This window comes from Terrabacter sp. 01T434 (genome assembly GCF_056398545.1).
In genome coordinates, this window is the sequence record NZ_JBFTPP010000006.1 from 171167 (window position 1) to 228615 (window position 57449).

At 69.6% G+C, this 57449-nt stretch carries 49 protein-coding genes, 1 other RNA gene and 3 pseudogenes (2 of these 53 running past the window's edge); 21 read left to right on the forward strand and 32 right to left on the reverse strand.

The window, feature by feature from the left end; genetic code table 11:
* Together AC1DIW_RS14660 and trxA are read left to right on the forward strand one after the other, a co-directional pair.
* On the forward strand, positions 1 to 19 hold the end of the coding sequence (locus AC1DIW_RS14660; protein ID WP_478109046.1) for an SIMPL domain-containing protein. It extends 599 nt beyond the left edge of the window; the window shows 19 of its 618 coding nt (coding positions 600-618); its start codon lies off the left edge, out of view; the stop codon is at positions 17 to 19.
* 39 nt (positions 20 to 58) lie between these two features.
* The gene (gene trxA / locus AC1DIW_RS14665; RefSeq protein WP_442281128.1) at positions 59 to 454 is read left to right on the forward strand and encodes a thioredoxin; all 396 of its coding nucleotides are present in this window, start codon (positions 59 to 61) and stop codon (positions 452 to 454) included.
* Between the two features lie 216 nt (positions 455 to 670).
* Here trxA and ssrA read toward each other — a convergent pair.
* Positions 671 to 1037, reverse strand: a transfer-messenger RNA (tmRNA) gene (gene ssrA, locus AC1DIW_RS14670).
* Positions 1038 to 1255: 218 nt separating this feature from the next.
* On the opposite strand from ssrA, the gene AC1DIW_RS14675 reads away from it, so the two are divergent.
* Positions 1256 to 4630: a pyruvate carboxylase gene (locus tag AC1DIW_RS14675; protein ID WP_478109049.1), complete on the forward strand. Its 3375-nt coding sequence runs from the start codon at positions 1256 to 1258 to the stop codon at positions 4628 to 4630.
* A gap of 58 nt (positions 4631 to 4688) precedes the next feature.
* On the opposite strand, the gene AC1DIW_RS14680 is transcribed toward AC1DIW_RS14675, so the two are convergent.
* Positions 4689 to 5534, reverse strand: a complete 846-nt coding sequence (locus AC1DIW_RS14680; protein ID WP_478109050.1) for a winged helix-turn-helix transcriptional regulator — start codon at positions 5532 to 5534, stop codon at positions 4689 to 4691.
* A 53-nt stretch (positions 5535 to 5587) separates the two neighbouring features.
* On the opposite strand from AC1DIW_RS14680, the gene AC1DIW_RS14685 reads away from it, so the two are divergent.
* Positions 5588 to 6841 (forward strand): MFS transporter, encoded by a 1254-nt coding sequence (locus AC1DIW_RS14685; protein ID WP_478109051.1) that lies wholly within the window; start codon positions 5588 to 5590, stop codon positions 6839 to 6841.
* On the opposite strand, the gene AC1DIW_RS14690 is transcribed toward AC1DIW_RS14685, so the two are convergent.
* From AC1DIW_RS14690 to AC1DIW_RS14760, 15 genes and pseudogenes are all read right to left on the reverse strand, one after another.
* Complete coding sequence (locus tag AC1DIW_RS14690; RefSeq protein ID WP_478109053.1) at positions 6764 to 8755, reverse strand: DUF2207 domain-containing protein; 1992 nt, start codon at positions 8753 to 8755, stop codon at positions 6764 to 6766. The two genes, AC1DIW_RS14685 and AC1DIW_RS14690, sit on opposite strands and share 78 nt — an antisense overlap.
* Positions 8756 to 8864: 109 nt before the next feature.
* Positions 8865 to 9338 carry an SsrA-binding protein SmpB gene (smpB, locus tag AC1DIW_RS14695; RefSeq protein ID WP_442281133.1) on the reverse strand — a complete coding sequence of 158 codons (474 nt, stop codon included), beginning with the start codon at positions 9336 to 9338 and terminating at the stop codon, positions 8865 to 8867.
* Positions 9339 to 9495: 157 nt separating this feature from the next.
* Positions 9496 to 11016 (reverse strand): peptidoglycan DD-metalloendopeptidase family protein, encoded by a 1521-nt coding sequence (locus AC1DIW_RS14700; protein WP_442281134.1) that lies wholly within the window; start codon positions 11014 to 11016, stop codon positions 9496 to 9498.
* A 76-nt stretch (positions 11017 to 11092) separates the two neighbouring features.
* Positions 11093 to 11998, reverse strand: a complete 906-nt coding sequence (gene ftsX / locus AC1DIW_RS14705) for a permease-like cell division protein FtsX (protein ID WP_442281135.1) — start codon at positions 11996 to 11998, stop codon at positions 11093 to 11095.
* A gap of 24 nt (positions 11999 to 12022) precedes the next feature.
* Positions 12023 to 12952 carry a cell division ATP-binding protein FtsE gene (gene ftsE / locus AC1DIW_RS14710; RefSeq protein WP_442281136.1) on the reverse strand — a complete coding sequence of 310 codons (930 nt, stop codon included), beginning with the start codon at positions 12950 to 12952 and terminating at the stop codon, positions 12023 to 12025.
* Positions 12953 to 13129: 177 nt separating this feature from the next.
* Positions 13130 to 14242: a peptide chain release factor 2 gene (gene prfB / locus AC1DIW_RS14715; RefSeq protein WP_442281137.1), complete on the reverse strand. Its 1113-nt coding sequence runs from the start codon at positions 14240 to 14242 to the stop codon at positions 13130 to 13132.
* Between the two features lie 89 nt (positions 14243 to 14331).
* A complete protein-coding gene (locus AC1DIW_RS14720) occupies positions 14332 to 14865 on the reverse strand; it encodes a pilus assembly protein TadG-related protein (RefSeq protein ID WP_478109055.1) in 534 nt (177 codons plus the stop codon).
* Positions 14862 to 15407: a pilus assembly protein gene (locus AC1DIW_RS14725; protein ID WP_478109056.1), complete on the reverse strand. Its 546-nt coding sequence runs from the start codon at positions 15405 to 15407 to the stop codon at positions 14862 to 14864. Before AC1DIW_RS14725 ends, AC1DIW_RS14720 begins: the two co-directional genes overlap by 4 nt.
* Positions 15404 to 15778, reverse strand: coding sequence for a TadE family protein (locus tag AC1DIW_RS14730; RefSeq protein WP_442281140.1), 375 nt, complete (start codon positions 15776 to 15778; stop codon positions 15404 to 15406). The genes AC1DIW_RS14725 and AC1DIW_RS14730 overlap by 4 nt, the downstream gene beginning before the upstream one ends.
* A gap of 155 nt (positions 15779 to 15933) precedes the next feature.
* Positions 15934 to 16149, reverse strand: coding sequence for a hypothetical protein (locus tag AC1DIW_RS14735; protein WP_442281141.1), 216 nt, complete (start codon positions 16147 to 16149; stop codon positions 15934 to 15936).
* Positions 16150 to 16202: 53 nt separating this feature from the next.
* Positions 16203 to 17180: a type II secretion system F family protein gene (locus AC1DIW_RS14740; protein WP_478109058.1), complete on the reverse strand. Its 978-nt coding sequence runs from the start codon at positions 17178 to 17180 to the stop codon at positions 16203 to 16205.
* On the reverse strand, positions 17177 to 18046 hold the full coding sequence (locus AC1DIW_RS14745) for a type II secretion system F family protein (protein ID WP_442281143.1): 870 nt from the start codon (positions 18044 to 18046) through the stop codon (positions 17177 to 17179). The genes AC1DIW_RS14740 and AC1DIW_RS14745 overlap by 4 nt, the downstream gene beginning before the upstream one ends.
* Positions 18043 to 18393, reverse strand: a pseudogene (locus AC1DIW_RS14750) (CpaF family protein); the annotation flags it as partial. The gene AC1DIW_RS14745 and the pseudogene AC1DIW_RS14750, both read right to left, overlap by 4 nt.
* Before the next feature lie 555 nt (positions 18394 to 18948).
* On the reverse strand, positions 18949 to 20019 hold the full coding sequence (locus AC1DIW_RS14755) for an LPO_1073/Vpar_1526 family protein (protein WP_478109059.1): 1071 nt from the start codon (positions 20017 to 20019) through the stop codon (positions 18949 to 18951).
* Between the two features lie 245 nt (positions 20020 to 20264).
* Positions 20265 to 20642, reverse strand: a pseudogene (locus AC1DIW_RS14760) (CpaF family protein); the annotation flags it as partial.
* 30 nt (positions 20643 to 20672) lie between these two features.
* Between AC1DIW_RS14760 and AC1DIW_RS14765 the strand changes: the two are divergent.
* Positions 20673 to 22028: a recombinase family protein gene (locus AC1DIW_RS14765; protein WP_478109060.1), complete on the forward strand. Its 1356-nt coding sequence runs from the start codon at positions 20673 to 20675 to the stop codon at positions 22026 to 22028.
* Positions 22029 to 22038: 10 nt separating this feature from the next.
* Here AC1DIW_RS14765 and AC1DIW_RS14770 read toward each other — a convergent pair whose 3' ends face one another.
* Positions 22039 to 22791, reverse strand: coding sequence for an endonuclease/exonuclease/phosphatase family protein (locus AC1DIW_RS14770; protein WP_478109062.1), 753 nt, complete (start codon positions 22789 to 22791; stop codon positions 22039 to 22041).
* A 235-nt stretch (positions 22792 to 23026) separates the two neighbouring features.
* Between AC1DIW_RS14770 and AC1DIW_RS14775 the strand changes: the two genes are divergently transcribed.
* The gene (locus AC1DIW_RS14775; protein WP_478109063.1) at positions 23027 to 24634 is read left to right on the forward strand and encodes a DEAD/DEAH box helicase family protein; all 1608 of its coding nucleotides are present in this window, start codon (positions 23027 to 23029) and stop codon (positions 24632 to 24634) included.
* Positions 24635 to 24890: 256 nt separating this feature from the next.
* Here AC1DIW_RS14775 and AC1DIW_RS14780 read toward each other — a convergent pair whose 3' ends face one another.
* From AC1DIW_RS14780 to AC1DIW_RS14790, 3 genes are all read right to left on the reverse strand, one after another.
* Positions 24891 to 27713: an AfsR/SARP family transcriptional regulator gene (locus AC1DIW_RS14780; RefSeq protein ID WP_478109064.1), complete on the reverse strand. Its 2823-nt coding sequence runs from the start codon at positions 27711 to 27713 to the stop codon at positions 24891 to 24893.
* A 574-nt stretch (positions 27714 to 28287) separates the two neighbouring features.
* Positions 28288 to 28878, reverse strand: coding sequence for a hypothetical protein (locus AC1DIW_RS14785; protein WP_478109066.1), 591 nt, complete (start codon positions 28876 to 28878; stop codon positions 28288 to 28290).
* A 271-nt stretch (positions 28879 to 29149) separates the two neighbouring features.
* Complete coding sequence (locus tag AC1DIW_RS14790; protein WP_478109068.1) at positions 29150 to 30016, reverse strand: S1C family serine protease; 867 nt, start codon at positions 30014 to 30016, stop codon at positions 29150 to 29152.
* A gap of 364 nt (positions 30017 to 30380) precedes the next feature.
* Here AC1DIW_RS14790 and AC1DIW_RS14795 point away from each other — a divergent pair, with 364 nt between their 5' ends.
* Positions 30381 to 30566, forward strand: coding sequence for a hypothetical protein (locus tag AC1DIW_RS14795; protein ID WP_478109069.1), 186 nt, complete (start codon positions 30381 to 30383; stop codon positions 30564 to 30566).
* 797 nt (positions 30567 to 31363) lie between these two features.
* Complete coding sequence (locus tag AC1DIW_RS14800; protein WP_478109071.1) at positions 31364 to 31633, forward strand: hypothetical protein; 270 nt, start codon at positions 31364 to 31366, stop codon at positions 31631 to 31633.
* A gap of 109 nt (positions 31634 to 31742) precedes the next feature.
* Here the strand turns inward: AC1DIW_RS14800 and AC1DIW_RS14805 are convergent, their stop codons facing one another.
* Together AC1DIW_RS14805 and AC1DIW_RS14810 are read right to left on the reverse strand one after the other, a co-directional pair.
* Positions 31743 to 32552: a hypothetical protein gene (locus AC1DIW_RS14805; RefSeq protein ID WP_478109072.1), complete on the reverse strand. Its 810-nt coding sequence runs from the start codon at positions 32550 to 32552 to the stop codon at positions 31743 to 31745.
* 340 nt (positions 32553 to 32892) lie between these two features.
* Positions 32893 to 33300: a hypothetical protein gene (locus AC1DIW_RS14810; protein ID WP_478109074.1), complete on the reverse strand. Its 408-nt coding sequence runs from the start codon at positions 33298 to 33300 to the stop codon at positions 32893 to 32895.
* A gap of 3 nt (positions 33301 to 33303) precedes the next feature.
* On the opposite strand from AC1DIW_RS14810, the gene AC1DIW_RS14815 reads away from it, so the two are divergent.
* Both AC1DIW_RS14815 and AC1DIW_RS14820 read left to right on the forward strand, forming a co-directional pair.
* Positions 33304 to 34563, forward strand: a complete 1260-nt coding sequence (locus AC1DIW_RS14815) for a hypothetical protein (RefSeq protein ID WP_478109075.1) — start codon at positions 33304 to 33306, stop codon at positions 34561 to 34563.
* Between the two features lie 285 nt (positions 34564 to 34848).
* Complete coding sequence (locus tag AC1DIW_RS14820) at positions 34849 to 35211, forward strand: hypothetical protein (protein ID WP_478109077.1); 363 nt, start codon at positions 34849 to 34851, stop codon at positions 35209 to 35211.
* Between the two features lie 960 nt (positions 35212 to 36171).
* On the opposite strand, the gene AC1DIW_RS14825 is transcribed toward AC1DIW_RS14820, so the two are convergent.
* The 4 genes from AC1DIW_RS14825 to AC1DIW_RS14840 form a co-directional block, all read right to left on the reverse strand.
* On the reverse strand, positions 36172 to 36738 hold the full coding sequence (locus AC1DIW_RS14825; RefSeq protein ID WP_478109079.1) for a hypothetical protein: 567 nt from the start codon (positions 36736 to 36738) through the stop codon (positions 36172 to 36174).
* A gap of 763 nt (positions 36739 to 37501) precedes the next feature.
* The gene (locus AC1DIW_RS14830) at positions 37502 to 38218 is read right to left on the reverse strand and encodes a DUF6994 family protein (protein ID WP_478109081.1); all 717 of its coding nucleotides are present in this window, start codon (positions 38216 to 38218) and stop codon (positions 37502 to 37504) included.
* A 9-nt stretch (positions 38219 to 38227) separates the two neighbouring features.
* Positions 38228 to 38581 carry a hypothetical protein gene (locus tag AC1DIW_RS14835; RefSeq protein WP_478109083.1) on the reverse strand — a complete coding sequence of 118 codons (354 nt, stop codon included), beginning with the start codon at positions 38579 to 38581 and terminating at the stop codon, positions 38228 to 38230.
* Entirely contained in the window at positions 38578 to 39117 is a 540-nt protein-coding gene (locus AC1DIW_RS14840) for an excalibur calcium-binding domain-containing protein (RefSeq protein ID WP_478109085.1), read from the reverse strand. The genes AC1DIW_RS14835 and AC1DIW_RS14840 overlap by 4 nt, the downstream gene beginning before the upstream one ends.
* Before the next feature lie 310 nt (positions 39118 to 39427).
* Between AC1DIW_RS14840 and AC1DIW_RS14845 the strand changes: the two genes are divergently transcribed.
* The gene (locus tag AC1DIW_RS14845) at positions 39428 to 40534 is read left to right on the forward strand and encodes a GmrSD restriction endonuclease domain-containing protein (protein WP_478109087.1); all 1107 of its coding nucleotides are present in this window, start codon (positions 39428 to 39430) and stop codon (positions 40532 to 40534) included.
* 325 nt (positions 40535 to 40859) lie between these two features.
* A complete protein-coding gene (locus AC1DIW_RS14850) occupies positions 40860 to 41129 on the forward strand; it encodes a hypothetical protein (RefSeq protein ID WP_478109088.1) in 270 nt (89 codons plus the stop codon).
* Positions 41130 to 41267: 138 nt separating this feature from the next.
* Here AC1DIW_RS14850 and AC1DIW_RS14855 read toward each other — a convergent pair whose 3' ends face one another.
* Entirely contained in the window at positions 41268 to 41411 is a 144-nt protein-coding gene (locus AC1DIW_RS14855; protein ID WP_478109090.1) for a hypothetical protein, read from the reverse strand.
* A 109-nt stretch (positions 41412 to 41520) separates the two neighbouring features.
* On the opposite strand from AC1DIW_RS14855, the gene AC1DIW_RS14860 reads away from it, so the two are divergent.
* The 3 genes and pseudogenes from AC1DIW_RS14860 to AC1DIW_RS14870 all read left to right on the forward strand — a co-directional run bounded on the left by AC1DIW_RS14860 (position 41521) and on the right by AC1DIW_RS14870 (position 46271).
* Positions 41521 to 42780 (forward strand): hypothetical protein, encoded by a 1260-nt coding sequence (locus AC1DIW_RS14860; RefSeq protein WP_478109091.1) that lies wholly within the window; start codon positions 41521 to 41523, stop codon positions 42778 to 42780.
* Positions 42699 to 45215: an FtsK/SpoIIIE domain-containing protein gene (locus tag AC1DIW_RS14865; RefSeq protein ID WP_478109093.1), complete on the forward strand. Its 2517-nt coding sequence runs from the start codon at positions 42699 to 42701 to the stop codon at positions 45213 to 45215. The genes AC1DIW_RS14860 and AC1DIW_RS14865 overlap by 82 nt, the downstream gene beginning before the upstream one ends.
* Before the next feature lie 107 nt (positions 45216 to 45322).
* Positions 45323 to 46271: pseudogene (locus tag AC1DIW_RS14870) on the forward strand (acyl-CoA thioesterase).
* Between the two features lie 58 nt (positions 46272 to 46329).
* Here the strand turns inward: AC1DIW_RS14870 and AC1DIW_RS14875 are convergent.
* Positions 46330 to 47256: a DNA-3-methyladenine glycosylase family protein gene (locus AC1DIW_RS14875; protein WP_478109095.1), complete on the reverse strand. Its 927-nt coding sequence runs from the start codon at positions 47254 to 47256 to the stop codon at positions 46330 to 46332.
* Between the two features lie 125 nt (positions 47257 to 47381).
* Here AC1DIW_RS14875 and AC1DIW_RS14880 point away from each other — a divergent pair, with 125 nt between their 5' ends.
* Together AC1DIW_RS14880 and AC1DIW_RS14885 are read left to right on the forward strand one after the other, a co-directional pair.
* A complete protein-coding gene (locus tag AC1DIW_RS14880) occupies positions 47382 to 48125 on the forward strand; it encodes a DUF3105 domain-containing protein (protein ID WP_442281148.1) in 744 nt (247 codons plus the stop codon).
* A 61-nt stretch (positions 48126 to 48186) separates the two neighbouring features.
* Entirely contained in the window at positions 48187 to 48621 is a 435-nt protein-coding gene (locus AC1DIW_RS14885) for a nitroreductase family deazaflavin-dependent oxidoreductase (RefSeq protein WP_442281149.1), read from the forward strand.
* A 27-nt stretch (positions 48622 to 48648) separates the two neighbouring features.
* On the opposite strand, the gene AC1DIW_RS14890 is transcribed toward AC1DIW_RS14885, so the two are convergent.
* Both AC1DIW_RS14890 and AC1DIW_RS14895 read right to left on the reverse strand, forming a co-directional pair.
* Positions 48649 to 49617 carry a lysylphosphatidylglycerol synthase domain-containing protein gene (locus AC1DIW_RS14890; protein WP_442281150.1) on the reverse strand — a complete coding sequence of 323 codons (969 nt, stop codon included), beginning with the start codon at positions 49615 to 49617 and terminating at the stop codon, positions 48649 to 48651.
* Between the two features lie 33 nt (positions 49618 to 49650).
* Positions 49651 to 51840, reverse strand: a complete 2190-nt coding sequence (locus AC1DIW_RS14895) for a glycosyltransferase (protein ID WP_478109098.1) — start codon at positions 51838 to 51840, stop codon at positions 49651 to 49653.
* Positions 51841 to 51989: 149 nt separating this feature from the next.
* Here AC1DIW_RS14895 and AC1DIW_RS14900 point away from each other — a divergent pair, with 149 nt between their 5' ends.
* Positions 51990 to 52733: a TIGR03089 family protein gene (locus AC1DIW_RS14900; RefSeq protein ID WP_478109100.1), complete on the forward strand. Its 744-nt coding sequence runs from the start codon at positions 51990 to 51992 to the stop codon at positions 52731 to 52733.
* A 12-nt stretch (positions 52734 to 52745) separates the two neighbouring features.
* Here AC1DIW_RS14900 and AC1DIW_RS14905 read toward each other — a convergent pair whose 3' ends face one another.
* The gene (locus AC1DIW_RS14905) at positions 52746 to 54689 is read right to left on the reverse strand and encodes a peptidoglycan-binding domain-containing protein (RefSeq protein WP_478109102.1); all 1944 of its coding nucleotides are present in this window, start codon (positions 54687 to 54689) and stop codon (positions 52746 to 52748) included.
* 299 nt (positions 54690 to 54988) lie between these two features.
* On the opposite strand from AC1DIW_RS14905, the gene AC1DIW_RS14910 reads away from it, so the two are divergent.
* From AC1DIW_RS14910 to AC1DIW_RS14920, 3 genes are all read left to right on the forward strand, one after another.
* On the forward strand, positions 54989 to 55789 hold the full coding sequence (locus AC1DIW_RS14910) for a CoA transferase subunit A (protein ID WP_478109103.1): 801 nt from the start codon (positions 54989 to 54991) through the stop codon (positions 55787 to 55789).
* A 1-nt stretch (position 55790) separates the two neighbouring features.
* On the forward strand, positions 55791 to 56429 hold the full coding sequence (locus tag AC1DIW_RS14915; protein ID WP_478109105.1) for a CoA transferase subunit B: 639 nt from the start codon (positions 55791 to 55793) through the stop codon (positions 56427 to 56429).
* Positions 56430 to 56589: 160 nt separating this feature from the next.
* On the forward strand, positions 56590 to 57449 hold the 5' end (the start) of the coding sequence (locus AC1DIW_RS14920) for an N-acetylmuramoyl-L-alanine amidase (RefSeq protein WP_478109107.1). The gene runs 1048 nt beyond the window's last position; 860 of the gene's 1908 nt are visible here — the first part of the coding sequence; it begins with the start codon at positions 56590 to 56592; its stop codon lies beyond the right edge, outside the window.

Consider the following 57449-nt stretch of genomic DNA (forward strand, 5'->3'; position numbering starts at 1 on the left):
GACGTGGGAGCTGCGCTGACGTCGGAATACCCGTCCCGCACGATCCGTTGGGAGAGACATGGCTACCACTGACCTGACCGCGCAGTCCTTCGAGAAGACCGTTCTCGACAACGACATCGTCCTGGTCGACTTCTGGGCGTCCTGGTGCGGCCCGTGTCGACAGTTCGCCCCGGTCTACGACGCCGCCTCGCAGAGCGGTGACAACGAGGGCATCGTGTTCGGCAAGGTCGACACCGAGGCCGAGCAGTCCCTCGCGTCGGCGGCGAACATCACCTCCATCCCGACCCTGATGGCCTTCAAGGAGGGCGTGCTCGTCTTCGCCCAGCCCGGCGCGCTGCCGCAGTCCGCGCTGCAGGACGTCATCGAGCAGGTCAAGAACCTCGACATGGCCCCGATCAAGGAGCAGATGGCGGCCGAGGCGTCGGCCGGCTCCGTCGCGACCGAGCAGGCCTGACAGCGCCCGGAGGCACGGCATACGTCCAGTCCCTAGAGGCAACGCGGACGGATCGCTCTCTCGATCACGTGACGAGCCCCTCCTTCCGATCGAAAGAGCGTTCCGTCCGGACGGAACGCTCTTTCGATCGGAAGGAGGGACGCAAGAGGGCGTCCCGCGAGACGGGACGCCCTCCTGCTGCTCTGGAGCGACAGCGTGACGTGGCCACCACGAGAGTGGTGGAGGTGGCGGGAATTGAACCCGCGTCCGATGACGAGAAACCAGGGCTTCTCCGGGTGCAGTGCGCTTTGGCTTTTCTCGGCCCCAGGGCTCGCACGCACACGTCCCCTGACAGGCCCAGTTGAGTAAGAGTCCCGCGCAGCCCCCCAACATGACTGCGCAGCAAGTTTCCTAGCTGATGCCAGGCACTGAGTCGGAAACTAGCTCAGGCTGACAGACTTCGAGGCTCGCTCAGGCGGCGAGGGCGAAGTCGGTGCGCGAAGAATTGGCACCTATTGTTTTGCAAGGAGCGTTTACGAGATAACCCTGCATCCTCGACCCGCTTCCCCTGGTGTGTCGACCACCGTCGAAACCGATCACCCCCATGAGGGGTGTCCACGTCACGCTGTTCACTTGTCAAGCTGCCCTGCGCTCCACCGGAGTGGAGTCCACAGTATGCAGGAGGAACGCTCGGGCGGTCCACGTCATTCCCGGCGCCGCGTCCGGATCGGGACGCGGACTCGCGTGGACCCGACGCGCCACTAGGCTGCCGACGTGGTCGACGCGGACCACCCCCGTCGCCCCCGGCCCCCTGGAGGTCCGATGTTCCGCAAGGTTCTCGTCGCCAACCGAGGCGAGATCGCCGTCCGGGCCTTCCGGGCCGCGACCGAGCTCGGCGCCCGGACCGTCGCCGTCTTCCCCTACGAGGACCGCAAGAGCGAGCACCGGCTCAAGGCCGACGAGGCCTACCAGATCGGCGAGGAGGGCCACCCGGTCCGCGCCTACCTCGACCACGAGGCCATCGTCGCCCAGGCCGTCGAGGCCGGCGCCGACGCGATCTACCCGGGCTATGGGTTCCTCTCCGAGAACCCGCTCCTCGCCGAGGCGTGCGAGACGGCCGGCATCACCTTCATCGGCCCACCGCCGTCGGTGCTGCACCTCACCGGCAACAAGGCCCGCGCCATCGCGGCCGCTCGCGAGGCCGGACTGCCCACGCTCCGTGGAGCCGAGCCCGGCACCGACCTCGATGTCCTGGAGGCGGCGGCCGACGAGATCGGCTTCCCCGTCTTCGTCAAGGCGGTCAGCGGTGGTGGCGGCCGCGGCATGCGCCGGGTCGAGACGCGCGAGGGCCTGCGCGACGCCCTCGAGGCCGCCCAGCGCGAGGCCGAGTCCGCCTTCGGCGACCCGACGCTCTACCTCGAGGAGGCCGTGGTCAACCCGCGGCACATCGAGGTCCAGCTGCTGGCGGACAGCACCGGCGAGGTCGTCCACCTCTACGAGCGCGACTGCTCGCTCCAGCGCCGTCACCAGAAGGTCGTCGAGATCGCCCCTGCGCCCGACCTCGATGGCGACACGCGCGCCAGCATGTGTGCCGACGCCGTCGCGTTCGCCCGCTCGATCGGCTACGTCAACGCCGGCACCGTCGAGTTCCTCCTCGGCGAGGACGGCCGCTACGTCTTCATCGAGATGAACCCGCGCATCCAGGTCGAGCACACGGTCACCGAGGAGGTCACCGACCTCGACCTCGTCGTCATGCAGATGCAGATCGCATCGGGCGACACGTTCGCGTCGATGGGGCTGCGCCAGGACGACGTCCGCACCAAGGGCTTCGCGCTGCAGTGCCGCATCACGACGGAGGACCCCGCCAACGGCTTCCGTCCCGACGCCGGCACCATCACGGTGTACCGCTCCGCCGGCGGCAGCGGCGTGCGCCTCGACGGCGGCACCGTCTTCGTCGGCGCCGAGGTCAGCGCCCACTTCGACTCGATGCTCGTCAAGCTCACGTGCCGCGGCATGACCTTCCCGATCGCCGTCCGGCGCGCCCAGCGCGCGCTCGCGGAGTTCCGCATCCGCGGGGTCTCCACCAACATCCCGTTCCTCGAGGCCGTCCTCGCCGACCCGGTCTTCCAGGACGGTCTCGCGACGACGTCGTTCATCGACGAGCGACCCGAGCTGCTCTCGGCGCGGGTCAGCGCCGACCGGGCGACGAAGCTGCTCACCTTCCTCGCCGACGTCACCGTCAACCGGCCCAACGGTCCCGTCACGACGCGGGTCCGCCCGCGCAGCAAGCTCCCCCAGCTCCCGGACGCCCCGCTGCCGCCTGGTGCCAGGGACCGGCTCGTCGCCGACGGGCCGGCCGCCTTCGCGCGCTCCCTGCGCGAGGCGAACGACGTCGCCGTCACCGACACGACCTTCCGGGACGCCCACCAGTCGCTCCTCGCCACCCGGATGCGGACCCGTGACCTGCTCCACGTGGCGAGGCACGTGGCGCACCTGACGCCCCAGCTGCTCTCGATGGAGGCCTGGGGCGGCGCGACGTACGACGTCGCGCTCCGCTTCCTCGCCGAGGACCCCTGGGAGCGCCTCGCGGCCCTGCGCGAGGCGATGCCCAACATCCCCCTGCAGATGCTCCTGCGCGGGCGCAACACGGTTGGCTACACGCCCTACCCGACGGCGGTCACCGACGCCTTCGTACGTGAGGCAGCCTCGACGGGCCTCGACATCTTCCGGATCTTCGACTCCCTCAACGACGTCTCGCAGATGCGTCCGGCCGTCGAGGCGGTGCTCGAGACGAACACCGCGGTCGCCGAGGTCGCGCTCTGCTACACCGGCAACCTCATGTCGCCCGGCGAGAAGCTCTACACGCTCGACTACTACCTGCACCTCGCCGAGCAGATCGTCGACACCGGTGCCCACGTCCTCGCCATCAAGGACATGGCCGGCCTGCTGCGCGCCCCCGCCGCCGCCCGCCTCGTCCGGGCTCTGCGCGAGCGCTTCGACCTCCCGGTGCACCTCCACACCCACGACACCGCCGGCGGCCAGATCGGCACCCTGCTCGCGGCCATCGACGCCGGCGTCGACGCCGTCGACGCCGCCACCGCCACCATGGCGGGCACGACGAGCCAGCCCTCGCTCTCGGCGCTCGTCGCGGCGACCGACGACACCGACCGACCGACCGGGCTCGACATCGGACACGTCTTCGCACTCGAGCCGTACTGGGAGGCCGTGCGTCACCTCTACCGTCCCTTCGAGTCCGGGCTCGACTCCCCCACCGGCCGTGTCTACTTCCACGAGATCCCCGGCGGCCAGCTGAGCAACCTGCGCCAGCAGGCGATCGCCCTTGGCCTCGGCGACCGCTTCGAGGCCATCGAGGACATGTATGCCGCGGCGAACCGCATCCTCGGCAACCTCGTCAAGGTGACCCCGAGCTCCAAGGTCGTCGGCGACCTCGCCCTCGCCCTCGTCGGCGCGGGCGCCGACCCGAAGGACTTCGAGGACGACCCCCAGAAGTACGACATCCCGGACTCCGTCATCGGCTTCCTCAACGGCGAGCTCGGCGACCCTCCCGGCGGCTGGCCCGAGCCGTTCCGCACCAAGGCCCTGGCCGGCCGCCGGGCGAGGCCGCGACTGACCCAGCTGACGCCGGAGCAGGAGAAGGACCTCGACGAGGCTCCGCGGCGGACGCTCAACCAGCTGCTCTTCCCCGGCCCGACGAAGGAGTTCGAGTCCTCACGCGAGTCGTACGGCGACCTCTCCGTGCTCGGCACCGTCGAGTTCCTGCACGGCCTGGAGCAGGGCGAGGAGTACGAGGTCGAGATCGAGCCCGGGAAGGTCCTCATCATCGGCGTGCAGTCCATCGGAGAGGCCGACCCCAAGGGCATGCGCACCGTCATGTGCACACTGGGCGGCCAGTTCCGCCCCATCTCTGTGCGCGACCGGTCGGTGGAGGCGGCCGTCAAGTCGGCCGAGAAGGCCGACCCGAGCGCTGCTGGCCACGTTGCCGCACCCTTCGCCGGCGTCGTCACCCTCGCCGTCGCGGAGGGTGACTCCGTCGAGGCCGGCGGCGTCGTCGCGACCATCGAGGCCATGAAGATGGAGGCCAACATCACGAGCCCCGGCGGTGGAACCGTGTCGCGGGTCGCGATCGGGACGCAGCAGCAGGTGGAGGGCGGCGACCTCCTCGTCGTGATCGGCTGACACGAGGACCGAGGGCGCGTGGCCCGAGCGTGTCGGGCCGAGCGTCCGCGCGAGCGTGTCAGGCCGTCGGGCGCAGGTCGTCGACGAGGCGCAGGGCGTCCTCGACGGAGCCGGTGACGTCGGGGATGGGGAAGAGCGTGCCGCGCACGACGCGGTCACGGTCGACCACCAGCGTCTGCCGCTTGAGCCGGGTCGTCCCCCCGGCGCGGAAGGTCGGCAGCCGCAGGGCCGTGGTCAGCTCGAGGTCGGCGTCCGACAGGAGCGGGAAGCGGATGTCGTTGACCGCGGCGAACGCCGCCTGCTCGCTCGCGCGCTGGGTCGAGACCCCGACCACCGCGGCACCCAGCGTCGCGAACTCGCCCAGCCGGTCGCGGTACGTGCACGACTCCAGCGTGCAGCCGATGCCGCCGGGGATCTCGTCGGCGCCGGGGAAGGCGTTGCCGGGGTAGCAGTAGACGACGGTGAACGCAGCATCGGTGACGGGGTCGAGGGCGTGCAGGCGTGGGATCGCCTCTCCCACCAGGCTGCTCACCCGAGCCGCCTCGTTGGAGTCGGTGGCCGCGCCCGCGTCGGGCCGACCGTCACCGAGCAGCCACGTGTCACCGAACTCCTGCAAGGCGCTGAGCACGGGCAGCGCACCGCGACCCAGCGCCGTGAGGACGTACTCGTGTCTCGGGGGTCGCTCGGAGTAGCCGCGGCGCGCGAGGACGCCGTCGGCCACGAGCGCGTCGAGACGCTGGGTCAGGACCTTGCGTGAGATGCCGGTCTCGGCCACGAGCTCATCGAAGCGCGTGCGGCCGCCGGCGACGTCGCGGAGCACGAGCAGGCTCCACGGGTCACCGAGGACACCCACCGCCTGGGCGATGCCGCACGGGTCGTCGGGGGCCGCGTGTCGCCGCGTCATGTCGCCATCGTAACTCAGTTCCTAAAAGAGACTCACTATGGTCTGATGTCCCCGTGAGAGACCTGCGAGACCTCCCCCGCGTCGTCTGGGTGCTGGCCGCCGGCCGGTTCGTCAGCTCCGCCAGCGCCTTCCTCATGCTCTTCCTCGTGCTCTACCTCACCGGGCCTCGAGGGCTGGGGGTCGTGCCGGCCGGTGTCATCGCCGGCTCGAACGGCGTCGGAGCCCTGCTCGGTAACCTCACCGGCGGCCGCTTCGGCGACCGCCACGGCCACCGCCGCGTCCTGCTCCTCACGGCCAGCGTCGTCGGTGTCCTCACGGCCCTCATCCCGTGGCAGCCGGTCTGGCTGCTGGCCGTGACCATGCCCGTCACGGGCTACCTCGGCGCCGTCGCCTCGCTCGGGCAGGGAGCCCTCGCTGCGCTCGCCGTGCCGGCCGGGTCGAGGCGGTCGTCCGTCGCGGTGAGCCGCGCGGCCTCGAACGCCGGCTTCGTCATCGGCCCTCCGGTCGGCGCCCTGCTCGCCACGCGCGGCTACGACACGCTCTTCGTCCTCGACGGCGTCCTCACCCTGGTCCTGCGTCACGTGACGTCCCGTTTCCTGCCCGACGGGGCTCCGGTGGTGCGCCAGCCCGACGCCCCGGTGGGGCTCTGGCGGGCGGTCCGGTCCGACCGCTCCCTCCTGCTGCTCCTGCCGGGAGTCGTGCTGGTCGACCTCGTCTACCGACAGCTCTACGCCACCCTGCCGTTGCACCTGCGCGACCACGGCCAGCCGCTCGGGCTCTACACCGCCCTCATCGCGATCGGCTCAGCACTCATCCTCGCCTGCGAGATCCCGGTGGCCCTCTGGCTGCGGGACCGTCCAGCCATCCCCGTCATCGCGTCCGGGTATGCCCTCGTCGCAGTCGGATTCGTGATCTTCGGACTCACCTGGCTCGGCGTCGCCGTCGCCGCAGTCACGGCCATGGTCGTCCTGACCGCCGGAGAGATCCTCTACAAGACCACCGCCACCGCGCACGTGCTCGATGCCGCCCCGAGCCACCTCGTCGGGCAGTACCAGGGGCTGTACACCGGCGCCGCCACGAGCGGGACGATGCTCTCCGCGCCGCTGGGCGGGATCGTGTATGCCGCGGCGCCGGGCCTGCTGTGGCCGCTGTGCGGCGTCGTGGCCGGCATCGGCGCCGTGCTGGCGGTCGCCGCCGGTCGGGTCGGTGAAGGGTCGGCGCGGACCGGCCTACCAGGAGCCGGAGGACGAGCCGCCGCCACCACCGCCGGAGAAACCGCCCCCGCCGAAGCCCGACGAGCCGGATGAGCCGGGCGTCGAGGTGAAGGTGCCGGTGGAGGTCGTCGAGAACGAGTCGACTCCTGCGGCGATGCTGGTGAAGTCGGGGAACGCGTTGCCGCTCCAGACGTACCACGTCGGCATGAGGAGGGGCTGGTTCGCCGCCTCCGCGGCCTTGGCGACCTCGGCGAACGTGTGGGCCCACCGGTCCGCGACACCGAAGACGACGGCATACGGCAGGTAGCGGCTGAAGACGTTGGACGCCTCCTCGAACTCGATCTGGCCGGCCTCCGCGGTGGTGAGGTACTCCTTGAACCCCAGCGACTGCGCCAGCACCGCGGACCCCTCGGCCGTCTTCGCCGCCATCCGCCCACCGAGGACCCAGACGATGAGTCCCGCGACGACGAGCCCGATGCCGAGCGCCACTCCCCCGCTGAAGCCGCCGCCGAGGATGGAGCTGATCGCCGGACGGCCGTAGAAGAGCATGAGGCCGCCGAGGGCGGCGATGACGAGCCCGATGCCCTGCCACACCCCGCGCTGGGTCTGGGGCGAGGAGCGGAACCACCCGCGAGTCACGACCTCTTGGTACATCGCGCCCTGGATGCGCTTGAGGGTGCTCGCAAAGGTGTTCTTCAGCTCTGAGAGGCGCACGACGTCGCCGCGGGTGGAGAAGATGCCGTCGAGCAGCTGGCGCTCGTAGGGCAGCAGGCGCTCGTCGGGCGGTGGCGCCAGCCGCGTCAGGCTCCAGTCGGTCCGGCTGAAGACGCCCTCCCCGCCGATCTCCTCGATGCGCAGGAAGCCGCGCACTGCGAGGTCGATCACCGTGGCCGACACGTCGATCGGGTTGGCGGTCTCGTCGATGATGGTGCCGACCATGCCGGGCTGGACACCCCGGGGTGGCTGGAACTGGACCGCCACGGTGGTCGAGCCGCCACGGACGGTGGCCGCGCCGGGCGTGCCGTCGCCGGTGGCCCCGGTGCCGAACGCCGGCGACAGGCCAGGGGTGAGGTCGGCGTAGCGCTCGTCGCGTCCGCGCGTCCACACGAGCGCACCCATCACGGCCAGCGCCAGGACGGGCGCACCGATGGCGCCGGCCCACGCCGCCGCGTTGGCGGCCGGAGCAGCGTCGGAGCCGATCGGGGCCCCGGAGTCTCCCTGTCGGACGTCGGGCCGCACGTCCCCGAACGCCGAGGGTGGGTAGGAGGCGACCACGGACATCGCGTCGCCGGGGGCGAGGCCCTCGGCGGAGAAGCGCGCCGGGTCGCCGGACGTGGCCTGGCACGGCGTGTCGGACCGGCTGATGCCCTGGTAGCAGGCGGCCTTCGTCGACCCCGCCGGTGCGTTGACGGTGATCGAGACGCGGTCGCGCGGCGTCGTCTCGTTGGTCCCGAAGACGTTGTAGTAGAGCTCGACCGCGTCGGTCTGGCTCGGGTCCGTGGACGGCTTGCCGTCGGCCGTGACCGGGTTCAGCACGTTGTGGAGCGTGTAGCTGACCTTGTAGACCTGGGTGCCGCTGGTGTACTGGTCCGCCGAGCCGATCCGGATCTCCCGCGCAGCGCCGTTGTCCCTGACGCTGAAGGTGTCGGGCGCACCGCTCGGGCTCGAGACCGCGACGTCGGTCATGTCGTAGTAGCGGTAGCGGTTCTCCTCGTTGTTCCACCCCATCCGCACGACGACGTCACGGAAGATGCCGTGGCGCTGCTCGCCGGTCGGGAAGCGCCAGGTGATGGTCTCGGTCACCTTCATGCTGCCGTCGGGCTGGAGGTCGTAGACGGCGACGAAGGAGTCCATGCCCTCGTCGCCCGCGGCATACGCACTGCCCGTCGGGACGACGAGCAGCAGGGCGGCGGCCAGGAGGAGCCCCAGCACGCCGAGCCGCCGGCCGCGCCGCACGCCCGGTCGGGTCGAGCCAGTCGAGCCCGTCAACCCAGTCGATCCAGCCATCGGGGTGCCTCCACGTCGTTCGTCCCGTCCATCCTGACAGCGGACGCGGTTGGGGTGCCCCCGGTTCCGGTAGCGAGGGCGCCGAGTCGTGCGGCCGTGAGCGAGGGGTTCAGCGTCGTCGGTTGGCCGCGCTCATCGCGCGGTCTGCCTCACGGTTGTCCTGGCGCTCGCGAAGGGCATGACGCTTGTCGTACTCCTTCTTGCCGGTCGCGATCGCGATCTCCACCTTGGCGCGGCCGTCCTTGAAGTAGAGGGACAGCGGCACGATGGTGCGCCCGCTCTCGCGGGTCTTGTGGGCGATCTTCACGAGCTCGGCGCGGTGCAGGAGCAGCTTGCGCTTGCGGCGAGGGGCGTGGTTGTTCCACGTGCCGTTGAGGTACTCGGGGATGTGGACGTTCTCGAGGTAGAGCTCGTCGCCGGTGAACATCGCGAAGCCGTCGACGAGCGACGCCCGCCCCATCCGCAGGGCCTTCACCTCGGTGCCGGACAGGACGATGCCCGCCTCGAACGTGTCGTCGATGAGGTAGTCGTGTCGGGCCTTGCGGTTGCTCGCGATGAGCGACCGCCCCTTCTCCTTGGGCACCGGACCGTCCTTCCGACTCGGGTCTGCCACCGACGCGCACGGGGCGTGCGCGGGTGCGTGGTCTGTCGCCGATGTTCGGCGGGGCTCAGCGCACCAACGCTACCCCGAGGAGCTCACCGGCTCCGAGCCGGTTTCCCTCAGGTGCTGTTCAAGCCGGTCAGAGCCATCCGCGCGGGTCGACGGGGGTGCCGTCCTCGTAGACGCCGAAGTGCAGGTGGCAGCCGGTCGAGTAGCCGGTCGTCCCGGAGTAGCCGATGAGCTGCCCGCGGTTCACGGCGCCGCCGAAGTCCACGATGCTCGTCAGGTGGTTGTAGGTCGTGACGAGGTCGACTCCGCGGTGGATCCCGTGGTCGATGACGACCTGGTTGCCCCAGCCGCTCGCCCGCCAGCCGGCGCGGATGATCTGGCCCGGCGCGGCGGCATACACCGGCGTGCCGCAGGGGATGCCCCAGTCGAGGCCGTCGTGGAGCATCCACTTCTGCAGGATCGGGTGCCACCGCATACCGAAACCGGACGTCGTCGGACCGTTGGCGGGGTAGGTCAGGAAGTTCGACGGCGTGGAGTCGGTCGGGACCGTGACGGGCGGCTGCGGCTTCGGGGTGTAGCTCGAGCCGTTCTGCGCGGCTGCGGCCGCCTTGGCCCTCTCCGCGGCGATCCTGGCCTGACGTTCACGCTCGAGCTTGGCCCTGAGCGCGGCGACGCGCTTCTGCTCGGCGATGCGCGCCTTGCGGGCCTGCTCGACGAGAACGGCCTGCAGCCGCGCCGACTCGGCCTGCGCGGCCGCCAGATCCGCAGCCTCGTTCTTCCGCTGGACCGCGAGGTCGGCGGCCTGGGCCGACTGCTTCGCTTTGAGCTGGTCGAGCTGCGTCTTGGCCGCGGCGGCGTTCTGCGTGGCGGTGATCGCGTTGTTCTTGGCGACGACTGCCTGATTCTTGGCCTGCGTGGCTGCGGCGGCAGCGGCCTCGGCGCCCCGGAGCGCGGCCTCGGCCTGGCGCTTCAGGTCGGCGATCTCGCCGCGCACGGACGTCAGGTAGGAGCGGGTGGAGGTGTTGTCGACCGTCATCGCCGCGAGCTTGTCGATCGTGTCGCTCGCGACGGCGCTGGCCGTGTCGGCCATGACGAGCCGGTTGGCGAAGTCCTGAGGGGACGTCGAGCCGAAGACCATCCCGAGCTGGGACTCCTGCTCCGAGCCCTGGAAGACCTCGGCGGCGTAGGAGTCGAGGGCGTCCTGGCTCGTGACGAGCTCGGTGGAGCTCTTGGCGAGCTGCTCGGTGGCGCGCTGCTGGTTGGCCTGGGCGACCGCGAGCCGCTGGGCCACGTCCTCGTTGTGGGCGCGGGCCTTGGCCTCGGCGTCGATCGCGCGGGCCTCGGTGGCCTCCGCCGCGACCTGCGCCGCCTGCGCCTGGGCCTGGGCCCCCTGGGCTGCGACGACGCGCTGCTGGGCCAGCGGGAGGGCTGCGTTGGTGCGCTCGAGGTTGACGAAGGCGCGCGCCAGCGAGGCGTTGGTGCCTTCGAGCTGCTGTCCGAGCGCGGCGATCTTCTGGTCGTTGCGCTTCTTCTGGTCCGAGACGGAGTCCGCACGCGCGACGAGGGCCGAGCCCACCGAGACGGAGCATGCGACGACGAGGCCCGCGGCCGTCAGCCTGGCCGCGGGACCGGTCTTCTCATAACGTCTCATGAGCCACATATGCCCAATTGGTACCACAGGTCACTCGCGTTGGCGAGAGTTCGTCATCGTTTCGCATGGCTGGACCTCACACCCGCAGGTAGCGGCGCAGCGTGACCCAGGACGTGAGGGTCGAGAGCCCGACGACGCCGACGATGACGAACGGGGCGACGTAGTAGACGTCCGCGACGCCGATGAACGCCGTGTCGGTGAGGGTCTGGCTGAGGAAGCCGACGACGCCGTAGCGCACCGTGGCCCACAGCATGCCCATCGCCAGCACCGCCCCGAGCACGCTGGCCAGGACGGTCTCCATGACGAACGGGAAACGGATGGTGAAGTTCGAGGCGCCGACCAGGCGCATGATCCCGGTCTCGCGGCGCCGGCTGAAGGCGGTCTGGCGGATCGTCGTCGAGATCAGCATCACGGCCGCCAGCACCATGAGCGACGACAGGGCGATCGCGGCCCACGAGACGGTATTCATGAAGGTGAAGAACTTCTCGAGGAGCTTCTTCTGGTCCTGGACGTCAGCCACACCCGGCATGCCCTTGATCGAGCTCGCAACGACGTCGAACTTGTTGGCGTCGTTGAGGTTCACCCGGTACGAGTCGGCGAAGTAGGACTCCCCCGCGCGGGCGAGGGGCGAGTTCTTGTAGGTCTGCTTGAACCGGTCGAAGGCCTGGTCACGCGACTCGTAATAGACCTCCTTGACCGTCGGCTTGAGCGCCTCGAGCTCGGCCTTGATGGCCGTGCGCTGCGCGTCGGTCGTCGGCTCACCCGCACAGTTGGCGAAGCGGGTCTTCTCGGCACACAGCAGGACCGTCACCTGGACGCGGTCGTACCAGTAGTCCTTCATGGTGTCGACCTGCCGCTGGCCCATGAGGCCGAGACCGAGGAGGTACATCGAGATCATCGTGACGATGACGACCGAGACGGCCATCGAGAGGTTGCGCCGGAGGCCGTTGCCGACCTCGCCGAGGAGGAACTGGAATCGCATGTCGTGTCTCGCTCCGTCTCGCGCTCAGCGGTCGCTCGTCTGGACGGCCTTGTGCCTGCGGAAGATCCCGCCCTTGGCGCGTGGCGCGTCCGCGTCCCGCCCGATGGGCGGCATCGTGTCCGGCTGCTCGACCGGGTCGCCGGCCTCGTCACCGTCCGCACCGCCGGCGTATGCCGCGGGGTCCCCGTCGTCGTGGCCGTCGGACACCTCTGGCTGGTCGGCGCGTCGCGGCGCCGCCGTCTCCTCGTCGAGCCGCACGCGCGGGATGGAGCCCGTCGTGTAGTCCCCCGCCTCCATGTCGCTGACGAGCACCCCGCGGTCGAGCCGGATGACGCGCTTGCGCATGGCGTTGACCGTGACGGTGTCGTGGGTGGCCATGACGACCGTCGTGCCGGTGCGGTTGATGCGGTCGAGCAGCTGGACGATGCCGAGGCTGGTGTCGGGGTCGAGGTTGCCCGTGGGCTCGTCGGCGAGCAGGATCGGCGGTCGGTTGACGAAGGCCCGGGCGATCGCGACACGCTGCTGCTCGCCACCGGAGAGCTGGTGCGGAAGGCGCTTCTCCATCCCTGCCAGTCCGACGAGCTCGAGCGTCTCGGGCACGGTCTGGCGGATGCGGGCGCGGCTGCTGCCGAGGACCTGCAGGGCGTAGGCGACGTTCTGGAAGACCGTCTTGTTGGGCAGCAGGCGGAAGTCCTGGAACACGCAGCCGATCTCGCGGCGCAGGGCCGGCACCTTGCGCTCCGGCAGGCGGTCGAGGTCGCGACCGGCGATGAGGATGCGGCCGCGCGTGACGTCCTGCTCCTTCATGACGAGCTGCATCATCGTGGACTTGCCCGAACCGGACGTGCCGACGACAAAGGCGAACTCGCCCCGCGGGATCTCGAGGTTGACGTCGTCGAGCGCCGGACGCGTGGTCCGCGGATAGGTCTTCGTGACGTTCTCGAAGAGGATCATGGGTCGTGCCTCGACTCGTACTGGGCTGGTCATCAGCGGAACGGCGGCTGGGATGGGAGGGCACGTGCCGGCATACGTCGGCAGGCGTGCACGGAACCGCATACGAGGCTACGTGCAGCCGGGGGCAACCCCCGGGAAAGCAAGCCGCCCGGCGTGGCGGGGCGGGGTGGGGCGGACTCAGTCCTGCTGGCGGTTCTGGCCGATCTGCCAGCGGATCCCCGCCTCGATGAAACCGTCGATGTCGCCGTCGAAGACCGCGCTCGGGTTGCCCGTCTCGTACTCGGTGCGGAGGTCCTTGACCATCTGGTACGGGTTGAGGACGTAGGAGCGCATCTGGTCACCCCAGCTCGCCTTGACGTCGCCCGCCATCTCCTTCTTCACGGCGGCCTCCTCGGCCTTGCGCTGCAGGAGCAGTCGCGACTGGAGGACGCGCAGGGCGGCAGCGCGGTTCTGGATCTGGCTCTTCTCGTTCTGCATCGACACGACGATGCCGGTCGGCAGGTGCGTCATGCGCACCGCCGAGTCGGTGGTGTTGACGCTCTGGCCACCGGGTCCGCTCGAGCGAAAGACGTCGATCTTCAGCTCGTTCTCGGGGATGTCGATGGAGTCGTCGCTCTCGATGAGCGGGATGACCTCGACGGCGGCGAAGCTCGTCTGGCGACGGCCCTGGTTGTCGAACGGGCTGATCCGGACGAGGCGGTGCGTGCCCGCCTCGACGGAGAGGTGGCCGAACGCGTAGGGGACGTTGACCTCGAAGGTGGCCGACTTGAGGCCCGCCTCCTCGGCGTAGGAGGTGTCCATGACCTTCGTCGGGTAGCCGTGGCGCTCGGCCCAGCGGAGGTACATGCGCATGAGCATCTCGGCGAAGTCTGCGGCGTCGACGCCACCTGCGCCCGAGCGGATCGTGACGACGGCCTCGCGCTCGTCGTACTCCCCCGACAGCAGGGTGCGGACCTCGAGCTCGCCGACGTCCTTCTTCAGCGTGGCGAGGTCGCGCTCGGCCTCCTCGAGGGTCGCCGCGTCGCTCTCCTCCTGGCCCATCTCGACGAGGGTCTCGAGGTCTTCGATGCGCGCGTCCATGCCGAGGACGCGGTCACGCTCGGAGTTGGCGCGGCTCAGGGCGCTCGTCACCTGCTGGGCGGCGTCGGGGTCGTCCCACAGGTCGGGGGCGGAGGCCTGCTGCTCGAGCTCGTCGATGGTGCGGGCGAGCTCGTCGAGGTTCGTGACCCCGCGCACCGAATCCATCGTCGCGCGCAGTTCCTTGATCTCTTGCGTGAAGTCAACAGCCACGATCGAACAGCCTACGGCAGCACCGAGGCGCGCCGCGCACATCGGGCAGCGGCCTCAGACCCGGACCTGTCGGGAGGGATGGCTCGGGCTCAACCCAGAGGGGCTCGCGCGCGCGACGACACGGTGATGGTGACGCTGCCGCCGAGCGACTCGAGCACCCAGCCGCTCATCGGCAGGGTCGCCGTGCCGCGGATGGTGACGACGGCGGTCGCGCCGTCCGTCGTGCCGGTGTCGGGGACGACGGACCACGACGTGATTCCCGGCGGCATCGGCGTGCGAGCCAGGTGCGCACCGGCGGCCCCCGCCACCGACTCGTCCGTGAGGGCCAGGTGGTCGAGGACGCCGCCCTCGTAGGCGGCCCGCTCGTCGAGGGCGTCGGCGGCGTCGAGGGCGGCCGAGTCGGCGGCGTCGAGCAGCCGCATGCGGGCGAGCTGTGCGGCCGTGACGTCGATGGCGCCGAGGACCAGGATCGCCGCCAGCACGAACAGCCCGAGGGCGAGCACCCCGATCTGCCCCTGCTCGCGAGAGGTGGCGGAAAGAACCCGGCGGTCGAGCCGACCTCTGAGGAATCGGGCACGGACACCTCGCCAGACGGCATACCGCCTCGTCGTCTCGGCGCTCATCGCGCGACGAACCGGTCGACGGAGGCGACGTGGGTCGACGAGATCGTCACCGAGGCCGGCACGTGGGCTGCGATGAAGTCCGGCACGAGCGGCAGCTGGACCTCGATGCGCGCGGTCGACGTGACGGAACCGTCGGGACGCAGGCACGGCGTGCCGTCACACGACACCGAGACCTGGGCTTCGCTGTCGAACGAGAAGTCGGAGAAGGCGAGGGCAGCCGCGGCGCGGGCCCTGGCATACCCCTCGGAGTCCGAGGGCGCCGTGACGAACGCGCGCCCGGCCTCCCGACCCGCGAGCGAGGCGGAGAAGGACGCGGCCTGAAGGCGCGCCGCGGTGAGCACGAGGTAGGTCAACGGGATCAGGAGCAAGATGCCCAGGAAGATGAACTCGAGGATCGCCCGGCCCTCGTCACGTGCCCCACGGGCCGGGTCGCCCGTGGCCGGGAGACGGTCCGCGAGCCCGCCCGCCTGCGCGGCTCGGACTCTGTGGGCGAAGCGGGCGACGCGGGCGACGCGGGCGACGCGGGCGTGGGGGTCGATCATGGGCCGGCTCCGGACACGACCTGCTCCTCGCTGAAGGCCCGCCCGGACACGCTGAGCGCGCCACCGGGACCGATCGGACCGATCACGGGCAGTGGCGCGGTGACACGTACCTCGACGACCCGCACTCCCGACGCCGTCACCGAGCGCACGGCACGGACGTCCTGGGCGAAAGACGCGCTCAGGGCCGAGGTGATGAGGGCTTCGGTGCGGCCCACCCCGTCGCCGGGCTGCGCGTCGGCCCGAGCTCCGTAGCGTGCACCCTCGGAGGCGGCCGAGATCAGGGTGTTGCGGACGTACAGCGCCAGGCCGAGCTGGAAGACCCCCATGGCGACGAACAGCAGCAGGGCAGCCACCATCACGAACTCGGCCACGGCAGAGCCGTGCTCGCGGTCGCACCCAACGACCGGGCTCAGCGGCGCTCCGGACGTCCCGGCAGCCCGGCGTCGGTGAGCGCGGGACGCTGCCCCGTGCCGGACAATCTCGGGGAAGGGTCGGCAGCGCAGGCCTGCCGCGAGACTCTGCCCCCTCACGGGCCCTTGACGCTCGAGATGGCGTCGCTGAAGAGCTGGCCCAGCTGTGGACCGGCGATGGCCCACAGCGCGGTCACGAGCCCGGCGGTCATGATCGTGATGAGCACCCAGCCGGGGACGTCGCCGCGGTCCCGCGGACCGGCGATGCGACGAGACACGGCCGCCGTGACGGACGCTCGGGCACGGGCGTGGGCTGTGATGATGTGAGTCATTCTCTTTCTCCCTGTGCGGTGGTGCGGTGGTTGGACATCCGGGGTGCCGGGTGTCAGAGCTTGAGGTGGAGGAAGCTGAGTCCCGGGTAGAGCGCGAAGAGCACGGTGACAGGCAGGGTCAGGAAGACGATCGGGATCATCATGTAGATCTCCTTCTTGCCGCCCTGCTCCATGAGCGTGCGTCGACCGTCCTCGCGGACGTCCTGCGCCTGGGCACGGAGCACCTCGGCGAGAGGGGTCCCCCGTTCCATGGCCACGACGATGCCGTCCACGAAGCGGGTCAGGCTCATGAGGCCGGTGCGATCGGCCAGTCCCTGCAGGGCCGCGGTCAGGTTGGCTCCGGCGCGAGCGTCTGCCAGGCACCGGCGCAGCTCGTCGGACAGCTCCCCGTGCGAGAGCCGACAGACGCGTTCGAGCGCGCCGACCGCACCCTCCCCCGCACTGACCGCGAGCGCGAGCAGCTCTGCCACCGTGGGGAACTCGGTCAGCATGCGCGCCTCACGCCGGGCCGCAGCCCGGCTGAGGAGGTAGTCGCGACCCGCGATGCCACCCAGGACGCCGACGACCACCATCGAGACGAGGACCGACACCGGGAACCGGTGTTGAGCCACCGCGACGACAGCGGTGAAGAGCAGTCCCACCAGGGCGCCGGCAGCGCCGGACATGACCTGCTCGGCGCGGAACCGCTCGACGTCCGCCGGCTGTCCTGCCCGCAGCTGTCGGCGCACCACCGACGGCGCACCGCCGAGCACGGACCCCACCCCGGCTCCGAGCCTGGCCACGTAGGGCGCGAGCAGCTCGCCGAAGCCGAACGGCCCGCGAGGTGGTGCCGGTCGTGAGAGCAGCGTGGAGGGACGGGGCGTGTCGCGAAGGTAGGGCTCGAGTCGGTCGTCGAGCGTGGGGCGACGGCTGCTCGGCAGGCCCGCGACGACGAGCGCGACGCCAGCGAGGAGAAGCAAGCCGGCTGTCGCCCCTACCCACGACCATCCTTGCCCCACAAGGTCGCCCACCCGGGCGGACAACCCGTTCACCGCAGGACCCGCTCTTCCTCGGGGAGACGACCGATCCAGATCATGGCGCGGTAGGCGACCAGACACAGGCCTGCACCCACTGCCAGGACGACCCAACCCGTCGGCGAGGAGTAGGCCGCGAGGGAGCTGCCGTTCAGCGCGAGCAGACCGAGAATGACCCAAGGGGCCCCCGCTGCCAGACGGGCGGCATTGACCGTCCAGCTCTGTCGGGTCTCGAGCTCGGACCGCGTGCGGGCGTCCTCGCGCAGGAAGGACGACAGCGTGCGCAGCAGCTTGCCGAGGTCGCTGCCGCCGACCTCGCGAGCGATCCGGAGGGACTCGACGATGCGGTCCCCCACGGGATCGCTGAGCCGGTCCTTGAGCCGGTCGAGGCAGTCCTGGAAGCGCCCGGTCGTCCGGTAGTCCTCCGCGAAGGCGGCAAAGGCCGGTCGCAGCTCTGCCGGACCGCGCACAGCGAGCTGTGAGAGTGCCTCGGGCAGCGCCAGACCAGCGCGCACCCCGGAGGTGATGTTGTCGACGACGTCGGGCCACAGGTCACGGAGCTTGTTTCTACGACTGCGGGCTCGCATCCGCACGAGGGAGATCGGGACGGCGCCTGCCATCAGGCTGAAGCACAGCGCGATGGGCACGACGCGTGTGAGGGCGAGGACCATGACGAAGGCGATGAGGAACAGCACGACGGAACCGGCGACGAGATTGGTCGGCGTCACTGACGAGTAGCCCGCCTGGGTCAGGTGGTCGCGTAGCTCGACCATGAAGCCGTCCTGCCGGGCCTGCTGCCGGCGGGCTTCCTGGGGCCAGAACGACCAGTAGATGAAGAAGACGCCGGCCGCGAGGAGGAGTCCGACGAACAGGGGCGAGATCATGAGTCCGCCTGAGCGAGAAGGGCAGTCACGTCGTAGCCGGCTCGCTCGAAGGCCTCACGGTGCGGCGGGAACCCGTCGGCGCGGCGAAGCACTCCCCCGCGCGTGACGAAGAGATCGGCGATCTCGATGACATCACCCTCGGCTCGACCCGGGACCGCGACCACCTCGCGGACACGGCGGACCCCGTCACGCTCAAGGGCGACGTGCACGACGATGTCGACGGCCGCGGCCACCGTGGGCACCACGAACCGGCTCGAGACGTTCTCCCCGGCCAGGAGCGGGAGTGTGCACATCTTGGTCACCGCCTCGCGGGCGCTGTTCGCGTGCACCGTGCACATGCCCGGAACCGCTAGTAATGCTTACGCACAGCACCCCGAGGAGGCCAAGCCGTACCGTTGGACGGCACGCGACTCTTGGGCCCTGCGGATGAGCCGGCGTCGTGTTCCGTCGTTCGTCGCCGAGCCCGAACGATGTGTCGTCCGCCGCTCGCGTTTACGCCCCGAGCAAGGCAGAAGCCCGCCAAGCTCGACGGGCCGCTCGCTCATATGATGCGCACGCACTGCAGCTCGCGACCGAGGCATCGACCTCGGCCCCGCGCTGCACTTCCTAGGCGCGTCCGACACCGCCGACGTCTGGACCTGCACAAGTTGCGACAACTTCGGCGTCATGGGTCCCACCATGGGCGGCTTCCTCTAAGACCCGCGTGGTCCCCTCGTCGGTCGCCGTCCCCCTGCGCCAGTCTCCGATGCCTCCGCCGCCCGTCAAGGGTCCGCTACGCCGCTACGCGCCCTTGACAGGCTTCCCCCGGCACTCACGACCGCCGCTATGGGACGACGCCCACCCCTGCCCAACACCGAACGAGTTGTGTTGCTATTTCAAGTTAAGAGCCGGGTGGCCGCGGCCTAGTCCAGGTCCGGCAGCAGCCCTGCGCTATCGCAACGCTTCGCGTTCGCCTTGGCGAGCACCTTGCCGACTGATGTGATTTGTACACCGGTATCGATCGAGCCCCACCACTCACGGACCACTTTGAGGTGCGGCTGGGCGTCGATAGCCGTTGCGAGAGGCGCCGCAACAAGTTCCTCGGACGGAGCATCGACCCCGAACGATTTGGCCACCTCCAAAACGACCGCTATATCGTCCTCGCCGCGCGATTGAATCGCGTGACGCAAGACTGCCATACTCGCGACCGGAAAGCGCATGAAGCCAGGCCGCAGCTCATGATCCACGAAATCAACCTGCACATTCACGCCCTGCAGCCTCGCCTGCGCTTCTGCAAACTCTTCCGACGTGGGATCAAGTCCGGGAGCCACATAACCCGGCACATGCGTCTTTCCGTAGTAATCACCGAAAGCTCGCATGGACTGAGCCGGCGAGAGACGAACCGCACCCAGAACATCTAGGTGATCAAGCCAATCGGGGCCCGTTGGAAGGGGACTGGTCATGAGCGATTGCGCCAACCTGTCAATCGAGCCGAGACCCTCGTGCACGTGAGGGTGATTGGGACTGAACTGTTGGAACGCATACAGCACAGTCAGCCCTACCAGTGCCGAGTCGTCGATCTGATCAACGATCTGCACCGCACGGTCTAGGCCTGCCCTGACATTGCGCACCCCACCTCGTTCGGCACGGTCCGCCAGCAAATTTGCCAGTAGATCGTAATCTGACTCGCGCTCCGTCGAAGCCGCACCGATCTGGGCCTTTTTCAGTGCAACTTGAAACGCCGGGTCAGCGAACGCTTGCAGTAGGTCACGCTTCGACATCTCGCCGACCAAGATTTCGTCGAAGTGCGAAATCCTCTGGCTTCCAATCTCCGTCGCTTCATTCGAGTACTCCGCAAGAGCGGACCGCGTCACCTCAGTAGCAATCTCTCGGGCTCGATCCTCCGTCACCCCTGCCTGAATGATGTACTGATCACCACTGATTTGATATTGGTGACTGTTCGCTCCAGCCTTTTGCCCCTGCTTTTCGAACATTAGTCGCGACGACCATTAATTTGGTCGCGGCCAATCTGTGTTTGTTGCGCGATGTCACCGGCCCTCTGAGTCTGGCGCGTGCTCTTGATGGCCATACGCCAGCCAACGGCCCCTCCGGCTCCTCCACCGATCAGCAGTCCCACGATCAACGTGCCGATTCCATCGAAAATCCAGTCCATCTTGGTCCCCTTCGCTAGGTAATGCCACCAGATGGGTGCATCCTGACACACAGGCGTTTCATGAGTAGTCGGGTTGCCGGCCTGGGTGCCGCCGGCGACAAGGACGTTGAGTCCGCTGGCAACGGCCGCCTCGAGGAACGTCGCCGCCTGCCGGGGCATCGTGCCCAACCGGACCAGGTCGTCGAGGTGGTCGGCCTTGACGACGAATTTGCGGACGTTGACCTGCCAGTGGGACCGGCTGATGTCGGGGATCACGACGTGGAGCCGCGACCCGTCCGCCAGGGTCGCGTCCACGAAGGGGCTGCTGAGGTCGACGCGCCGGCCCCTGCTCTTGAGCATGCGTTCCACGAGGTCGCGCACCTCGTCCGCCGTCAGGATCGTCGGGGTCAGCTCGGCGATCCCGCCCCGCGCGACGAAAACGCGCGAGGGTTCGTTGATCCAGATCAACGAACGGCTGACACCTGTGCTTGAAACGTGAGAGCAGCGATCTACACGCGCATCAGCCGCGACGAGCTCGGGGACGGCCTGGGGGTACAGCGACAAGAAGCTGACTGCCGCGCTGTGTGCGAGCGCCGTGGCTGGACGGTCAGCCGCGTCTACACAGACAACGACATCTCCGCCTACTCCGGCCGGAGGCGCCCTCACTACACGGCCCTCGTGGAGGCGATTGCGGGCGGAGCCATCGACGTCGTGGTGGCTTGGGCCCCAGAGCGCCTGCACCGATCACCGCGCGAGCTCGAGGACTTTCTCGAACTGCTCGAACGGACTGGCTGCATCGTCGAGACAGTCAAAGCTGGCGCGTGGGACGTCTCCACCAGCCATGGGCGTCTGGTCGCCCGAATGCTTGGCGAGGTCAGCCGGGCCGAGAGCGAACGTACGGGTGAACGCGTTAGCCGGGCCCATCAGCAGGCCAAAGCCAACGGCCGATGGCGTGGGCCGATCCCATACGGGATGCGAGCGTCCACACAACCCGGGCTGCCAGTGCCCGCTCCCGAGCGAGCGCTCATCGTGCGCGACATCCTGGCCCGTGCCCAACGCGGTGACGCCCTGACCAAAATCGCCAAGGACCTAAACAGCCAAGGCATTCTTCCCCGGCGTGGTACCGCGTGGACCCACACCGGGATCGCTCGGCTCATCGCATGCCCCGCCCTCGGTGGCCTCGTCGAGGTCGATGGCGAGCTCCATGAGGCAGCCTTCGATGGAATCGTGAGCCCCGAGGAGTGGCGCTCGGCTCGCGCCGCCTTGCGGCGACGCCCTCGCGGTGAGCGATCCCGCCCGCGTGATGTTCTGAGTCTCCTCGGAGGCATCCTGACCTGCGACGAGCACGAGACCACTTGCTTCGCGGGCGGGAATGGGGCGACCAGGCTCTATGGCTCCTCCGTGCCAGGGCGCTGCTTCGTGAGCATGAGCCGCGGCGCCGCCGATGCGGTAGTGACGCACCTGGTGATCGAACGCCTGCGGCTGCCTGACGCCGCTGACCTGTTCCGCCCGCACCCCGACACCGTTGCACTTGATGGACAGATCGCCGAGCGCAGACAGCGTCGCGAAGAGTTCGCCGACCTGGTGGCCGACGGTCTACTGAGTGCCGGCACAGCCCGACCCCGGCTGGCCGCAATTGCCGAAGCACTGGCAGAGCTGGAGTCGCGCCGCTCCCCCACTCTCATCCCAACCGAGGACCTCATCGACCCTGCTGCAGCCTGGGAGACCTGGACCACCACCCAGCGTCGAGAGATTATCCGGGTCCTGTTCGAGCGACTCGCAATCAGGCATGTGGGAAACAAGAACGGTCCCCGGGCGGTGCCGTCGCGCCTGATCGCCCAGTGGGCGTGATCGGGACGCCCTAGAGACCGATCTCTGCGAGGTACGCCGGATGGTCCGAGAGGGCACGCCTGCTGGCGGTGGGGAGGAGCCACCTCGCCGAGAGATGGTTGAGGTGGCGCGGCACGGCGATGTGGTCGATCGGGTGGGCGTCACCTGCCATGGTCAGACGGTCTTCGGTGAGCACTCGGAGCTCGAGGGTCTTGAAGGCGGAGTCAAGAGCCTGCCGCCCGACGCTGCTGCCGACGCTGTCCCTGCCGGAGAGTTCCTGGTTGAAGTCGCCGCCCCACACCACGAGGTCGTCTTCCATCGCTTCGAGAACAGCAGCCTGATGTCGTGAGAGCGCGCTCGTGAACCGATCTCGGTAGCCCTCACCGTCCCCCGAGGGCCAGTACTTGCCGGCCGCCCGCCACGGCAGCACCGATGACGCGACAAGCACGCTCCCGAGGCTTGGTACCTGTGCTCGGGCCAACGCCAAGGTGGGGTGTCCGCTGTCTAGCTGCTCGAGGGGCCAGATCGAGGCGATCCCCGACCAGTACCGCCTGGGCATGCCTTCGATCGCGTCGCTCAAGACACGGCTGCTGAGGCTCTTGAGGGCGGCCTCATGGACCTCGGTGAGCATCCAAACGTCCGCGTGCTGCCGCAGCCAATCCGCCTGAAGGGAGCGGTATCTGTCTGGCTGGGCGGTGTCGAGGTTCCAGGTGCCCAGCCGCACCACCCCTGTCGACTGGGTTGGATCCTGGGGGTGGTCATGCGTTCGTGGGTGGCCAGTCACGCGTGGACGATCTCACTCTTCTCGGCCATAGCGGAGCGAAATGTCCGGTCTTGACTCAACGTGCTGGCTATGGTGACGGCCATGGGGGAACTCGACGCTCAGGCGAGGCTGGCCGCGGAGCAGCGGGCGCGTGTGGTCATCGACCGTCAGCTGGCCGACGCGGGCTGGTCGGTCCAGGACAAGAAGAACCTCAACCTGTTCGCGGCCGAGGGGCATCGCCTGCCGCGAGGTCGTCATGAAGCCCGGCCATGGGCGGGCCGACTACGTGCTCTACGTGGACAAGAAGGCTGTCGGTGTCATCGAGGCCAGCGGCACCGAGACGCACTTCACCAACGGCTACGACCCGGACGCTCGCGCCCGCCGGCTCTTCAACTTCCCCAAGCCGAGCACGCTCGCCAAGATCCTCCGTGACGCAGAGGCCGACCCGGACCAGCCGACCTGGCGCGCCAAGGTCCGCCACCTCCCCGAGCTCGATACGGCCGCGTTGCGCCCGGCGCAGATCACAGCCATCACGGGCATCGAGCACAGCCTCGCCGGCCAGCAGCACGACCGGTCCCTCGTGCAGATGGCGACCGGCGCCGGCAAGACCTTTACCGCCGTGACCACGGCCTACCGGCTCCTGCGCTACGGCGGTTTCCAGCGGATCCTCTTCCTCGTCGACCGCAACAACCTCGCCGAACAGACCCTCGCCGAGTTCCAGAACTACCGCACCCCCGGTGACGGGCGGCGCTTCACGGAGATCTACGGCGTCGACAAGCTGTCCTCCGCCGGCATGCTCGGCTCCTCCAGCGTCGTCGTCTCCACCATCCAGCGTGTCTTCAAGGCCCTGAGGAACGAGGACGTCGCCACAGGCGACGATCCTGGCCTCGACGACTACGTCCCCGACGCGCCTGTCACCGTGACCTACAACCCGGCCCTAGCGCCGGAGACGTTCGACCTGGTCATCGTCGACGAGGCCCACCGCTCCATCTACGGGGTGTGGCGCGGTGTCCTGGAGTACTTCGACGCGCACGTCGTCGGCCTGACCGCCACCCCCGGCAAGCAGACCTTCGCGTTCTTCCGGCAGAACCTGGTCTCCGAGTACACCTACCCCCAGTCCGTCGCCGACCGGGTCAATGTCGACTTCGACCTCTACCGGATCCGCACCGAGATCTCCGAGAAGGGCGGCAAGATCGACGCCGGCCTCTTCGTCCCCAAGGTCGACCGGCGTACCCGCAAGGAACGCCTCGAGCAGCTCGAGGAGGACTACGAGTACACCCACAAGCAGCTCGACCGGGCCGTCACCGCCAAGTCCCAGATCCGCCTCGTCTTAGAGACCTTCAGGGACCGGCTGTTCACCGAGATCTTCCCCGGCCGCTCTACAGTCCCCAAGACGCTGATCTTCGCCAAAGACGATGCCCACGCCGAGGAGATCGTCACCACCGTCCGGGAAGTCTTCGGCAAGGGCAACGACTTCGCCGCAAAGATCACCTACGCTGCCCGGGACCCCAAGGGCCAGCTTCAAGCCTTCCGCACCTCCCCATCACTGCGCATCGCGGTAGCCGTCGACATGATCGCCACCGGCACCGACGTGAAGCCCCTGGAGTGCGTCTTCTTCATGCGCGACGTTCGCTCCGCCCAGTACTTCGAGCAGATGAAGGGGCGCGGCGCCCGCACCATCACACCGGCCGACTTCCAGTCCGTCACCCCCGACGCCACCGCGAAGACCCGGTTCGTCATCGTCGACCTGCGCACGAACATGCACTTCACCCTCAAGCACTACAGGAGTGAAGTCGTTGTTCAGGAAGATCTGCCCAAGATCGATGAGTCCCGTTGCGACGACTGGGAGCCCCGCAATGAGTGACCCCTCGCGCGGGCGGTACCCACAAAGGCTGGGCTCGAGGGCAGCTGGAGTGGGCAAACCACGGGACGGGGCACCACATCGTTTATCGGGCGCTGGCCCGTGACCGCGAGGTCGCTGTCGGTGGGCTACCAGGGCTCGAGTTGGCCCGGTGACCCTCAGGTCGCCGATCGCGTCGTTCGCGGCCTCTGTTTTGTGGCCCATCACTTTCGTTTGCCGCTGACCTCGCGGACCCCCGCTCGGGCGGTATGCCGCCGGGTTAGCCAACCGAGAGCGTGGCGTCGCGGAGCTCCGCCAGGGAGGGCCCAGGCCCGCCTAGCTCCGGCGTGCTGACGCCGTGGTCGTTCGCGAGGGTCAGCAGCTCGGCCGGGACCGCCGATTCCCCGAGGCCCTCCCGCTGGGCCGCCCGACTGCTGTCGTCCAGGAGCTGCCGTGCTTCCGGTATACCCCCGACAATCAACGTCAGGGCGACAGCGGCGATCGTCTCGAGCTGCCAGCCGACGTCGGTGATGGGGCCGTCACGCAGTGCCTGAACCAGGACCTCGCGCGCGTCGTCGGGCTGACCGGTGCGGAGCAGCGAGAACCCGAGCTCTTGTTGGGCGTTCGCGAGGATGTAGCCGGCCATACGACGGCCTCGCTGGACGGCTTCCCGGGCCAGCTCGAGGGCCCGGACGGGTTGGTCGCGCATCAGCTCGCCCCGGGCGATATCGACGAGGCACGCGGACACCTCGGCGTCGCCCTCAGCCAGCGACAGCCCCTCGTGACCGTGGAGCACAGCGCGGTCGTGGTCACCACGTAGCCTGGCCACCCACGCGGCGGCGCTGTGGGCGCGCACCAGAAGAGTCGGCTGTCCGGAGGTGTCAGCCACGCGGACGGCGGCCTCGGCCTCGGTCTGGGCCGTCGAGTGGTCGTCGAAGTCCGCAGCGAGCACTGCCCGGAAGCAGTGACCCAGGACCCGGTGGACATGGTCGTCGTGGGCGAGGTGGACGACGGCTTCCAGCAGCTCGGAGGCAGCCTCGGAACTGCCCTTGACGTAGGCGGCGCTGCCGGCCAGGACACGGGCCTGGGCCTGCCACGGGCCGGAGCGACTGCACCGGAGGAGGCGGCTAGTCAAATCGAAGAGGATGTCCTGGCGGCCAAGGGCGGCCAGCGCGCGGCGGCGACCGGAGAGGAGCATGGTTGCTCGCGTTGGTTCATCGATGTCCACCAGAGCGCCCACCACCTGGCGCAGGACGGGAATGTCGTCGGCGGTAGCAGCCACCTCCTCGGGTCCGGCGTTGTCGGTCACCGTGGCGGTCTTGAGCCACATGTCCGCCACGGCCGACAGCACGGCACGAGGCAGGTGGTCCGCCTCCCCGTCGCCGACACACACGTCCCGGATCGTGGCCAGCATGGCGTAGCGGCGGCCTGAGGTTGTCTCGACGGGCTGTACGAGGGCGTTGTGCACCAAGGTTTCCAGGTCCTGTCGCGGCTCTGGATCGTCGTCTCTGAGCGCTGTCATACCGCCGGCACCGGTGGCCTCGGCCGCTCGGATCACCTCGACCGCGACCGGGCCAGGCACGGGTCCGTCGAGGACGGCGAGCGCTCGAGCCGCTGCGCGAGCATGGTCGGGCAGCAGGTCCAGGCTCCAGTTGACGAGAGCCGTGAGGGACCCCTGCCGCCCGGACGCGTCACGGTCAGGCAGCTCACGCATGCTCGGCAGGTGGTCCAGTAACTCGGCCGGGGTCAGCGCCGCGACCCGGGCAGCGGCGAGCTCGATGGCCAGAGGCAGGCCGTCCAGCCTGCGGCACAGCTCTACCACGACCGCGCGGTCCCTCCCAGCGATGAAGCCGGGCACGACGGCCGCCGCCCGCTCCTGGAAGAGTTCGAGCGCCGTGGTGGCCGGGTCCAGAAGCGGTACCTGAAGAACGTACTCGCCCGGGACCCGAAGCGGCCCGCGTGACGTCGCGAGGACGCGCGTGGCAGGGTGGGCCGCCAATAGTGCGCCGACCGAGGACCGAGCCGCGCGCACGTGCTCGAGGTTGTCGAGGACGAGAAGCCCGGGCTCGCGATCCAGCGCGTCCCCGAGGTCCTCGTCCGACACACCAAGGGCTCGTACGATGACGTCCTCTACGCTGCAGGTGGCCGCCTCGCTCTCGAACGGCACCCATCGCGAGGTCATCCCGGAGGCGGCGGCCACCTCTTGGGCGGTTCGGGTCTTGCCCACGCCGCCCACGCCGGTGAGCACCACGAGGCGACGGGTCACCAACGCCTCGACGGCGGACGCCACCACGGGCTCGCGCCCGATCGACGGTCCGAGCGGGAGCGGCACCATCGCCATCCGGACGGTCGGGGGTTTGGGACCTTGAAGGGTCGGGTCCTGCCGGAGGATGCGGGCCTGAAGTTCGGCGAGCGCCGGTCCCGGATCAAGGCCCAACTCGTCCCCGAGGTGGGCCCTGGCGCGGCGAAGGACCTCCAGCGACTCGCCCTGTCGCCCGGCCCGCACAAGTGCAGTGGCGTACAGCTCCCACAGGTGCTCGTGCTCGGGGTGCCGCGTGACGAGGTCGGCCACCTCGGGCAGGACGTCCTGGTGACGGCCCAGGGCCAAGCCCGCCTCTGCGAGCAGCTGCCTGGCCAGCAGGTGCTCGCGATGCAGCCGTTCGAGGTGGTCGGCGGCGAACGGGAGGGCGACGAGGTCGGCGAGCGGGTCTCCTGCCCACAGGGCGAGTCCGTCACGCAACGCCTCGGCGGCCGCCTGTGGTCGCCCGTGAGCCAGCGCCCGTGATCCGTCGGCCAGGGCGGCGCGAAAGGCCGATACGTCCACGTCACCGGTGGCGGCGACGAGCTCGTACCCCTCGCCGTGACCGACCAGGCGGCTCGGCCACCCGGCCGTACGTGCCGGTTCCAGAACCCGGCGCAGGGTCGACACGTAAACTTGGAGGTTTTGCCGGTACCGCTGTGGGACGGACTCGCCCCAGACTCCTTCGGCTAGACGGTCAACGGACACGGTGTGGTTAGGCTCGAGGGCGACCTGGGCCAGGACGGCGCGCTGCTTGACGCCCCCGCAGTCGACGCTGGAGCCGTCGTCCGCGACGACTTTCATGCTGCCCAGAAGCTGGATCTGCACCGACCCTCCGGATCACCGCCAGACACCGGCTGGGCCGGTGTCCCCATGCTAGGACGGTGTCTGCGGCCCCGGAGCCGGAACGTCGCCAAGCGTGGACAGCACCGACCTCTCGGCGCACGACGCGTGCTTGGTCACAGGACGCGGCACCAGATGGGTTTCGGGCCGATCGACGCATTGACGGTCGTGGTTCTCGCACTGGTACTGGTAGCGCTGGTAGTGGCATGGCGCCTGATCTTGGGACGCTGAATTCAGCATCGATCTGGGTAAGCGAGAGCTACAGCGAGGAGCTGCATCGACGCGGCAGGTCGGTCGTCGATCGGGGTCCAGCTCTCCGTCATTGAGTGATGAGCGCAGAGACGATGGGCGGTGCCGTGGAAAGCCAACCTGAACGCCTTCGCCAGCCCTTCGCCGATGGAATGCCGGCAGGAGAGAACCATTGAAATGGAAAGCGCCCCTTGCACCATTGATCGGACAGACCCCCTGGCTGCGCACAGCGAACCGCCGCCCAAGTCTGTGGGCGGTGGTTCGCTGTGCGCAGTCAGGGCTTCTGTCACGGGTTACAGAAGACGCCCATGCTGTCGAGGTTCGTCTGGATCGGGATCCACTCGGACTGGTAGACCCAGGCGTTGTTGATGAAGCGTGCGTAGGTCACCTTGGCGTACGGGTCGAAGTTGCGCATGTTGTAAAACACGTGGCCCTGGATGCCGGTGTCAAGCAGCCAGCCAGTGCTGATCCACGTTCCAGAGGCGCGGTCGCGGACCTGGGCGGAGGAGTAGACGCTGAACCCGCCGTCGAGCGGCTCGTTGGTCATCGGCCACACCGTTATGGTGTGTGCTCCGCAGTCGTAGCTGGCGGTGGAGACTGCCCAGACGCCTCCGAGGTAGACCGCGGCGTCGGCGCTGCTCGCGGCGAGGAGCGAGGTGCCCGAGAGTAGTCCGACCGACACGAGAAGGGCAGCGGCCCAACGGCGAAGGCGGCGGAGCTTGCGCTCGGGTCCGATGACGGTCTGGGCGGTGTGGGCGCGGTGCTGTGATCCGGTCGTGTCGGTGTTCGCGCTGAGGTCCGACTGGGGGCGACTCGGCGTGGTCGGCGCGGGCGCGGTGCTGGTGATTCGGGATCCGTGAGTGCTGGTCGTGGTCATCGTGCTCTCCTCAGGGAGTTGTTCCGGGTGGCGCTTTCCTGACAGGGGAAACCGTCCCAAGGACCGCTTCAGAACCGCTTCAGCCCCCCGGACAGCCGGCTGGAGCGGATCACCCACTTCGGTCGAGGCACTCCCCGCTACGGCGCGAGTCGTCGCAAGTGCCCGAACCTGGCGCAGCGAGAATGAGCTTCCGCCGAGGAGGACGGGCCCGGTGTTAGGTGATTGCCCACCCCAACGCCGGTCGGGTCTGGGGTCATCGGGTGTATTTGCGTCAGTTGCAGGCCGACTTGGCGATGACTTGGCACACGACACGGAAGCGGATCGATCCACCGAGTCCACTCCCGCCGCCGGCGACATCGATGGTGTTGACGCCAAGCACGTCACCCTTTCGGTCAAACAGCGGTCCTCCGGAGTTGCCGTGGTTGATGAGCGCAGAGGTCTGGTACCAGTCCTGCTCGATACGGGAGATGATGCCCGTGGTCACAGTGCCCTCGAGACCGTACGGGGAGCCGATTGCGACGACCGGGTCACCAATCGCTGCGGTTGCCGCGACCTGCAGCGGTGAGAGTTTCGGCTTGATGTACATGATCGCGAGGTCGTTGTAGACGTCGTACTCTCCCAGGCTGCCGGCGAACGTCGTGGTCCCCTGCGAGGCATAGGGGTCAGCCCCACCCACGAGTGTGCACTCGTCGACGACGTGCTCATTGGTCAGTATGGCCGTTTGGTAACCACTCGGTGACGCGGCTTTGATTGCGAACCCCGACCCGAGAGTCGCGCCACAGTGGACGGTAACGATGGAAGGCATCGCCTTGTCGGCGACGCTCTTCGGATCGAGCGTGGCAGCCTTTGCCGCTTCCTGCGCCTTGGTCGCCTTCGAGGCCTCATTGTTCGCCTTGGACGCCTCGTTGTTCGCGGTTGACGCGGCTTCCTTCGCGTTGGTCGCGTCGTTGCTGGCGGTCTTGGCTGCAGCCTCAGCCCCAACCACTCGTTGCCGCACCGTTCCGAGGTCCGTACGCAGATTCTTGATCAGTGTGGCCTGTTGACCCAAAGCCGCCGTCAGCTCGGTGACCTTGGCATCGCCCTGGCGTTGCTGCGCGACGCTGTAGCCCACCGCTCCCAAGTTGACGAGCAGGAGCACGGCGACCGCCCAGGACGTCATCCGACCTCGACCTCGACCAGTCGGGGGAGGGTCCGTTTCGGGCAATGGCGCCGTCTCGTGTGCACGAACGGATTGATATGGGCTGGTGCTCACGAGATCCTCCACACGGCAAATCCGGGCCTTGAGATCCCTGGCCCCCTGTCTGCTGATCGTGCCACTACCGGGCGGGTGATTTGTTGTTATCGGGTTTTGCACCTTCAGCGACGACGAGCCGTGGTGTGTTCGTACGGTCCTTCGGTCGCCTCGTCCGAAGGGCTAGGACTCGAACACCAGTTCGAGGATGCGCCACAGTGGTGTTATGGCTGGCGGTTCAGGACGGGGGCATGAGCACCCCGTCCCGCCGGTGCCCCCCAGCCGCAGGCACTGCTGGGTCCGTGGTGGCCCTGACGCCCCTGGCCCCCACCCCGGCATCGTCGAGTGGCAGCAGAGAGACGGCGCCTGGTTCGCGCTCGTCGCCTACCTGATCGAGCCAGACCGCGTCTTGGTGCAGCAGTGGCTCTCGGCCGAGCTGCTCACCCGCATCGGGTGAGGGCGAAGGACTCGAAGGACCGTCGCGGTTCACCAGCCAAGGGTCGCTTCATGAGGGAGATGCGATCCGGTACTTCGAGTCCTTCGCGCGGCGCCGCGCGCAGGGCTATCGCTAATCGTTCGGCCCTGCGTCGCCGGGCTGGCATGCCTTTCTTCCACCGGCGTCGATAGCGCCAGCGGCTTGGTCCGTAGTGGCGGCATAAGCCATCCAGGTGTCTCCTACGTAGACCCGACCGCTCAAAAGGCCCGAACACGAGTTATCGAGGAACGCCTGCAACTTGCCATGGGTCTCAAAGAAGCGCACGCCTGGCTCAATTCCGGCGCCCGTCTTGCACGTCGCGTCGTTGCGACTGCTGCTCCAACTGACCGGAGCTTTTCCACAGACCGAGGCTGCGATGTCGTCCTTGGATGGCGCACTCGCGCCACAGGCCGTACATGCCAACGCCACCAGCGCCATCAAGGCGATCGACGCTGATCGACGAGCAGAGCCACGAACCATCTGTATTGGCCTCTTTCTGTTGTGCTTGAGTTGAGCTCTTGCGACCCGTGTGGATCCTGTCAGTGATTCGTTCCGAATATGCCTTTTTCGGACAGGTTCCTGGGCCTTGTGGTGCTCAGCAACCTGGGGGCGCGAGAATAATTCTCATGAGCGTCCCGGCCGCCATCCCTCTCGTCACGGGCAGGCACCGAAACAAGGCCCTCGCCACGGCCCGGCATGCCCGCGCCGTCCAGCTGGCGACCGAGGGGCGCACCTACCAGTAGACCGCCGACGAGCTGGGCTACGCCAACAGGGGCACGGTGCACCACATCGTCCACGACGCGCTGGCCAAGGATCGCAAGGAGGCCGTCGAGGACCACCAACGGCTCGAGCTCGCCAGGCTGGACGCCCTGCAGGCTGCGCTGTGGGACAAGGCCATGGCCGGTGACGTGGACGCGGCCCGGGAGGTTCGGGCCGTCATCATGGCCCGGTGCCGGCTTCTCGGTCTCGACCAGAGGGAGAAGGGGTCGGCATGGGCTCCCCGGACGGTGGTCCTGTCAGCCGAGGACCGCGCAGTGCTCGGTCTATGAGCCTCTCCGTTGCCTCTCCTGGGTTGCTGGCTCCCCGCAACCGGAGCAGGCGGCTTCGTGCGTGTCCGACCGCTCATCGCGGAATGTGACCGCGGGGTCGAGGTCGGTCTTAGCCGGAAGTCTCGGGCGCCCCTGGCACGGCGACGTGAGCGTGTCCGAGCTGCTCGAGCGCCGCTGTCCCGGTGACGAGCCGGGCCTCTGCCGACTCGATGGCGGCGAGAAGTGTCACGTCGTTCTCGACGTCGGAGAGCTCGCCACGGGCCTGCTCCAGCGCGGCAGTGTTTAGCTCGGCGGTGGCGATCCGGTGGCGGGCTGACTCGATTTGCGCGGGCCGTGCCGCTTCGATGGCGGCCGCCTGACGTCCGGCGTTCATCAGAGTGACAGCGAACGAGCGCGCGCGGGCGTTGTCATCGACCGGGCACTCGATGATTGACGCTACGTGCGGGTTGTCGATCGAGAGGAATACCGTGCCGGTCTTCTTCTTCGCCGCTAGCGCGAAGACGCCAACGGCCAGGAGCCGGGTTGCGGTGATCCGGCTGGAGATCTGCGCGTCGACGCTCGCAGTTGTCCCTGCGACCGGCCCCGATCCATGGGGCGTGTCGATCCAGCGCTCGTAGACGGTGACCCCACGGTATGACCCGAGCTTGCGGCCCTTGGGATCGGTGAGCGCGGCCAGGTCATTGCGCGCGGCGGCGAGTGCGCTGTCGTAGGCCTTCTGCGCGGAGTTCAAGCCAGAGGTGGCCTGCTTCACGGCAGTCGCTCGAGCTTTCTGCGCAGTCTTTAGGTCCGCCCGAGCCTGGGGAAGAACGCCTTTCGCCGCGTCCCGTTCCGGCGAGGACGGCACGGAGCGAACCCGGATGAAGTAGAAGCCTGCCGCTGCAACGGCGAGCAGGATGACGATGATGACGAACCACTTCACGGTGACGACTTCCCCTGCCATTGCCCGGCCGCCCTGACGCGCCCGGATCCTCTTGGAGGTTAGAGGCTCCCGGGAACCTTTGTGTCCGGTTTGCGCAATCTTGCGTACGGGCTTCACGTCCGGCTCGTCGACGCCGAGGCACGGCCGGCGCACTCCGCCCCTCGGGCTCGGCCACCGCGAGGTCCGCGGGCTCATCATGGCTCGGTGCCGGCTGCTTGGGTTGGACGATCGGGCGAAGCGACCGAAGGCGTGGTCACCGCGGACAGTGGTTTTGTCGGCCGAGGACCGTGAGGCGCTCGGCCTCTGACTCGTACCTGTTGCATGTCCTGGGTTGCAGGACTCACTCTGGGGCGAGAACGGCGATGAACAGCGTCGCACCGCCGACATGTCGGTCCCACGTGATCGAATGCCACCTGTGAGCGATGACGTCGTGGTGGTCGAACCAGTCGTGACCGTCGAGAAGCTGCGCGCTCTGCTGGCCGTCGGCTGCGAGGTGTCGAACCTCGACTACAAGCGGCGCGTGGACCTCGACGAACGCGCCGAGCTCGTCGAGTTCGCCAAGGATGTCGCCGCGATGCGGTCGTGCGGCGGCTACCTGGTCATCGGAGCAGACGACCATGGCACCCCGACCGACCTCATGGACGAGGCGTTGTCCAAAAAGTTCGACGAGGCGAACCTCCGCCCGAAGCTGGATCGCCTGCTGCACCGCACCGACGTCGTGTCCGCGCAGCACGTCATCGACGACCACCACATGGTGCTGGTCTACGTGCCACGGCACCCGCTCGGGTTCACTGTCGTCAAGGCGCTGGGCGACTACGGCCGACCGGGCGGGCGCGGACCCAAGACGGTGATGCGGCCCGGCGACGTGTTTGTCCGCAACGGCACATCCAGCGAGCGCTGGGCCGAAGGTGACGTGGAACGGCTCCTCGCCCCGCGCGACTCCGCCCAGCGTGAGGCTCACCGCACCGAGTTCGCCGCCATGGTCGCGGCCATCCAGACAGGCGCCCAGGGGCAGTCAGTCGCAGCGGGACCGGTGCAAGCACTCGTGTGGCAACTGGACCAAGGCACGTTCGACGGCGCCGTCGTGGAGCTCCTTCGCCGTGCGGACACGGTGCCGATCCGCCTCTTCCTGGTTCGCGTGCCCGGCGAAGCGCTGGCTGCTGCCAAGGGTGGTGACCGAGACGTCTTCGACTCCATCCTCGACCGGATCGTGTCCCTCGGCGCGATCGCCCTGACGCTCGGGCGTGGAGACCTCGTGACCGACGTGATCGACTGTCTCGCGCAGCTCTACAGCTCCACGGCCCTCAACGGCGGTGGCACGATGCTGCCTCCCCAACTCGTCTGGCTTGACATCCTCAGCCGCGTGATGGCCTTGGGAGGCCTCGCTGTCGTGCTCAAAGAGTGGGCGACCGTCCGCATCCTGGCGATCCAGTCTGCGCCGGTCGCGTACTACGCCTCGTGGCTGCGTCATGGGTTGACGGAGGCTGCACGGGCGGGAGCCTTCCCGACGACCACGGCCGGCCAGCGAGAGGCCTCGCTGATACCGCTGGCGCGTCGCGTAGCCCACCACCTGCCAGCGCTGCGCCCGTATGTCGTCGACGACGAGGCGTACGATGTCGAACCCAATGCTCCGATCTCGGAGAGTGACCCCGTCCTGGATTCGCTGTGCGCCTTCGACGCTCTGGCGGCGCTGGTAGTGCTGACCTCCCTGGACGCCAACCGGGGGTTCTGGGCCAGCCAGTACTACCCCTCCTTCGGGCACTATTACTCCAGGCGGTCCGAGCCGTATTGGGCACGGCTGCTCCGGGATGACGCCATGCGGGCTTCATTGCTGCCAGGGGTCGACAACAACACCCTCGGGAGGGCCATGGCTGGCGCCTCGGACGAGGCGCGGCAGGTGATGCAGTTCCGCTGGGGCCTGTGGGAGACGCACGATGAGAAGGTGAACGAGTTCATCGGAGACTGGCGTCGACGGGACGCTGAGCGCGGGGCGGCAGGGCCTGATCTTTGAGCATGACGAGGCCACACAGCGGGCAGGGATGCCCCAACGCTTTCGGCAGGGGCTGTGCCCGGCGCTTGCGGTGGGCGTAGTCGTAGGCCCTGTTAGGCACCCCGGCCCGCCCGTTGGAAAAGGGTCGGGGGTCGGCTGTGGCGCGCTCCTGGACCCGCGCTCGCCGAGCCTCCCTGTCTCGGCAGGCTGCGCACGTTCGCTGGTATCGCGTTAGCCGCTTCCCCCAACGGGCTAGGGCGTCCGCGCCCTACCCTTGACCCAAAACGGGCATAAGAAGGGCAAATCATGCTGAACAGAAAGACCGCTGTCGTACTCATGGGAACCGCACTGCTCGCGGGCTGCGGCACCACAGCCCCGGCACAGCCCACCCAGACGGTCACTCAGGCGGTCACCCAGACGCTCGAGACCCCCGGCCCAACGGTGACGGTCACCGAGACCGCTGCGGCGTCCACCCGGTTCTCGGACGCCCAGCAGCGAGCCCTGCTGTCGACATGGAACAGCCTGCCGGCCACCCAGCAGACACAGATCTGCGATGCCTGGAAGATCCCCGCCATGCAGGACGGGATGCTGAACTCGTTCGCCAGGAGCGGGCAACAGATCTTCGACCGCGACGTCGCCCGCAAGTTCTTCAACGACACCTGCGGCTAAGCGTGGCCGGCGACAACGCCTCGACCGCGCCCTCCGGTCGGGGCGTTGTCTTGTCCGTGGCGCCTCGTAGGCTCCCTTAGCGACCAAATCGCAACACGCTGACCGCGGCACCCCACGCCACACGAGCGGCCAGCAACAGAGCCCCGCTCACCCTGGCGGGCGGGGCCTCGACACGATGTCTCCGGAGTTATGCGCGGGTTCTAGCTCCGTGCTAGGTTGTACCTACTCCTCCCCACCGTCCAGCCTCCGGGCTGCACTGGTGGGGATTACTTTTTCCCGTTGGGCGGCCTTCAGTGACGAAGAGCGTTGTCGTGTTCGTGGATTACCAAAACGTTTACCGTGGCGCGCTCGGCCTTCCACACGCACGCTTGGGATCCCCACTTTTTTGGTCAAATAGACCCACTCAAGCTGGGTCTCCATCTGGCGTCTGACGCTCGCGAGCCTCGCGAACTCGCAGAGGTGCGCGTCTACCGCGGGCTACCGGCCTCGGCTCGAGATCCCAAGGCATACGGAGCTGCGCGTCGCCAGATCGCGGCTTGGACGCTTGACGACAGGGTCAAGGTCATCACGCGAGCCCTTCGGTATCCCGACGGGTGGCCGCATGCTTGCGACCCGTCGGAGCGGCCACAAGAGAAGGGCATCGACGTCGCCCTAGCCTTGGACTTCGCCATCATGGGCCATGAGAAGCGCTACGACGTAGGTATCGTCTTCTCGGCGGACACGGACCTCACGCCAGCCCTCGAACATGTCGCCGACAAGAGGCGCGCTTGGGGTACTCCAGTCCCGGAGGTCGCCGCCTGGTCGAGCGTCAACGGGCACTCACGTCGGCTGTCACTCCCGGGGGAGCGCAAGGTCTATTGCCACTGGGTTGGTGCGGATACGTATGCCCACATCCGAGACGACACGGATTACACCCAGCCGTCACGATAGCGGCACTCTTGCACGGGATTAGGGCGATGGTCAGGCGCCTGCTCGAGCCGCCAGCGCGAACGCGAGTGCTTCATACGCGTCCATAGCGGTCAGCCCCTCGGAACGCGGGATCTGGACCCTGCCGACGCCTTGGATCTCAACCTCCCACGTGGGAGCCCACCAGAAGCCGTCAGTGTCTTGGTGCCCTGAGCTATTCAACTTCACCAGGTGGAGGGCGAGGACAGAGGACAGAGGACGACTCCAGCACTGTTCGATGGTGAGGTCGGGCCGGGAGGTGTGGATGGTGAGGTCGGGTTGGGAGGAGGAGCGGATGGTGACGTCAGGCCGGGAGGTGTGGATGGTGACGTCGAGGTAGGCCAGCGACTCGCCGGCGAGTCGCATGACCACCCAGTGGGTGCCGTCGCCTGATGGCCGATCCGTGAAGACGGATGTCACACCGGGGGCGGCGGTGTCGGCAGTAACCGACCGCAGCGCCTGCACTATCAACACGTGCGGGGTGTAGCTTCCGACTACCAAAAGCTCTTCAGTGAGTGCGTCTACTTCGGTCCCCGCCATGTGCATGCTGGTCTCCATCCGCGCCCAGAGTGTGGCACTCACGCTAGTGCCCCTCCGGCACCAAACGGTGGGAATGTCACCCGAGCCGAACTGAGATCCCACTTGGCTTGATGCACCCCACCAAACGTGGCTATCCGGCCACGTGGCCATCCGGGGACGGCTAGGGTTCGGGCCATGATCGGGCTTTTCGCACTTATGCTGAGAATCACTATTAAGTTGACCGTGCTTATGGTCGTTCTCTTCGGTTTTCTGGCATGGTTCATGCTCTGGTTCTCAGTCTGGGCCATCGCTATGTGCATTCCGTCCACGAGGCTGACTGCCAAGTCCTGGAAGGCCCCGACCATCCCCCACCTTCACCGACTGCTGTAGTCATGCGCTCAACCACAGACACCCCCGCCACTCGGGCAAGTAGCCGGGGGGTGTCGGCGGTGCTGGCGCAGGTCGGGTCACAGAGCTTATCAGTCGAGCCCTACCCGGCCGTCGTTCCGGAAAGGGACAATGGTGACGTTGACACCAGACGCTAGAGGGGCGGTCAACCAGCGAACGTCGGCGTCACGAGCCCGGTGCCCTGAAGCTGGCCCAGGGAGGCGCTATAGCGGTCCGGGATCATGGCCGCGTAGTTGTAGCACCGGATCAGCACGCGCAGGCCTCCTCAGCCTCGAGATTGACTGTCACACAAGCGAACTGCCGAGTCGGTCTGCCCCGAGTCGATCATGCACCCTGACCATGGCCGTAGATGCCCACACCTAAGATCGCTGATCTGTTGGTTGGGATCGCCAACGCGGGGTCGCGGGTTTCGGTACCGCTACCCGCTCAGGTTATTGGCGGCCCACGAGGCGATGCGGTCGTTGCGGGCGCGGACGAACTGGATCGACGCATCCCGATACTGCGCGTACGTGGCGATGTCGCGGGGCACCGAGGGCGATCTGAAGTCGTGGAAGTCCATGAAGAAGTTCACGCGGTCGTACCCGGTGCTGACGAGGTCCTGCAGGAGGAAGAAGTCGACGTAGCCACGGAAGTCGCCGAACAGGGCGAAGAACTCGGCGTAGCGGGCCAGGGCCGCACCAAGTGGGGTGTCGATGTCGCCCGCGTAGTGGCGTCGGATGCACTCGAGCGTAAGGTCCATTCGGTCCGCGATGGCGCGGGTCATCCCTCGCGCCATGTTGATGGTCCACTTCCCGTCCACCTTGTTGCCGGGGAAGATCATCATCCCGCCGATCGTGTACCCGACCGCCAAGAACTGCTCCACGTCGGTCGTCGGAAGCTGGGCGATCAGTTCGGCGGTCGTCACCCAGTAGCTGAAGGTGGGGATGATGGAGTCGCTGCTGAGGAAGAACTCGCCGATGTCGGAACTGTGGTGCAGGTACGACCAGGGGGTCGTGGTGTCCAGATCGAAGCGGTGACCACTCGGCAGCGGCTTGGTCCACAACAGTTGGTGGTAGCGGCGCAAGGTCGGGCTGCTCTGGTCGGGGTCGTCTGTCGTCGCGTCCGTGCGGAAGTCGAACGTGACGTCGATCGTCATGGTGTCCTTCTACTCAGGCACTGAGGAGGTCGGGGGCTCGCTGGCTCCCTCGAGCTGTGCCTCGAGCGCCACTGCCACGGCCTCGAACTCGGCCAGCGCTGCGGTGAGATCTTCAACGATCTCGCGAGCGATGACGTCCGGCGAGGGCAGGTTGTCGAGGTCTTCGAGGGACTCGTCGCGCAGCCAGGTGATGTCAAGGTTGGCCTTGTCGCGGGCGATGATCTCGTCGTAGGTGAAGGCCTTCCACCTTTCCGACTCGGTCCGTTCGCTGGTCAATGTTTCAGGAAGGTAGGCGGCGACGAAGTCGTCAAGGTCGGCCCGCCTCAGCGGGTTCTGCTGCGCGAGGCCGATTCCATGCCTCACTCGCAGGCGATGCCGTCTCCGTCGCGGTCGAGCTTGCGCGAGTAGCCGGGCTGCCCGGCATAGATCGGAGCGGCACCGGCTGCCCTGACCGCAGTGCAGTTGGCGTAGTAGGTGCTCGGCTGCGGGGCAACGTAGACCGGCTTGGGAGCCTTGGCCTTCGCAGCGGCGGCTGCGTTGGCCCTGGCGGTCGCATCGGCCTTGGCTGCTGCGGCAGCCTTGGCGGCCTTCGCTGCGGCGGCAGCGTTAGCCCTGGCGGTCGCATCGGCCTTGGCTGCGGCGGCAGCCTTCGCCTCTGCGGCGGCCTTCGCGTCTGCGGCAGCCTTCGCCTCTTCGGCGGCCTTCGCGTCAGCCGCCTGCTTGGCCTCCGCCTGCTGGGCTGCAGCGTCGACGGTCGAGGTGCTGATCAGCGGCGCGGACGGCGTCACCACGTCAACGAGCTTGACCGGAGTGGTCCCGGTGGGCTCGGCGCTACCGCAGCCAGCGAGCGTTGCAGTCAGCACAAGAGCGGCGATGCCAGCGCGCGTGTAGAAATTCATGGACTTCTCCTGATCGGTGCCTGTGTGTGGCCTGAGAGTACATGGCCGCAGCAGGTCCTGATGCTCGCAGTCAGCCCTCCTGGTGGAGGCGAACTGCTCGCTCGGTGCCAGTACGACCGATCGGCCCCAAGACTGGCGACCCCTCGCTCAGGAATCCCAAGCTGCGGCCTCCTTCGCAGGTGCGGTCGCTCGCCCGGCAGCCCACACGTGCCCTGCCGCGCGCCGATGTCAGCGGCAGGTGTCAGACTGTCGCCGGAGCGGGTGGGAACAGGTCCCACTGCCGACAGGGGAACGGCAGCACGACCAGATCATGAAGTGGACACCGAAACGCGTCATCGCCCTCTCCGCTGTAGGCCTCATCGCGTGGGGCGCCCGCTCCGCCACAGGAGAAGACCGCGGCTCGACCGCACCGCCACAGGTCGCCAGCGAGACCCTCCCCGACACATCTGCGCCTACGCCCGACGCGGCCACCGCTGAGCCCGCCGCCGACGCCACCAGCGTCGCCCCACAGGCCACCCCGGCCGAGACGCCGAGCAGCCCCTCTTCGCTGGCCACCGCCACACCCGTGGCGGCTACCGGCAAGGCCGGGGCCGCCCTGGCGACTCTGCCGGTCAAGGGCCGAGCGCCGATGACCGGGTACACCCGCGAGCAGTTCGGCCAAGCGTGGAGCGATGACGTTAGCGTCGCCCTCGGCCACAACGGGTGCGACACCCGCAACGACATCCTGCGCCGCGACCTGCGCAACACGACCCTCAAGGCCGGCACGAACGGGTGCGTCGTCCTGACGGGGTCGTTCACCGAGCCCTATTCGGGACAGCCGGTTACGTTCACGCGCGGCGCCAGCACGTCCTCCCTCGTGCAGATCGACCACGTCGTCGCCCTGGCCGATGCGTGGCAGTCCGGCGCGCAGCAGTGGAACGCCGACACCCGTCGCGACTACGCCAACGACCCGCTGGTGCTCCTGGCCGCGGACGGGCACCTCAACATGCAGAAGGGCGCCTCGAACGCCGCCTCCTGGCTCCCGCCCAACAAGAGCTTCCGCTGCCCGTACGTGGCCCGGCAGGTCGCCATCAAGGCCAAGTACCACCTATGGGTGACCGCCCCGGAGCGCGACGCGATCGCCCGCGTCCTGTCGACCTGCCCCGGCCAGCCGCTTCCCACCGACGCGCAGGCCTCCAGCGGCGCAGCGGCTGCGCCCACGGCGGGTGCACCGAAGCCCACCGCGGCCCCCAAGCCAGCCACGACCCCCAAGCCTGCCGCCAGCCCGAAGCCCGTTCCGGCCCCGGCTCCCGCGGGTGACGTCTACTACCAGAACTGCGCGGCCGCCCGTGCCGCCGGCGCTGCCCCGATCCGTGCTGGCCAGCCGGGATACTCCCGCCAGCTCGACCGGGATGGCGACGGCATCGCCTGCGAGTAGCAGCCACTCGCTGAAACGGCCGCAAGGAAGCACGATCGTCAGCGCACCAAGGGGAATGCCGATGCTGCGCGGCAACCGAGGCGGGTACCAGCTGTCCGGTGCCGCGACCTTGTGCATTGGCGAAAGGCCCCAAGGGTGAACACGAGATAACCGGGCGATGGAGTCCCAGCCGAACAACCTCAACAGATCACCGCTCCACTCCAACGATCCGGACTGACCTATGTCGTGGACCCGTGACCCGGAAGGACCCGAAGCCAGGATTCTTCGCCGCTGCCTGCCGAGCCGGGCTACCTTGAAAAGACTGGCGAGACGAAGGGGACGTCCGATGTACGCGTTGCGACCGGAACTCATCCTCCTCGGGGCCGTACCCGCCGCGGTGTCCCCCGAGGAGACCAGGCCGTTGCTGGAGCTGCTGGGGGCGTTGCTCGGGGTCACCAAGTGGCCGGTGCTGGGGTTGGCCGTCGTTGCCGGTGGCATCGCCGTCTCGAACCACAAGCAGGGTCAGGACGAGCAGAGCGCGGGTTTCTGGGCCGCGCTCGTCGTGGCCTGCGGCGCCGCGGGCTGGTTCCTTGCAGGGGTCCTCGGCGGGGACTGACCGTCCCTGCGCATTGCGACCGGTCCAGAACTTTCCTCACCCAGGGCACGCGGCAGGTATCGCCGTTCGCGCACGGGCGCCGCGGAATGTGGCGTCTCGACCGCGGGCAGGACTCCAAGGAACCTTCTGGAAGAGGGGTCAGCGCCTCAGCACGAGTCGGGACACCTCCTCCCCGCTCTCGGGGTGCTCCTCCACCATCGCCACCGAGGCAGCCTCTGCTCGAGCGGCCCACGCCGACCACGTCCGCCGCCATTGCTGCCACCGCTGCCTGACTGTCCGCATGCACCCACGGTAGAGCGGTCAGCCGCTCCACGGCTCGTGCCAGGTCATCGACGGCGAGGTCCACATCCACCGGCAGCCGCGCTTCCGTGACGGCGGCACTCCGCTGGAAGTGACCTTCCCCGACACCCCGAGACGCCCGGACCACCACCGGATGCCCCTGCTCGGGTCGCTCGCGCCGTTGGTGGTGTCGGCCGGACTCGCCGTGGCCCTCTCCTCGCAGGCGCTCCTCCTCTTCGCGCTGCTGTCACCCGTGACGCTCCTCGGACAGTGGTGGAGCGACCGGCGTGCGGGCCGGAAGTCGTACCGCCGGCTGGTGCGTGAGCATGCCGCCCAGCTGGAGCAGGCACGGGCCGACCTCGCCCGCGCCACCGTCGCGGATGCCGCGACTCGACACGCGCGGCATCCGGACCTGGGCCTGCTCGAAGCCGTCGTGCGCAGGCGTGGCACCCGGCTGTGGGAGCGACGGCCGGACGATGATGACCACCTAGTCCTCCGGGTCGGCACCGCGGCGCAGCCTGCGGCGGTCGCGGTCGGCGGCCTTGTCCCTGAAGGGCTTCCGTCCATCGACGGGCTACCTGCGGTGGTGGACCTCGCCACGTCGGGCGTCGTCGGGATCGCGGGCCGTCGCGACCACACGCTGTCGCTCGTGGGCGCCCTCGTGGTCCAGGCTGCGACCTGGCACACGCCCCGCCGGCTGGGACTCCAGGTGCTGGCTGACACCGCACGCCACCTCGTCGACTGGGAGTGGGCCGTTCACCTGCCGCACCTGCGTGACGACGATGGGGCGGGTGCCCGCGTGGCCGGTGGCGCCGCGGACGTTCTGCGACACGTCACTGCTCTGCGGGCGCTCGTCGACGGCCGCCTCGCTGCACGTGGCGGCGAGGCGAGGATCTCGGGCCGCGCGTTCCCGGACCTCCTCGTCGTCCTGGACGGGGCCAGCGTCATGCGGGCTCTACCCGGCGTGGCAGAGCTGCTCCGGGACGGCCCACCGGCGGGAGTCGGCTTCCTCTGCATCGACCGCGACATCACCTCGCTGCCCGCCGAGACGCGGGTGTCCCTGGACATCGCCCACACAGGAGAGGAGGCGATCTTGCGCGAGGACGGTCGGACGCTCTCCGGGATCGTGCCCGACCTGCCTTCGCGCGGCTGGCTCGAGGGGGTGAGCCGCGCGATGGCCCCCTTCGTCGACGCGACCCCCGAGTCCGGGCACGCGGCGCTGCCGCGGGCGGTGTCCTTCATCGCCCTGCACCGCGGAACCGGCTCGACCCGGGCACGGCCGACGGGCTCGTGGAGTCGTGGACGCGGAGCACCGGGCGTCCGGTCGCGCTGCTGGGACGCACGTCCGACGGGCGCCTCACGGTCGACCTGAGCGTTGACGGGCCGCACGTGCTCGTGGGTGGCACCACGGGCTCCGGCAAGTCCGAGCTGCTCCAGGCCCTGGTGACCGGCCTCGCCGTGACCAACCGGCCCGATGAGCTCGGCTTCGTGCTCGTCGACTACAAGGGCGGTTCGGCCTTCAGCGAGTGCGCCCGGCTGCCGCACACGGTCGGTCTCGTCACCGACCTCGACGCCCGTCTCACCGCCCGCGCGCTCACGTCGCTCGACGCCGAGATGAGACGCCGCGAGCGGCTCCTCGCCAAGGCGTCGGCACGAGACCTCGAGGACTACCGCCGCGCTGCCTCCGTATGCCGTGAGCTGCCGGTCCTGGCACGGCTCGTCATCGTCGTGGACGAGTTCAAGGCTCTCGCCGATGAGTTCCCCGACTTCATCAACGGACTCGTTCGTGTGGCTGCCCTCGGCCGGTCCCTGGGACTCCATCTCGTCCTCGCGACGCAACGCCCTGCGGGCATCGTGTCGGCGGACATGCGCGCCAATGTGGCGTGCCGCATCGCCTTGAGGGTCCGCGACCGCGCCGACAGCGAGGATGTCATCGATGCCGCTGACGCAGCGTCGTTGGACCCGCGGGCGCCCGGGCGAGCCTGCCTGCGCGTCGGTGACCGGACGCTGACGACGGTGCAGACCGCCTACCTCGGTCGCCCGCTCCCGGATGCCCCCAGGGCTGGTGGCCCGATCCGCGTCATGGTCCGGGACCTGGTGTCGCCCGTCCCTCGGCGAGACGTCGAGCCGCCGACGGACGCCTCGGACCGCCCGACGGAGCTGCACACCGTGGTCGCGGCCGCGAACGCCGCCGCTCGCCGCCTCGGGATCGACGCGTCGACGCCGCCCTGGCTGGCTCCGCTCCCAGCGGTCGTGACCGCACTCGATCTGGGCGCGGTCACGACCGGGGCCGAGGCCGCGGCGAGGGCCGTAGGGGTACCGCTGGGCCTGGTCGACGTGCCCGCGGAACAGCGGCGCGAGACCTTCTGCTGGCGTCACGAGGAGCGCGGGCACCTCGGCATCGCCGGGGGTCCTCGCTCAGGTCGATCCACGGCACTGGTGACCCTGGCGGTCGGACTGGCCGAGACCGCAGTGGCGCGCGACGTGCACGTCCACGTGCTCCAGGGCGCCCCGGGACCCTGCGCGGCGCTCGCACAGCTCCCCCACGTCGGCACGGTGACCGACTCCGGGAACCCGGCGCTGAGCCGGCGGCTGGTGCTGCGCCTGCTCCGCCTGGTCGACGGAGACGAGGTGGGACCGGCACACACCGTCGTGCTCGTGGACGGCTGGGAGTCCCTCGAGGAGTCCCTGGCGGGCATCGATCACGGCGCACCTGTCGACGACCTCCACCGGCTCCTTCGGGACGGGCCCGCAGCGGGCGTCAGGTTCGCCGTCACCGGTGGACGGGCGATCCTGTCCGGACGGCTGCCCGGGTTGCTGGAACGACGACTGGTGCTGCACATGCCGGACCCCCTGGACCTCACGCTGGCCGGGGTCGCGCCGTCGGTCGCCGCCTCACCCCGTCCCCCGGGACGGGCGATCGACCTGCAGACCGGCCACGAGCTGCAGCTGGCCCTCCCGGGCGGTGGTGACCCGCTCGAGCCGGCCGCCCAGGGCGTGGCTCGCGCGCTGGCTCGCGCCGTACCCTCGAGCCGCTCGACCACGAGCGGACGCGGCTCGTCGACCCTCGCGCCGAATCGACCCCCGTGGCGGATCACGGCGCTGCCAGAGCGGGTCACGGTCGACACCATGCCCGCCGGCGAAGGCCTGTGGCTCGGGCTCGCGGGCGACGACGCGGCCCCGACGAAGCTGCCGCTCGGACCCGGGCGCCGTCGACTCGTCGTGGCCGGACCGAACCGGTCCGGACGATCGTCCAGCCTCGCGACCATCGGAGCGGGCTTGCTGGAGCAGGGGCGACACCTCGCCGTCGTCTCGCCCCGGCGATCGGCCCTGTCCGCCTGGGCGAGCGCGACCGGGTGCCAGCAGCTGACGCAGCACGACGCCGACCACCTCATCGCGGCTCGACGGTCCGACCCGGACCTGTGCCTCCTCGTCGACGACGTGGAGCTCGTGGACGGCAGCCCTGTCGAGGCACCGCTCGTCGAGGTCGCGCGGCTCGTCGACGACACGGACGGGGTTCTCGTGGTCGCCAGCGAGCTCGCACGAGCCAACACCGCTTTTCGAGGTCTCGTGCCCGAGGTTGCCCGAGACGGCTTCGGCATCCTCCTCGGTGCGTCGGTGCCTGCAGACGGCGACGTCCTCGGCGTCCGCGTCGACCCCGAGCGGATCCGCCGCCCCGGCCGCGGACACCTCGTGGTCGACGGCTGCGCGACGGCGATCCAGGTCGCACAGCTCGGCCCGACGACGGCGTTGACCTCGCCCCCACCGATGCCGTACAGGGACGATGGGCGGCGTCCGGCCTGTTGACCCGGTCGCCGCCCTCGCCCCGACCGTCTCCCGCAGGTCGGACCCGCGCGCCACGATGCCGCCAGGTCTGCCACGCTCGTGGCCGAAACCCCTATCCAGGAGGACCCATGCCCCGCGGCGCCCGAGAGATCACCCTGCGCTTCCTCGCTGCGCCGACCGACGCCGGCTACTCCGGCACCGTGGGTGGAGGACGGGTCCTCGAGTGGATCGACAAGGCGGGCTACGCCGCGGCAGCGGGATGGAGCGGGACCTACAGCGTCACGGCCTACGTCGGCAACGTGCGCTTCAGGCCCCGTCCAGGTCGGCGATCTCGTCGAAGCCACCGCCCGGGTCATCCACACGGGCACGACGAGCATGCACATCCTCGTCACCGTCTCGGCGGGCAACCCCAAGGACGGCGACCTGCGCCCTACGACCGACTGCATCATGGTCTTCGTCGCCGTCGACGAGCACGGCAAGCCCACCCCGGTCCCCCGGCTCGTCCCCGAGGACGAGCGCGACCGCGAGTGGCAGGAGAGCGCCGTCACGCGCATCGCGCTGCGGGGCGAGATCGCTGCTGCCATGGAGGCCCAGACCTACAGCGACGCGGGCACCGCGCCACGGGTCGTGCTGCGCTTCCTCGCAGCGCCCACCGACGTCAACTGGGGCGGCAAGGTGCACGGCGGCATCGTCATGCGCTGGATCGACGAGGCCGCCCACGTGCTCGCCACGCGGTGGACCGGGTCGGCCTCCAACGTCGCCGTCTACGCCGGTGGAGTGCGCTTCTACCGGCCGCTGCGGATCGGGCACCTCGTCGAGGTCGAGGCCCGGCTGCTCCTCACCGGCACGTCGAGCATGCACATCAGCGTCCACGTGCGATCGGGTGACCCGGCCACGGACGAGCTCGACCTCACCACCCACTCCCTCATCGTCTTCGTGCCCCTCGACAGCGACGGCACCGCCGTCGCCGCCAGGCCGTGGACGCCGGTCAGCGACGAGGACGTCGCCCTGCGCGACCACGCACTCCAGCTCGTCGCGATGCGCAACCAGGTCGACGCCGAGCGCCACATCCCCTGAGGCGGCCCGGGGTCGCCGCGGCGTCAGACCACCGGCGGCCACAGAGCTCCGGCGACGTTCAGCGGGTGCGCGTCGGCAGGTGGGTCCGCGGCGCCATCCTCGGCCCGCGCCGCGGACGATGATGGCCCGCGAGACCGAGCAGGTGCTGCACGCGGTAGCGGTGGCCACGGTAGGGCTCGAGCAGCTCGGCAAGCCCGTCGTCGTCGACCGGGGTGCCGGTCAGGGCCCAGCCGATGTCCTTGGCCACGTGGTAGTCGCCGAACGAGACGGAGTCCGGGTCGCCGAGCGCGCGCTGGGCGACCTCCGCCGCGGTCCACACCCCGACGCCGGGAAGGGCGCGCAGTCGACGGTGCGCCTCGGCGACCGACACGGACGCACCCTCCTCGAGCCGGCCGGCATACCCCGCGGCTCGCACGACGGTCCGCGAGCGCGCGCCGTCGACCGACGCCTGCAACCACGCCCAGGACGGGACCGCCGCCCAGCCGGCCGCCGTCGGCGGGGCCATGAGCCCCGGGAACGGCCCCGGTGCCGGCGCCCCGAAACGGCGGACGAGCACCCGGTAGCCGGCGAACGCCTCCTGGCCCGTCACCTTCTGCTCGATGACGGCGGGGGCGAGCGCGTCGAGCACGAGGCCCGAACGCGGCACTCGCCAGTGGGAGAAGCGACGCCACGCCTCGGCGACGACGTCGTGGTGGGGCTGGAACCCCGAGGGGTCGTCCTCGTCGCCGAGCAGCGTCGGCACCGACTCGAGCAGCCACGAGGCACCCGGCCCCCATGCCTGGGCGTGCACCTCCGAGTCGCCGGGACGGCACACGAGATGCAGCGTGCCGACGCCCTCTGGCGTCTGGACCGCCCGTGTCGCCGTGCCGTCCCGTCCGAACCGCGACGTCGGGTCGCCCGAGCCCCGGCGGAAGACCCCGAGCTGGGCGCGGAGCGCGATCTCGCGGCCGCTGCGCCAGCGACGGGTCGACGATTCAGGCACCACACCATCCTCGCCTACACTCGGCACGGTTGTTGAACGGGCGACATCCGGACCGGACGGCGACCAGCTCACACCAGCCCCCACGGGGTCCCCCGGCGCTGCCGACGGACCGACAGGAACGAGGAACGATGGCCCGCGAGACGAGCCGGGACCGCCGCGAGCGCGTCGCCGAGATGCAGGCGGCCCAGAAGAGGGCCGAACGTCGTCGGCTCTTCGTCGTCATCGGTGCCTGCGTCGCCGTCGTCGCCATCATCGCCGCCGCCGTCGCCTGGGCGATCATCGGTGAGCAGAACAAGAAGAACGAGGCCCTGGCCAACATCAACGGTGACATCGCCGCTGCCTCGTGCGACGCCGTGACGAACGACCCCGCCAGCGGGTCGAGCGACCACGTCGGGCCCGGCACCAACCAGGCGGGCGTCACCAAGATCCAGTACTCCACGGTCCCGCCCTCGAGCGGCAAGCACTTCGTGGTCCCCGCCGTCGACTCGCGCCGCGTCTACACCGTCGCCGACGCGCCTCGCATCGAGACCCTCGTGCACAACCTCGAGCACGGCTACACCATCCTCTGGTACGACCGCTCCGTCGAGAAGGAGCAGGCCGGCGCGTTCCAGGCGCTCGCGACGAAGGTCAACGCCATGAAGGAGTCTGCCAACAAGTTCCTCATCAGCCCGTGGGACCCCTCCTACGGCGCCTTCCCCGCCGGCAAGAAGTACGCCCTGTCGCACTGGTCGGCCGACGTCGACCAGGCCACCGGCAAGGTCGGGACCCAGATGGGCCACCGCCAGCTCTGCGGCGGCCTCAACACCACGGTCGTCGAGGACTTCGTCAAGAACCACCCGTGGAGCTCGGCACCCGAGCCCGGCGCCGCCTGAGCCCGCCTGGGCGCCCCCCTCCCGCTGGGGCTTTCGCGCCCTGCCGGGTTAGCCTGCCCGCATGGCTATCACCGGCGAGTACGTCCCCAGCCCCAGCGACTGGGTGCGCAAGCAGGTCGAGACGATCGAGCGCACCGGCACGACCGACTCCGTCGACATCATGGGCCTGCCCGTGGTCATGCTGACGATGCGTGGCGCCAAGACGGGCGCCATCCGCAAGGTCCCCCTGATGCGGGTCGAGCACGACGGGGCCTTCGCCGCGGTCGCGAGCCAGGGCGGAGCCCCGGCTCACCCGAACTGGTACCACAACCTGCTCGCTCACCCCGACATCGAGCTCCAGGCGGGCACCGAGACGTTCCCCGTCCACGCCCGTGAGCTCGAGGGCGAGGAGCGCGAGCAGTGGTGGGAGCGGTGCGTCAGCGCCTTCCCCTCCTACGCGGGCTACCAGACGAAGACCGACCGGCTCATCCCCGTCTTCGTCCTCGAGCGTCGGTAGCGCGGGTCCCCACCGGGCGCGGAGGGGTCAGACGCTGATGCCGCGCTCGCGCTCGTCGGCGGCGTGGTGCTCGGTGACGAGGTGGTGCGCGCGGGCGTAGAGCCAGCCCCCCAGCGCCGCCACGACGTCGACGATGGTGACGATGAAGCGCGACATGATCGCGACCGCGGCTGCCGCCGCCGGTGTCGGCATCGCCGTCGCAAGGATGATCGTCAGCAGCCCCTCTCGCGCGCCGAGCCCCGCCGGCAGGACGACCGTGAGCATGCCGAGGGAGACCGACAGCGCATAGCCCGTCATGGCTGCGGTCGTGAGGTCGGGGTGGGCGCCGTCGCCGGCCACCGCGCGGGCGAGCAGCAGCGTGTGCACCCCGAAGGCGACCCACACGGAGATGAAGATCACGACCGCTCGCAGGACCGCACCGGCAGACAGGCTGTGCTCGAGCGGCTCGCGCTTCAGCAGGCGCAGCGTCCGGTCGATGATGGCGTTGAGCAGCTGCGGGACGCACAGCACGACGAGGATCGGGATGCCGAGCAGCAGCCACCAGTCGAAGCCGGACGAGTCGCTGCGCAGGAGGAAGGACGCCGCCGGCAGCCCCACGAGCAGGCCGGTCAGCAGGGACAGGCCGAGTGCGAGCAGCCCGGTCACCGCGGTGCGCCGGCGCGGCACCTTGAGGTGGCTCGCGATGTCGGCCTGCACGAGCACCGACCACAGCGATCCGGGGAGGTACTTGCCCAGCTGCCCGACGAAGTAGACGCCGGACGCGGGCGCCAGGTGCAGGTCGGAGCCGAGATCGCGCAGCAGCGTCTTCCACCCGATCATCGTCAGCCAGGTGCCGACGGCGGCGGCCAGCGTCGACCAGAGGAACGTCGACCACGAGATCTGGTCGAGGTGGACCGAGACCTCGGCCCAGTTGTGGACAATCGCATAGACGACGGCAGCGAGCGTGATGAGCGCGATGGCCACGCGAAGGACGGTGAGGATCTTTTTGCGCGTCATGTCCGCACCATCATCGCAGGGGCACGGGGGTGCTCAGCGCCGCCGCAGGGTCAGCCGGACGAGGCCGTATGCCGCGTCGTCGGCGCGCGCACGTGACGCCGCATCCCGCATCCGCGCGTTGACGTCCCCGTCGAGGTCCCCCACGAGCACGAAACCGAGGTCGTGGGCCCGCGCGAGGATGCCGCGCACGTCTGCCGGGCCGACCGCGCCCTCGGCCGCGCGCGGCCCGATCGGGATCGTGACGACGAGCAGTCCGCCGGAGCGGAGCGCCCACGACGCCTGCTCGAGCACGTGGTCGACGTCGTCGGCGTCGCAGCCGGTGGGGTGGATCCGCACGATGACGTCGAGGGAGCCGGTGTCGACGTCGAGCGCCGCCACGCTCGGGTGGGAGCCGGTGAAGTCGATCTCCACGGGCGCGAAACCGACGGCCCTGGCCCACCGTGACAGCAGGGACCGCGTGCCGCCCTCGTCGACGATGACCGCACTGCGCCGGCCGTCGTCGCGCACGCGCAGGATCGCCGCCAGCGCCCCGAGAGCGGCCCAGGCCGAGACGCTGTCGAGCGACCGTGGCAGGCCGAGGATGCGCGAGAGCCGACGGGCGTCGTCGGCCTCGTCCGGCTCGCCGAGCACGTCGGTGGCGAGCACCCACTCGGGGAGGTCGTCGGGGCGCAGGGAGACGAGCGGACGGCGAGCGGCGACGGCCCGCGTGGCCGTGCGCCGGGCCCGGCCGGCGACGCGGCGGGCCGCGCCCGAGACGAGACGTCGGCCGCGGGCGACCGCCCCCGGCGCCCCCACCGGGTTCCCCACCCGGCCGCCGCCCGGCGACGCGGAGTCCGGGTCGCCGTCGAGGTCGTCGTCGAGGTCGTCGTCGAGGTCGTCGTCGAGGTCGTCGTTGAGGTCGTCGTCGAGGTCGTCCTCGGGACCGTCCCCGTGGAGCGGGCCGGAGACGGCGGCATACGGCCACCCGGCGGCGGCGCCGAGCAGCACGTTCTCGTCGACGGACAAGGCCTCGAGCGTGCCGAGGTAGTGCGCCCACGGTCCCGACAGGTCCGGCGTCTGGACCCCTTCGGCGAGTCGGCGCCGCACCTCAGGGTCGTTGAGCCGGCGCAGCGCGCCCGCCAGGGCGCGCTCGTCCTCGGGCGGGACGAGCAGCCCGTTGACGCCGTCGACCACCTGCTGCGAGAACGGCGCGATGTCGGAGGCGAGCACCGGCAGACCGTGCGCGTGGCCGAGGATGACGTTCTGCGACGCCGTCGCCGACCGGTAGGGCAGGGCGAGGACGTCGTGGTCGGCGAGCAGCGCGGCCAGCGCATCGGCGGGCACGTAGCCCTCGCGGATCTCCACCCGGCCCGCGAGTGCAGGGTCGGCCGCGAGGTCGGTGATGACGTCGCGGTTGGCGCCCCAGATCGCACCGGCGACGGTCAGCGTCACGTCGGGGACCGACCGCATGGCGCGCAGGAGGACGTCGATCCCCTTGTGCTCGCGGATGAGTCCGAGAGCGAGCAACCGGGTGGGACCGGGCCGTTGGCCCCGCGCGACGGGGTCCCCGCCGGGAAGGTGCGGGGGCAGCTCGGCCACGGACACCCGACGGGCGCCGAGGTCGTGCGCCACCCGCGCCTGGTCCGCGCCGTGCACGAGGACCGAGTCGACCCGCGCGAAGAGCATCGACATGAGGCGGGCGTCGCCGACGTGCGACTCGTGCGGGAGGACGTTGTGGCACACGACCACCGACTGCGGTCGAGGGCCGGGCGCGCCCGGCACCGCGCCGGCGGCCCGGAGCAGCACGAGATGCGCAGGGACGACCGCGGGCATCACGTGGACGACGAGGATGGCGTCGACCTCGCGCAGGCGCCGTCCGGCGCGCACCCAGGTGTCGGGGCGAGCCCAGCTGAGCGCGCGGATCGTCCGCGGGAAGGGGGGCACCTCCGGCTGGCCGTCGGGCACCGACGCGTCCGCGTGGTGCAGCCCTGAGGGGTAGAGGTGCGCCCACGAGACCAGCGTCACGTCGTGCCCGGCCTCCACCAGGTGGTGGGCCAGCATCGTCGTGTGTGCCGCGACCCCGCCCTTGTGCGGGTGGGTCGGACCGACGATGGCGATGCGCAGCGCGGCCGATCCCGTCGAGTCGTCCGTCCCGGCCGCGCGCTCGAGGTGGCGGGAGGCTCCGGCAGTCCCGGCGGACCGGTGGCCCCGCACCGGGGAGCCCTGTGGCAACGCATCCGTCATGGTGCTCCGACTCTAGTTCCCGGAGTATGCCGCTGGGCGTGCTGTCGTCCCGCCCTCGCGTGTCGGGGGGCGTGCCGACGGGTGTCGACGCGTCTCGACGCGTGCCGGCGCATGCTGTGGACGCCGGTGCCCCCTTTACGCTGGGGCGCATGACGACGGACGGCATGACGACGGTCCCGCCCCGCGACGTGCTGGTGCGGATGGTGGCGTCCGACCCGGGGCGGCCGCGCCTCACGTGGTACGACGACCTCCCCGGGCCCACCGAGGGTGAGCGCATCGAGCTGAGCGCGCGCGTCCTCGCCAACTGGGTGTCCAAGGCCGCGAACCTCCTCCAGGACGACGCCTCGGCGGGCCCCGGCACGACGGTCGGCCTCGACCTTCCCGCGCACTGGCGCTCGCTCTACTGGGCCCTGGCGACGTGGTCGGTCGGTGCCACCGTCGTCGTCGGCGACGCAGCCACGGGGGCCGACGTCCTCGTCACCGACTCCCCCGCTGCGGCCGCCGGCCACGGCGGCGACGCCGTCCTCGTCTCGCTTCCCGCGCTCGCCCGCAGCCACCCTGAGGCCGGCGACGCGCCGGGCGCCGTCGACGAGGCACGCGAGCTGTCCACCCACGGTGACCTCTTCTCCCCGATGTCCGACGCCGAGCCGGACGACGTCGCTCTGGCCGCGGGTGGGGCCGACACGGCATACGGGGCTCTCGTCGCGGCGGTCGCCGACTGGGGCCCGTCGCCTCGCGTCGCCCTCGCGGGCGGCCTCGAGGAGGTGCTGCGCCAGGCGCTGGCCGCCTGGGCGGCCGACGGCTCGATCGTGCTCGTGCGCGGTGGGCGCGGCGATCTGGGCGACCGTCTCGCCGCCGAGGGCGTCAGCGTCGACGCACGCGAGAACGCCTGAGGGACAAGGGACTCAGGCGGACAGCCGGTCGAAGAGCGACCACGTGCGGGACGCCACCACGCCGGTGCTCGCCAGCCCGGCACGCGCCTGCGCCACCTTGACGGCTTCACGTGTCGCGAGGTCGAAGACACCCGTCTGGTTCACCCCGAGCAGCCGCTGCACCGCCATGACCTGCGGGCCGGTGTCCCCCGCGCGCAGCACCGTCGACCGGTCGGCCACGAACGGGAAGTCGCGCGCCTCGAGAACGTCCCAGAGGTCAGCCGTCACGACGCCCGTCTGTGGCAGGGCCAGCGAGCGCTGGAGGGAGACGACCTTGTCGCGGGTCACCGTCCCGAAGACGCCGTCGACGGCTAGGCCGCCGAGGGCTCGCTGCAGCACCCGCACGGCAGCGCCGCGCGACCCGGTCGCCAGCGTCAGGCTCTTGTAGGCGGTGTAGCTCGTGCCGACGTCGACGCTGGCAACCCCGGCGCTGGTGCGTGACGACATGCTGGCGTAGACAGTCATGGCAGAACTCCTCCCGGTTGTCGTGGTGCGCAGGTCCGCGGTGACCACCGTCGGAACCATCGGCATTGCTGTGCTGTCAAGGGGATCCGGCTGCGGCGGGCTCAGGAGCGCCACCGTCCTGGCCGTGGCCGACCAACCGTGGGCGAAGAGGTTCAGCTGGGTCCTGGAGTCGGCCACACCGGTCTGCGGGAGGCCCGCGAACTTCTGGTAGGCCTTGACCCGCGCCGTCGTCAGGTTCCCGTAGAAGCCCGTCGTCGGCAGCGCACCGAGCTTCGCCTGCAACGTCCTGACGGCGGCCGAGGTCATCCCGAGCCGCAGGGTCGGATAGGTCTTCGGTGCGGGCGCGGGCGCGTGCGCCGGGGCCCCTGTCGCGCCGGTCCAGCCGCGTACCCACAACCGGGCCTGCGTGACCGGGTCGGCGACGCCGGTCTGCGGCAGCCCGACGAACCTCTGGTAGGCCTTGACCCGCGCGGTCGTCTGGTTCCCGTAGAAGCCCGTCGTCGGCAGCGCACCGAGCTTCGCCTGCAATGTCCGGACGGCGGTCGAGGTCGTGCCGAGCCGCAGGGTCGGGTAGGCGGCCGTGACGCTCCTCCAGCCGCGAGACGCGAGGACCGCCTGCGTGGTCAGGTCGGCGGCTCCGGTCCGCGGCAGGCCCACGAACGCCTGGTAGGCGATGACCCTGGCCCTGGTCTGGTCCCCGAAGAAGCCGGTGGTGGGCAGGTTGCCGAGGCGCGCCTGCAGCTGGCGCACCGCCTCGGACCGCATGCCCGGCGAGAGCGCGCCGGGCTTGCGCGGCACCGGGGTCGTGGACGTGGTGGGGGGCTTCGGCGGGGTCGTCGGGAGGGTCGCGCCTGCCGGCGGCAGGGAGGTGAGGTAGCTGCGCGTCGGGACGCCCGTCCACCACGACGTGCGACCGGCCGCGCCGTCGTAGTTGAAGCTGAAGTGGATGTGGTCGGTGTGCGGCGACGAGCCGGAGTAGGGGGCCCACCCGCGCTCCGGGGCGTAGGACCGCCACATCTTCTTGTTGTGGATGATGTACATGATCCCGAAGCGGCGGGCCATGGCGCCCTTGACGCCGCTCTTGTCCGGTGCCGTGAGCCACGTCAGCACGGACTGCGCGACGGCTTCCTGCGACGGGTTCTTGACGTTGAGCATCCAGTCCCACGCCCGGCCGTCGTAGTGCTCCGAGACGTCGTGGCCGCAGGTGCGACCCATCAGGCCTAGCGAGCCCATCCCGTAGTGCGAGGTCATCAGCCGGGCGAAGGCCACGACGCCGGGACGCGGCACCGGGTCGCAGATCGTCTGGGCCTGGTAGGGCACGTAGACGTCGAGGCCGCCGGGCAACGGCCGGGTCGGCGGGGCCTGGACCGCTGCTGCGGAGGACACGCACAGGGGCACCGTGAGCACAGGGAGTGCGACGGCCAGCCACAGCGGGCGTCGGCGCAGGGCCATGGTGAACCTCTTGTCAGGCCGGGAGGGGTTGATTCTGGGTCAAAAAGGGTTTACTGCCGCCCCATTTATGCACTCCAGTCACAGCCATCACAAGGCGTTCCAACGAATTACACGCCTGTTCTTCTCATCCGCCGAGAATGACACCGCTGTCATTCGTCTGCATGACGTCTGCTCCTCCAAGCCGGCGCCGAGCACGTATGCCGGCCGGCCGGCATACGTGCTCGGCGACCACACGTCGGGCTCGTCGTGTGGGGCGACCCCACGCCACCCCCGGCCACCTACGTGGATAGAGTCCGGCCATGGACAAAGTCGTCTCCACCCCCCAGGAGGCCATCGCCGGGATCAGCGACGGAATGTCGCTCTCGGTCGGCGGTTTCGGCCTCTGCGGCATCCCCTCCGTTCTCATCGCAGCCATCCACGACGCCGGCCTCACTCGTCTCGAGGCCGTCTCGAACAACTGTGGCGTCGACGACTGGGGACTCGGCATCCTGCTGCGGGACAAGCGGATCCGTCGGATGATCAGCTCCTACGTCGGTGAGAACAAGGAGTTCGAGCGGCAGTACCTCTCCGGTGAGCTCGAGGTCGAGCTGACGCCGCAGGGCACCCTGGCCGAGCGGCTGCGCGCCGGCGGCTCCGGCATCGGCGCCTTCTTCACGATGACGGGTGTCGGCACCCAGATCGCCGACGGCGGGCTCCCCTGGCGCTACGACGACGCCGGCAACATCGCGGTCGCCTCCCCGCCCAAGCAGACCCAGGACTTCGAGTGGATGGGCGAGACCAAGACGTTCGTCCTCGAACAGGCCATCACGACGGACTTCGGCCTCGTGCGGGCAGCGAAGGGTGACCGCCACGGCAACCTCGTCTTCAACCAGTCCGCCCGCAACTTCAACCCGCTCTGTGCCATGGCCGGTCGCGTCACGGTCGCCGAGGTCGAGGAGCTCGTCGAGCCGGGTGAGCTCGACCCCGACCAGATCCACCTGCCGGGCATCTTCGTCCAGCGGGTGCTGCCGCTGACCCCCGAGCAGGCCTCGGACAAGCGCATCGAGCGCCGCACCGTCCGTCCGCGCGTCGCCTCGACCCAGACCGAGCAGGAGGCCTGAGATGGCACTGACCCGTGAGCAGATGGCCGCCCGCGCCGCCGCCGAGCTGAGTGACGGCGCCTACGTCAACCTCGGCATCGGGCTGCCTACCCTGGTGCCCAACTACGTGCCCGACGACGTCGAGATCGTGCTCCAGTCGGAGAACGGCATCCTCGGCGTCGGCGCCTACCCCCTCGACGGCGACGAGGACCCCGACCTCATCAACGCCGGCAAGGAGACCGTCACCCTGCGCAAGGGTGCCGCCTTCTTCGACTCCGCCACGAGCTTCGGGATGATCCGCGGCGGCAAGGTCGACGCCGCCATCCTCGGCGCCATGCAGGTCAGCCAGGGCGGCGACATCGCCAACTGGATGATCCCCGGCAAGATGGTCAAGGGCATGGGCGGCGCGATGGACCTCGTCCACGGCGCCAAGAAGGTCATCGTGCTCATGGAGCACAACGCCCGGGATGGCTCCTACAAGATCGTCAAGGAGTGCTCGCTGCCCTACACCGGCCGCGGCGTCGTGCAGCGCATCATCACCGACCTGTGCGTCCTCGACGTCACGCCGGCCGGTTTGGTGCTGCGCGAGCTCGCACCCGGGGTCAGCGAGGAGCAGGTGCGCGAGCGCACCGAGCCCGACCTCCTGGTCGACCTGGGGTAAACGCCACATCACAGGTTGGCCAATACGGCTTATTGTCCCACTTTCGACTTTCGCCACTTTGATCCCATATGTAGCATCGGTCACGTTTCCTGACGCGAATGGATCTGGCGATATGACCGATAAAACCCGTACGAAATCGACCTTCAAACCCCGCGTCTGGATGGCGCGCAGCACCTGCGGCCTGCTGGTGGCGAGCACCGTGACGCTCGCCCCCGCACTCGGCGGCGCAGGTGCGGACGCCGCACCGAGCCCGCACCCCGTCAAGACGGCGGTCTCGAGCACGGACCTGTCCGTCCTGCGGCCGCACGCCCGAGCCGCCGCACCGGACGCCGAGCTGCGGGCTCGCGCGGCCCAGGTCACCGGCTCCGCCACGCCGGCCAAGTCGGCTGCTCCGGCTGCCGCGTCGCCCTCGGCGGCTCCGCGCACTGCCGCCCGGGCTGCGGCACCCGCTGCACCCGCAGCGCCGCTCGGCATCGCGGACCAGACGGTCGACATCCCCGTCCACGGCAAGCTCGTCGGGCTCTCGTGGCCCGCCGACGTCGCGCCCGGCAGTGTGCTGGCCGTTGCCTGGCGGACCCAGCAGAAGGACGGCACCTGGTCGTCCTGGACCCCCGTCGCCGACACCATGATGGTCGACTCCGGGGGTCGCACGTCGGGGCGCCACGCCACCGACCCGATGTGGATCGGTGACGCCACGACCGTCCAGCTCCGCTTCCCTGCGGGCGACGCACGACTGGCGCACGCCCGGATCGACGAGATCGACCCCGGCGCCTCGCCGGCTGACGCGCCCAGCGTCGCGCCTGCAGGCAGCGCGGTGGCCCTGACCAGCAAGCCCGTCATCCGCACCCGCGCCCAGTGGGGGGCCGACGAGTCCCTGCGGAACGGCTGCATCCCGACCGTCGGCCGGACCGTCAACGGCGTCGTCGTGCACCACGATGCCGGCTCGAACAACTACACCGCGGCCGACTCCGCCGCCATCGTGCGATCGATCTACGCCTACCACACCAAGGTCCAGGGGTG

Coding starts and splice junctions, on each gene's coding strand:
- trxA (WP_442281128.1), top strand. CDS start 59: ATGGCTACCACTGACCTGACCGCGCAGTCCTTCGAGAAGACCGTTCTC.
- AC1DIW_RS14675 (WP_478109049.1), top strand. CDS start 1,256: ATGTTCCGCAAGGTTCTCGTCGCCAACCGAGGCGAGATCGCCGTCCGG.
- AC1DIW_RS14680 (WP_478109050.1), bottom strand. CDS start 5,534: ATGACGCGGCGACACGCGGCCCCCGACGACCCGTGCGGCATCGCCCAG.
- AC1DIW_RS14690 (WP_478109053.1), bottom strand. CDS start 8,755: ATGGCTGGATCGACTGGGTTGACGGGCTCGACTGGCTCGACCCGACCG.
- AC1DIW_RS14700 (WP_442281134.1), bottom strand. CDS start 11,016: ATGAGACGTTATGAGAAGACCGGTCCCGCGGCCAGGCTGACGGCCGCG.
- ftsX (WP_442281135.1), bottom strand. CDS start 11,998: ATGCGATTCCAGTTCCTCCTCGGCGAGGTCGGCAACGGCCTCCGGCGC.
- ftsE (WP_442281136.1), bottom strand. CDS start 12,952: ATGATCCTCTTCGAGAACGTCACGAAGACCTATCCGCGGACCACGCGT.
- AC1DIW_RS14720 (WP_478109055.1), bottom strand. CDS start 14,865: ATGAGCGCCGAGACGACGAGGCGGTATGCCGTCTGGCGAGGTGTCCGT.
- AC1DIW_RS14725 (WP_478109056.1), bottom strand. CDS start 15,407: ATGATCGACCCCCACGCCCGCGTCGCCCGCGTCGCCCGCGTCGCCCGC.
- AC1DIW_RS14735 (WP_442281141.1), bottom strand. CDS start 16,149: ATGACTCACATCATCACAGCCCACGCCCGTGCCCGAGCGTCCGTCACG.
- AC1DIW_RS14745 (WP_442281143.1), bottom strand. CDS start 18,046: ATGATCTCGCCCCTGTTCGTCGGACTCCTCCTCGCGGCCGGCGTCTTC.
- AC1DIW_RS14755 (WP_478109059.1), bottom strand. CDS start 20,019: ATGTTCGAAAAGCAGGGGCAAAAGGCTGGAGCGAACAGTCACCAATAT.
- AC1DIW_RS14775 (WP_478109063.1), top strand. CDS start 23,027: ATGAAGCCCGGCCATGGGCGGGCCGACTACGTGCTCTACGTGGACAAG.
- AC1DIW_RS14780 (WP_478109064.1), bottom strand. CDS start 27,713: ATGAAAGTCGTCGCGGACGACGGCTCCAGCGTCGACTGCGGGGGCGTC.
- AC1DIW_RS14785 (WP_478109066.1), bottom strand. CDS start 28,878: ATGACCACGACCAGCACTCACGGATCCCGAATCACCAGCACCGCGCCC.
- AC1DIW_RS14815 (WP_478109075.1), top strand. CDS start 33,304: ATGGTGCTGGTCTACGTGCCACGGCACCCGCTCGGGTTCACTGTCGTC.
- AC1DIW_RS14820 (WP_478109077.1), top strand. CDS start 34,849: ATGCTGAACAGAAAGACCGCTGTCGTACTCATGGGAACCGCACTGCTC.
- AC1DIW_RS14830 (WP_478109081.1), bottom strand. CDS start 38,218: ATGACGATCGACGTCACGTTCGACTTCCGCACGGACGCGACGACAGAC.
- AC1DIW_RS14840 (WP_478109085.1), bottom strand. CDS start 39,117: ATGAATTTCTACACGCGCGCTGGCATCGCCGCTCTTGTGCTGACTGCA.
- AC1DIW_RS14845 (WP_478109087.1), top strand. CDS start 39,428: ATGAAGTGGACACCGAAACGCGTCATCGCCCTCTCCGCTGTAGGCCTC.
- AC1DIW_RS14850 (WP_478109088.1), top strand. CDS start 40,860: ATGTACGCGTTGCGACCGGAACTCATCCTCCTCGGGGCCGTACCCGCC.
- AC1DIW_RS14855 (WP_478109090.1), bottom strand. CDS start 41,411: ATGCGGACAGTCAGGCAGCGGTGGCAGCAATGGCGGCGGACGTGGTCG.
- AC1DIW_RS14880 (WP_442281148.1), top strand. CDS start 47,382: ATGGCCCGCGAGACGAGCCGGGACCGCCGCGAGCGCGTCGCCGAGATG.
- AC1DIW_RS14885 (WP_442281149.1), top strand. CDS start 48,187: ATGGCTATCACCGGCGAGTACGTCCCCAGCCCCAGCGACTGGGTGCGC.
- AC1DIW_RS14890 (WP_442281150.1), bottom strand. CDS start 49,617: ATGACGCGCAAAAAGATCCTCACCGTCCTTCGCGTGGCCATCGCGCTC.
- AC1DIW_RS14895 (WP_478109098.1), bottom strand. CDS start 51,840: ATGACGGATGCGTTGCCACAGGGCTCCCCGGTGCGGGGCCACCGGTCC.
- AC1DIW_RS14900 (WP_478109100.1), top strand. CDS start 51,990: ATGACGACGGACGGCATGACGACGGTCCCGCCCCGCGACGTGCTGGTG.
- AC1DIW_RS14905 (WP_478109102.1), bottom strand. CDS start 54,689: ATGGCCCTGCGCCGACGCCCGCTGTGGCTGGCCGTCGCACTCCCTGTG.
- AC1DIW_RS14910 (WP_478109103.1), top strand. CDS start 54,989: ATGGACAAAGTCGTCTCCACCCCCCAGGAGGCCATCGCCGGGATCAGC.
- AC1DIW_RS14915 (WP_478109105.1), top strand. CDS start 55,791: ATGGCACTGACCCGTGAGCAGATGGCCGCCCGCGCCGCCGCCGAGCTG.